Below are 56380 nucleotides of genomic sequence, written 5' to 3'. Positions count from 1 at the left end.
CGGCCAGGGCCTGGGGCCGATGCCGGCGATCACCGCCGTGTTCCTCTACTCGCTGTTGCCGATCATGCGTAACACCTACCTGGCGCTCACCGGTGTCGAACCGGGCATTCGCGAGGCCGCCAAAGGCATCGGCATGACCTTTGGCCAGCGCCTGCGCATGGTGGAACTGCCGATTGCGGTGCCGGTGATCCTCGCCGGCGTGCGCACTGCGGTAGTGATGAACATCGGTGTGATGACCATCGCCGCCACCATCGGCGCTGGTGGCATGGGTGTACTTATTCTGGCTTCCATCAGCCGCAGCGACATGTCGATGCTGATCGTCGGCGCCGTGCTGGTCAGTCTCCTGGCCATCTTCGCCGACCTGCTCCTGCAATGGCTGCAACGCTCGCTGACTCCAAAAGGATTGCTCAAATGATCGAACTTCAAAACCTGTCCAAGACTTTTCAAAGCAACGGCAAGACTGTTACCGCCGTCAACGATGTAAGCCTGACCGTCAACGAAGGCGAAATTTGCGTATTCCTCGGTCCTTCGGGCTGCGGCAAGAGTACGACGCTGAAAATGATCAACCGCCTGATCAAGCCCAGCTCGGGCAAGATCCTGATCAACGGCGAAGACACCACCGACCTCGACGAAGTGACCCTGCGTCGCAATATCGGCTATGTGATCCAGCAGATCGGCCTGTTCCCGAACATGACCATCGAAGAAAACATCGTGGTGGTGCCCAAGCTGCTCGGCTGGGACAAGCAGAAATGCCACGACCGTGCCCGTGAACTGATGAGCATGATCAAGCTGGAGCCCAAGCAGTACCTGCACCGCTATCCGCGTGAATTGTCGGGTGGCCAGCAACAGCGCATCGGCGTGATCCGCGCCCTGGCGGCTGATGCGCCATTGCTGCTGATGGACGAACCGTTCGGCGCGGTCGACCCGATCAACCGTGAAATGATCCAGAACGAGTTCTTCGAGATGCAACGGGCGTTGAACAAGACCGTGATCATGGTCAGCCACGACATCGACGAGGCCATCAAGCTGGGCGACAAGATTGCGATCTTCCGCGCCGGCAAGCTGCTGCAGATCGACCATCCTGATACGCTGCTGGCGCACCCGGCGGATGAGTTTGTGAGCAACTTCGTCGGCCAGGACAGCACCCTCAAGCGTCTGCTGCTGGTGAAGGCTGAAGATGCGGCAGACAACGCGCCGTCGGTGAGCCCGGAAACGCCGGTGGCCGATGCGCTGGAGCTGATGGACGAGCACGACCGCCGCTATGTGGTGGTCACCTGCGCCGAGAACAAGGCGCTAGGCTATGTACGCCGTCGCGACTTGCACCGTCAGACCGGTACCTGCGGCCAGTATCTGCGTGAGTTCAACGCCACGGCGGCGTATGACGAGCACCTGCGCATCCTGCTGTCGCGCATGTACGAGTTCAACCGTTCGTGGTTGCCGGTGATGGATGCCGAGCGAGTGTTCCTGGGTGAAGTGACCCAGGAGTCGATTGCCGAGTATTTGAGCTCCGGCAAGTCGCGTGGGGGCAAGACCAGTATCGTCTCCCCGGCCGAGACCGCCCTGGCCTGACCTGACACAACACAGCTGAAAATGTGGGAGGGGGCTTGCTCCCGATTGCGGCGGGTCAGTCACTGAAGTTTGGCTGACACACCGCTATCGGGAGCAAGCCCCCTCCCACATTTGCCCTGTGGTGAATCAGACAGGCACCCTCAATTTCCCTTCTGCGGGGAACATCAATCCGTCACACCGGTCGGTTACATAAGGAGCTGCACGCGGCTGCGCGACGAACGCGTGCAAAAACGCGACATTTTTAGTTGATCCCACGCCCGTCAAGCCCTAAAGTTCGCGCCGAACGTCCATGCTGGAAACGATCCATCCGGCTCAAGTACTGACGACGAGACAGCAAGGCCAAGGGCAGCGTAGCCCATGGCCTTTTTGCTTTCGGCGACATGCCTTGGGAAGTAGGCGAACCAAAGTGGGGATACGGAGGACGTTCAGTTGCACCCATTGATTACTACAGTTTGCCCTTAGGAGTTCCCAGCATGTCGATCAACGTCGAAGACTATTTCGCGCGCGCCACGTTTGACAAAATGAAGGCGTTCGCCGACAAACAGGAAACCCCGTTCGTGGTGATCGACACCGCGATGATCAGCCAGGCCTACGACGACCTGCGCGCCGGTTTCGAATTCGCCAAGGTGTATTACGCGGTCAAGGCCAACCCGGCCGTCGAGATCATCGACCTGTTGAAAGACAAGGGTTCGAGCTTCGACATCGCATCGATCTACGAGCTGGACAAGGTCATGGACCGCGGCGTCAGCGCCGACCGTATCAGCTACGGCAACACCATCAAGAAGTCCAAGGACATCCGCTACTTCTATGAGAAAGGCGTGCGCCTGTTCTCCACCGACTCCGAAGCCGACCTGCGCAACATCGCCAAGGCCGCGCCGGGCTCGAAAGTCTATGTGCGCATCCTCACCGAAGGCTCGACCACGGCTGACTGGCCTTTGTCGCGCAAGTTCGGCTGCCAGACCGACATGGCCATGGACCTGCTGATCCTCGCCCGTGACCTGGGCCTGGTGCCTTACGGCATCTCGTTCCACGTGGGCTCCCAGCAGCGCGACATCAGCGTGTGGGACGCGGCCATCGCCAAGGTCAAAGTGATCTTCGAGCGCCTGAAGGAAGAAGACGGCATTCACCTGAAGCTGATCAACATGGGCGGTGGCTTCCCGGCCAACTACATTACCCGCACCAACAGCCTGGAAACCTACGCGGAAGAAATCATCCGTTTCCTCAAGGAAGACTTCGGTGACGACCTGCCGGAAATCATCCTGGAACCCGGCCGTTCGCTGATCGCCAACGCCGGTATCCTGGTCAGCGAAGTGGTGCTGGTGGCGCGTAAGTCGCGCACCGCCGTCGAGCGCTGGGTGTACACGGATGTGGGCAAGTTCTCCGGCCTGATCGAAACCATGGACGAAGCCATCAAGTTCCCGATCTGGACCGAGAAGAAAGGCGAGATGGAAGAAGTGGTCATCGCCGGCCCGACTTGCGACAGCGCCGACATCATGTACGAAAACTACAAGTACGGCCTGCCGCTGAACCTGGCGATTGGTGACCGTTTATACTGGCTGTCGACCGGTGCCTACACCACCAGCTACAGCGCAGTTGAGTTCAACGGGTTTCCGCCGTTGAAGTCGTTTTATGTTTAAGAGCAGCGGTAAGTTTTAAGCTGCAAGCTGCAAGAAATAGCCCATGACCTGTCATGGGCTTTTTTGTGCGCGCTACTAAGTTTCAGCGGTCCTCGCGAACGTGCCATAACCGTAAAACATAAAGTGTGGACTGTTGAATTTCGTAGCGCATTTCGTAATGGCCGACCAAAACTCTTCTTACGTCTCGCGGCGAAAACTCTTCAATTCTTTCCCCGATACGCGGATTACTGAGCAATATACTCGGCGCCTGGGACAGTGACTGCACGGTGCGGGCGGCAGCTTGGCGGTTCACTACAGAGAGAAAGTCATACAATCGAGCCAAGTCGGATAAAGCTTTGTTTGTCCACTTCAGCTCCATCAGCGCGGAACCGGCAGCGGCGAGTCCGTACCCAGGCTGTCAGCCCAAGCCTGCACTGCCTGATGATCAATCACGCGACCCGCATCGACATCCGCCATCGCCTCAAGCGTCAAACGACTGCGCTCTTCCTCTTGATCGACCCAATCGGCAAGCGCTTGCTTCACCACCCATCCACGCGAGCGGTCCATGCGCGCGGCCATCTGGTCGACTTTCTGAGCGAGAGCGGTGGGAATGTGAGCGGTCATTACTTTGGTGTCGGCACCCATGAAGACGCTCCTCGGGGATATCTGGCGCAAGTGATTGAATATGATTCAAGCTTAATCATAGTGATTTAACTTGGGGCAACAACCTCGATTCATCGCCGTTCATCGACTTTGTTCCAGAGAGCCGTTTCCAGTTGGTCTGCGTGTTCTTGGTAAACCTGTGCCATCGCACGAACGCGTGGATCATCGGCAGACGCCAATGCATTAGAGGAGACTCGCAGGAACTTGAGATTCCCACCTGCCAGCGCCTTGTACAACCACTCCAGGGCCGCTTCGATTTGGCCACTGTCCGCCAACACCGCCGCATAACTGAACTGCCCACGAAAATCCCCGGCCTCGGCTGAACGCCGGTACCACTCTACGGCCGCGTCAAAATCCCTTGGGCAATATTGCCCATCCTCCAGATAACGCCCCACCAGGTTCATCGACTTGGCATGGCCCTGCTCTGCCGCCTGGCGATAAAGCATCAGCGCTTGGGCCTGATCTTGCACAACGCCACGACCGGTCGCCAATAGATTGGCATAGTTGTACTGCCCCCAATCCAACCCGGCCTCTGCTGCCAGCCGGTATTCCCGCGCAGCCGCCGCCTCATCGGCCGCACAGCCCCAACCGTGCTCCAGGCAACGCCCGGCCATATTGCGCGCCATCAAGTGCCCAACCTGCGCGGCAATACGGAACCAGCGCAGCGCCAGCGCTTCATCGCGGGCGATGCCTCGCCCTTCCAGCAGGATCTGCCCGAGCAGGGCCTGGGCATCGACCACACCTTCCCTGGCCGCGATCAGGATCGCCTGGGCGGCGCGCACCGGGGAATCATCGAGCATCGATTGCAATTGTTCGACATTGAGCACTTCCTGGCGACGCAGCAGGAACCCCATCTCAGACCTCGACCCAGCGACGCAACAGGTTGTGATAGGTACCCGTAAGCTGGATCAGCGCCGGGTGGTCGGGCACGTCGCGGCTCAGTTGCTGGATGGCGCCGTCCATTTCGAACAGCAGGGTGCGTTGACTGTCTTCACGCACCAGGCTTTGGGTCCAGAAGAACGAGGCGTAGCGCGCACCGCGGGTCACCGCGTTGACCTTGTGCAGGCTGGAGCCGGGGTACAGCACCATGTCGCCGGCGGGAAGCTTGACGCGCTGCAGGCCGAAGGTGTCCTGGATTTCCAGTTCGCCGCCGTCGTATTCGTCGGGGTCGCTGAAGAACAGCGTGGATGACAGGTCGGTGCGCACTCGCTCGTGACTGCCTTTGGGTTGGCGCACGGCGTTGTCGATATGGAAGTCAAAACTGCCGCCGGCGGTGTAACAGTTGAGCAACGGCGGAAACACCTTGTGCGGTAACGCCGCTGACATAAACAGCGGGTTGCTCCACAAGCGCTCGAGCATCGCCGCGCCGATTTCCTTGGCCAACGGATGGCCTTCGGGCAATTGCAGGTTGTGTTTGGCCTTGGCCGATTGATGCCCGGCGGTGACTTTGCCGTCGGCCCATTCGGCCTCTTCCAGGGCTTGGCGAATGCGCTGCACCTCCTCGCGAGAGAACAGGCCGGGAATGTGCAGCAACATGGGGCAATACCTGAGATCGGAAAGGCGCCAATGGTATTGATTCTTATCCTCCCTGTAAAACGCCGGGACGAACCAGCGCGCAAAAACCGTAAGGCGAAAGTGTAAAGAATGTAAATTCAATGCGAATAGCAATGTATCGCAATTGATAGAAAGTCTTGTTACCCCTATATTCCGCGACCTCACATCCTTGGGGAAAGGACACGTCATGTCGCGCACTAAACCAACAACAACCGCCAGTTCACCACGCATGCTGGCTTCGGCCATCGGCGTTGCCCTCAGCGCCAGCTCTGCCGCCCATTTGGCGCAGGCGGCTGAAAACACCGAACCACAAGGCGAGCGCACCCCTATCTCCCTCGGCGCTACCAACATCACCGGCCAGGAGCAGGACACCCCCTCCTACCAGGTAGAAAAAGCCTCTTCGCAGAAATACACCGCACCGCTGGTAGACACCCCGCGCTCGGTCACCGTGGTCCCGCAGCAAGTGCTCAAGGACACCGCCGCCACCTCGCTACAGGATGCCTTGCGCACCGTACCGGGCATTACCTTCGGCGCCGGTGAAGGCGGCAACCCCCAGGGCGACCGTCCATTCATCCGCGGTTTCGACGCCCAGGGCGACACCTACCTGGACGGCGTGCGCGATACCGGCGGCCAGAGTCGTGAGATTTTCGACATCGAATCCATCGAGGTCAGCAAGGGCCCGAACTCGTCGTTCGGCGGTCGCGGCTCAGCCGGTGGCAGCCTCAACCTGGTGAGCAAAACCCCGCAGGCGCGGGATTTCACCAACGGCGGCTTCACCTACGGTTCCGACCAGACGCGCCGCTATGTGCTGGACGTGAACCGCCAGTTCCTCGACGACAGCGCTGCATTCCGCCTGAACCTGATGAGCCACGAACAGAACGTAGCCGGTCGCGATGCGATCAATTACGACCGTTGGGGCGTGGCACCGTCGCTGACCTTCGGCCTGGGCACACCGACCCGCGTCAACCTCAGCTACTACCACATGGAAAGCGACGACCTGCCGGATTCGGGTGTCCCGTATGGCTACGGTTCGGCGACCGCCACGGCCCACGTGCACGACAAACCCAACGACGGCGGCGACAGCAACAATTTCTACGGGTTGAAAAGCCGCGATTTCCGCAAGACCCGCGCCGACATCAGCACCTTCTCCATCGAGCATGACCTGAACGACAACATGACGCTGAAAAACACCCTGCGCCACGGCAGCACCGGCCAGGACTACGTGCTCACCCAACCGGATGACAGCAAGCTCAACGTCAACAAGTTCGGCACCGTGTGGCGCCGCGCCAACACCCGCGTATCCACTACCACCACGACCACCAACCAGACCGACCTGTTCGGCAGTTTCCAGGCACTGGGGTTCAAGAACACCTACTCCACCGGCCTGGAATTCACCGGTGAAGAAACCCGTGTCAGCGGCTACACCGTCAGCCCCAACGCCAACCCGATATGCACCGTGGCCAAGGGCAGCCTGGGCGGCCAGTGCACTTCGCTGAGCAACCCGAACCCGGACGATGCCTGGAACGGCAGCGTCGCGCGCAACTACAACGGCACCAACACCAAGGCCACCAGCCGCGCCGCCTATGTGTTCGACACCATCGAGCTGGACCCGAAATGGCTGTTGAACGTGGGCCTGCGCTACGACACGTTCGACACCGAGGCCAACACCAACGCCGTGCCAAGTGCGACCGTGAAAGCCCGCAGCAAAATCAAGGATGACAGTCAGTTCTTCAACTGGCAGGCAGGCCTGGTGTGGAAGCCTTTGGACAATGGCAGCATCTACGCCTCCTATGCGACATCGGCCACGCCGGCCGGCGGCCTGGTGGGCGAAGGTTCCGACGGCAACCCGCTGTCTGCCGGTGCCGCCACCAGCGACCTGCAGCCGGAAGAAACCGTCAACTATGAGCTGGGCACCAAGTGGGACCTGTTCCACGACCGCCTGTCCCTGACCGCTGCCGTGTTCCGCACCGAGAAGAAAAACACCCGCGTGCTGGTGGATGCGCTCACCTACGAGAACGCCGGCGAATCCCAGGTCGACGGCGTCGAATTGTCGGCCAGCGGCAAGCTGACCGAGCACTGGCAAGTGTTCGCCGGGTACACCTACCTGGACAGCGAACTGGTCAAATCCGGTCTCAACGGGCGTAACGGTGTGGTGAGCGCCGGTTCCAACAAAGGCAACCAGATGCCCAACACGCCGAAGAACTCCTTCAGCCTGTGGACCACCTACGACATCACGCCCAAGCTGACAGTCGGCGGCGGCGCCTTCTACGTCGACGAGGTTTACGGGGATGCGGGCAACACCGTGTACGTGCCGTCCTACACCCGCTACGACGCCATGGCCAGCTACAAGCTGACCAAGAACGTCGACCTGCAGTTGAATGTGCAGAACCTGACCGACAAAACCTACTACGACAAGGCCTTCTCCACGCACTTCGCCAACCAGGCGGCCGGTCGTACGGCGTTGTTGACTACCAGCTTCCACTTCTAACCGCGGCCCAGGTTCAGCCCCAAGCCCCACGCATCGAATGCGCGGGGCTTTTGCGTGTTTCCCGGCAACTCACGGCATAATGCGCGCCGTGACACCTATATCCAGCTAAGCGAGGCGCTCCGACGTGTTGAAGAAAACCCTGTTCCAGTTGCATTGGTTCTTCGGCATCACGGCCGGGCTGGTGCTGGCCTTGATGGGGGTCACCGGGGCTGCGTACTCCTTCCAGGATGAAATCCTGCGGGCGCTCAACCCCACGGTCTTGAACGTGCAAAAACGTGAGGCGGGTGTACTACCGCCCGCCGAGCTGGTACGTAAGCTGGAAGCTACCGAAGGCAAGACCGTCGCGATGCTGTGGGTGGAAAGCGAAAGCGGCAACGCCGGCCGTGTGTCCTTCACCCCACCACCGGGCGAGCGCCGTGGCCAGATGCGCTACTTCGACCCTTACACCGGCGATTACGTGGGTGACGCCATCGGCCAGGATGTCTTCGGCTTTATCCTGCAGTTGCACCGTTTCCTCGCCATGGGCGACACCGGACGCAACATCACCGGCGCCTGCACCCTGATCCTGCTGTTCTTCTGCCTTTCCGGCCTGTACCTGCGCTGGCCGCGCCAGGTCGCCAACTGGCGCGTGTGGTTGACCCTGGACTGGCGCAAAAAGGGCCGCAGCTTCAATTGGGACCTGCACTCGGTGTTCGGCACCTGGTGCCTGCTGTTCTACCTGCTGGCCGCGCTGACCGGGCTGTATTGGTCCTACGACTGGTTCAACCGTGGCGTGACCCAACTGCTCTCCGATGCGCCGCAGAACGAGCGCATGCGCAAGCGCGGCCCGCCGCCCGCAGGCCCGGCACCCGTGGCCAACTACGAAGCGATGTGGAGCAGCATCTACAGCAACGCCGGCCCGGGCTTGAGCGCCTACAACATCCGCATGCCGGCCGTCGCCGGGCAACCGGCCACCGTGTTTTACCTGCTGGAAGACTCGCCCCATGACCGTGCGCTGAACCAGATCAACCTGGACCCGGCCACCGGCGAGGTCAAATCCCATGACCGCTACGCCAGCAAAAGCTACAAGGCGCAGTTGCTGACCAGCGTCTATGCGCTGCACACCGGCAGCTACTGGGGCTTGGTGGGACGGATCGTGCTCACCGTGAGCGCGTTGTGCATGCCACTGTTCTTCATTACCGGCTGGCTGCTCTACCTTGATCGACGCCGCAAGAAACGTCAGGTCAGGGACGCGCGCAAGGGTCTGGACGCCCACGCCAGCGATACCCCGGCCTGGTTGATCGGCTTTGCCAGCCAGAGCGGTTTCGCCGAACAATTGGCCTGGCAGACGGCCGGGCAGTTGCAGGCGGCAGGATTGCCAGTGAAGGTTCAGCCCCTGGGCAGCCTTAGCCAGCACGACCTGAGCCAGTCGGAAAATGCGCTGTTCGTGGTCAGCACGTTCGGCGACGGTGAAGCGCCCGACAGCGCTCGTGGCTTTGAACGCAGCGTGCTGGGCCAGGATGTGTCGCTCAAGGGTATGAATTACTCGGTGCTGGCCTTGGGTGATCGGCAGTACGAGCACTTCTGCGGCTTTGCCCGGCGCCTGCATTTCTGGCTGACCCACCAGGGCGGCAACCCGCTGTTTGCGCCGGTGGAAGTCGACAGCGGCGATGCCGACGCCTTGCTGACCTGGCAACAACAGCTCGGCCAGCTCACCGGTCACGCGCCGGCTGCGGCTTGGCAAGCAGCCCGGTTTGAAACCTGGACCCTGAGCCAACGCAGCCTGCTCAACCCTGGCAGCGTCGGTTCCGCCGTGTACCTGCTGGGCCTCACGCCGTCCGCACCGGTCAGTTGGCTGGCCGGTGACCTGGTGGAAGTCCTGCCGCGCAATGGCCCGCAGGCCGTCGAACACTTCCTGGAAGGGCTCGGCCTCGCGGGCAGCGACGGCGTGTTGATCGAGAGCCTTTCGCAAACGCTCAACCAGGCCCTGGCCACGCGCCAACTGCCGGAGAACCGTACGCACCTGGTCGGCCTGCACGCCCAGGCCCTGGTCGATGCGCTGATACCGCTGAGCCTGCGGGAATACTCCATCGCCTCGATTGCCAGCGACGGCGTGCTGGAGCTGATCGTGCGCCAGGAGCGGCATGCAAATGGCAGCCTCGGCCTGGGTTCCGGCTGGCTGACCGAACACGCCGCCATCGGCGCGGGCATCAGCCTGCGCCTGCGCCGCAACAGTGGCTTCCACCTGCCCGATGCGCCGGTGCCGCTGATCCTGCTGGGCAACGGCACTGGCCTGGCCGGCCTGCGCAGCTTGCTCAAGGCGCGCATTGCCGACGGTCAGCAGCGTAACTGGCTGCTGTTTGGCGAACGCCATATCGCTCACGACTATTTGTGCCAGGAAGAACTGCAAGGCTGGCTGGCCAGCGGTGACCTGGCCCTGCTGGACCTGGCGTTCTCGCGGGACCAGGCCGAGAAAATCTACGTGCAGGATCGCCTGCGTGAGTCGGCGGATGTGTTGCGCAGATGGCTGGCCGAAGGTGCAGCGATTTATGTGTGCGGCAGTTTGCAGGGAATGGCCACAGGTGTGGATCAGGCGCTGGTGGATATCCTCGGCAGTGAAGCGGTGGAGCGCCTGATCGAACAAGGCCGCTATCGCCGGGATGTGTACTGAAAAAAACACCGTAACCCCTGTAGGAGCGAGCTTGCTCGCGAAAAACACCCAGGCAACGCGTTCATTCTGAATAGACGCGGTGCCCTGAGTTCTTCGCGAGCAAGCTCGCTCCTACAGAAAGCCTTAACTGGCTTGCATTGGGGCTCATCCCCTCCCGCACTTTTTCACCGCGTTCCTGGTCAGACCGGCTGCAGCTTTTGTTCGAACACCGAGACGCCGTCCAAGTCTCGGAGGATCACCGTCAACTCCGCCGTCTGCCCATCAATCTGCACTTCGCCAAAAAACTGAAACCCGGCAAACGGCGAAGTGTTTTGCGCAGGCGGCGCTTTCTCGAACACCACCTCTGGCCCGAAGGTCTTGTCCAGCGGATTGGGCCCGAAGCTGCCGGCATTCAACGGCCCGGCGACAAACTCCCAGAACGGTTCGAAATCCTGGAACGCCGCGCGATCCGGGTGGTAGTGATGCGCGGCGCAATAGTGCACGTCAGCGGTCAGCCAGACGTGGTTACGCACCTTGTGCGCCCGCAGGAACCCCAGCAACTCGGCAATTTCCAGCTCACGCCCCTGCGCCGCGCCGGGGTCGCCGTTGGCGATGGCTTCCCAGCGTGGCACGCCAGGGCTGACCTCACCGTCCGGCACGCCCAGCCCGATCGGCATGTCGGCCGCGACCACCTTCCACTGCGCCTGGGAGGCCTTGAGTTCGCGCTTGAGCCAGTCCAGTTGTTCGCGTCCGAGGAAGGGTTTTTCAGCGCCCAGGTTGTCGTCGTTGGGGCCGCGATAACTGCGCATATCCAGCACGAACACATCCAGCAGCGGCCCATAGCTGAGCTTGCGATAAATCCGTCCGCCTCCGTCGGCGCTTTGCCGGCGCATCGGTGAATATTCCAGCCAGGCCTGGCGCGCACGGCCGACCAGGGTGTTGATGTCGCGGGTCTGGTAACGCTCGTCCAATTGTTTGCTCGATGACCAGTTATTGATCACCTCGTGGTCGTCCCATTGCCAGATCTGCGGCACCTCGGCATTGAAGCGCCGCACGTTTTCGTCCAGCAGGTTGTAGCGGTAGTTGCCGCGATATTCATCGAGGGTTTCGGCGACTTTGCTCTTGGCTTCGGTGGTGATATTGCGCCAGATGCGCCCGCCCTCGGTGGTCAATTGCGCCGGCACCGGGCCGTCGGCGTAGATGGTGTCACCACTGTGGATAAAGAAGTCCGGCAGGCGCAGGCGCATGGCCTCATAGATGCGCATGCCGCCGATGTCCGGGTTGATGCCGAAGCCCTGGCCGACGGTGTCGCCACTCCACACAAAGCGAATGTCGCGGCGCTGTTGCGGCACGCTGCGCAGGTGGCCGAACCACGGCTCGCTGGCGATGCCGGTCTGGGCGTCTTCGAAATGCACACGGTAGAAAATCGCCTGGTCGGCGGGCAGCCCGGTGAGTTCGACGCGGGCCGTGAAATCACTGCGGTTATCGGCCAGGGGCGAGACGAATCGGCGTGGGTTGCTGAACACACTGCGGGTGTCCCACTCCACCACCATCCGCGCCGGGCGGTCGCTACGGCTCCAGATCATCGCCCGGTCGCCCAGCAGGTCGCCGGACTGCACACCGTCGGTGAGCTGCGGGCGGTCCTTGACCGACGCAATCACCGCCGGCGCCAGGCTCGGCAGCAGCAGGCCGGCGCCGACAGCTTGCATCACGCGGCGACGGCCGAGGTCGAAGTGGCTCATGCGGGTGCCCTCTTGAGTATCAAAAGGGCCACTTAAGCATGCGGCGATGAAACAGTTATGACACCGACCTCAGAAACACTGAAGATCAGATGTGGGAGGGGACAAGCCCCCTCCCACATTTTCGAACCTCATCAGCCCTTGGCAGCGGCGACCTTCAGCTCCACCGCTTCCGGACGCTTGATCAGCGCATACACCAACCCAGTCAGCACACTGCCAGCCACAATCGCCAGCAGGTACAGCAGCGCATGGTTCATCGCATTCGGAATCACCAGCACAAACAATCCACCGTGAGGCGCAGCCAGTTTGCAACCGAAGTACATCGACAGCGCCCCCGTCAGCGCACCGCCGGCAATACTCGCCGGGATCACCCGTAACGGGTCCTTGGCGGCAAACGGAATGGCACCTTCGGAAATGAAGCACAGCCCGAGAATCATCGCGGCCTTGCCGGCTTCGCGTTCAGTCTGGGCGAACTTGCGCCGGGCCAGGAAGGTGGCGATGCCCATGCCGATCGGCGGCACCATGCCGGCCGCCATCGTTGCGGCCATCGGCGCACCACTCGATGCCGCCAGCAGGCCGACGGAAAACGCATACGCCGCCTTGTTGATCGGCCCGCCCAGATCGACACACATCATGCCGCCCAACAGGATGCCCAACAGCACCGCGTTGGTGGTGCCCATGGTGCTGAGAAAATCCGTCAACCCCGTCAGCAGCCGCGCCACCGGAGGGCCCACCAGGTAGATCATCGCAAGGCCGGTAAACAGACTCGCCAGCAACGGGATAATCAGGATCGGCTTGAGTGCTTCCAGGCTTTGCGGCAATCGCACCGCGCGTGAGATCAGCTTGACGCTGTAACCGGCCAGGAAGCCGGCAAAGATCCCGCCGATGAACCCGGCCCCCAATGTGCCCGCGAGCAAGCCGCCGATCATGCCCGGCGCCAGGCCAGGACGGTCGGCAATCGAATAAGCGATATAGCCCGCCAACAACGGCACCATCAACATGAAGGCCTGGTCGCCGACGGTTTTCAGCGCCGCCGCCAAGGTGCCCTTTTCCTCGAAGGCATGGATGCCGAACACGAAGGACAAGGCGATCAGCAAGCCGCCCGCCACCACCATGGGCAACATGAACGACACCCCGGTGAGCAAGTGCTTGTACACCCCGGTTTTTTCCGACTTGGCCACCGCACCGCTGGCCGCGTTTTCCACCGCGCCCTCGGCCAGCGCCTTGTTCAGTGTGGTTTCGGCTTGCTTGAGGGCGATGCCGGTGCCACAGCGGTAAATCTTCTTGCCGGCGAAGCGTTCGGTGGCTACTTCAATGTCCGCCGCCAGCAACACCACGTCGGCGTTGGCGATGGCCTCCGGGCTCAACGGCGTGCGCGCACCGACCGAGCCCTGGGTCTCGACCTGCAAGTCATAGCCCAGGCGCTTGGCGGTCTGCTGCAAGGCCTCGGCGGCCATGAACGTGTGGGCCACGCCGGTGGGGCAGGCGGTGATCGCGACAATGCGCGGCGCCTGTTGGGCCGGTGCCTGGCTGGCCACATGCACCTGCGCCTCTTCGGCGCCCCGGCGCAGCACCGCTTCGACATCTGCCAACGCCTGGGCCGGCGTGCTCTGGAATACGCGCTTGCCAACAAAGCGTTGCATATCCACCGGCGTGCTGCTGACCAGCAATACCCACTCGGCGTCATCGATGGTCGCCTGGGACAGCTGGCTGTCCGGGCGTTGCACATCCACTACTTCAACACTGGTGCTCCAGCCCTGGCGCTGGGCGGCGGCGTCCAGCAAGCGGGCGCACAGCACACTGGTGACCATGCCGTTCGGGCAGGCGGTAACAATGGCTAACTTCATCACAAGCCCTCTTATTGTTCTGTCAGCGGGCGTACAGCGACGCCGCTTTCGAGGCGCGCCAACTGCGCGTCATCGCTGATACCAAAACCGATTTGCGTCACCGCCATCGCGGCAATCGCCGTGGCGCGGCGCAGGGTCCGTTCGGGCGTATCGCCACTGAGCAACCCGTGCAGCATGCCGGCCAGCAATGAATCGCCGGCGCCTACGGTGCTGGCAACCGTCACCTTCGGCGGCGTGGCATGCAGGGCCGTACCCGAGCGGTACCAGCTCACGCCAGCGGCACCGTCGGAGACCACCACATGTTCCACGCCCTGTTGATGCAACTGGCAGATGGCGTCGCTGGCGTTGTCCAGCGCTTCGCCGAGTTCTTCAGTGTTGGGCTTGACTAACCATGGCCCGGCCTTCAAACCGGCGCGCAGCGCTTGGCCACTGGTGTCCAGGGCCACTTTCAAACCGAGCCCTTTCAATTGCTCGAGCATGTTCTGAAACCATTGCGCGGTGACGCCCCGCGGCAAGCTGCCGGCCACCACCACCGCGTCGAAGCCTGGCGCAATCCGAGCCAGTTTTTCGAGCAGCGCGTTCTGTGCCTGCACCGACACCTCAGGCCCCGGTGCGTTGATATCGGTGACGCGGCCATCGTGCTCGGCAATCTTGATATTGCTGCGGGTGTCACCGGGCACGCGAACAAACGCATCGGTAAAACCACGCTGGGCAATCAGCGCCTCGAAGGCCTGAGGGTTGCCGTCACCCAGGAAACCGCTCACGGTCAGCTCATGGCCCAGATCGGCCAGCACCTGCGCCACATTCACGCCCTTGCCGGCGGCATGGGTGAGCAGGGTTTCACTGCGGTTGACGGCACCGGGCGCCAACTGGGCCAAGCGCACCGTAAGGTCCAACGCCGGATTCAGCGTCAGGGTCAAAATCCTTGCCATTTACACGGCCTCCACTAAAGCACGCACCTCGGCGGGGGAACCCACCGCCAGTGCTTTTTGCGCCAGGCCCTGGGCCTGGCTCAGACTGAATTCACGCACCCGCGCCTTCACTTCGGGAATGCTGCGCGCCGACACGCTCAACTCATCCACCCCCAGGCCGACCAGCACCGGCACCGCCAGCGGGTCGGCCGCCAACTCACCGCACACGCCGACCCATTTGCCATGGGCATGGGCGGCACGCACGGTGATGTCGATCAGCTGCAGCACGGCCGGATGCAGGCCATCGGCCTGGGCCGACAATGTCGGGTGGCCACGGTCGATGGCCAGGGTGTACTGGGTCAGGTCGTTGGTGCCGACGCTGAAAAAGTCGACTTCCTTGGCAAGTACCGGCGCCAGCAGCGCGGCCGATGGCACTTCGATCATGATCCCCAGTTGCAGGTCGGCCACCGGGATTTCCAGGCGCAGGCGCTCGGTCATATCCCTGGCGGCGCGCCATTCATCCACGCTGCCGACCATGGGGAACATGATGCGCAACGGGCGGCTATCGGCCGAACGCAGCAGTGCGCGCAATTGCGCTTCCATGATGTGTGGGCGTTGCAGGGTCAGGCGAATGCCGCGCACCCCGAGGAAGGGGTTTTCTTCTTCGGCAATCGGCCAATACGGCAGCGGTTTGTCGCCACCCACATCGAGGGTGCGCACCACCAGCGGCCGCCCGTCGAGGCCGTCGAGTACGCGACGGTATTCGGCTTCCTGGGTGGCTTCGTCCGGCGCTTGCGGGTGGGCCATGAAAATCAGTTCGGTGCGCAACAGCCCAATGCCCTCGGCGCCCTGCTCCACCGCAGCGGCAACGCCTGCGCTTTCGCCGATATTGGCAAACACTTCCACTGCATGGCCGTCACGGGTCAGCGCCGGTTCGTGGCGTTGCGCAGACGCGGCTTGCAGGCGTTGTTCGCGGGTGTCGCGCTCGACCGTGGCGCGTTGCAGGGTGGCGGCGTCGGGGTCGACGTGCAGGCGCCCGCGCTGGCCGTCGAGTAACAATGGTGTGCCGGCGCCGAGCAGTAACACCGCCGCCCCGGCACCGACCAATGCCGGAATGCCGAGGGCGCGGGCGACGATGGCGCTGTGGGCCGTGGCGCCGCCACGGGCGGTGAGGATGCCGGCGACGCGGGCCGGGTCCAGGCGCGCGACATCCGAAGGGCCGACTTCGTCCATCACCAGAATGTAAGGTTCATCGGGCTCCTGAGCGGTGTCGACGCCACACAGTTGCGCCAATACGCGGCGACCAATGTCGCGCAGGTCGGCGGCGCGTTCGGCGAGCAAGGCATCTTGCAACGACTCCTGCTGCCTGGCGGCGGCTTCGATCACGCTCATCCAGGCGGCTTCGGCGCTTTCGCCCTGCTTGAGACGGGTGTCGACCTCGTCGGTGAGTTCCGGGTCGTCGAGCATTTCCTGGTGGGTGATGAAAATCTCGCGGATGGCCTTGGAGGTGCTGCGGGCAATCAGGCCTTCGATGTCGCGCCGTACATCACTCAGCGCGGCGTGCAGGCGCTGGCGCTCGACGGCGCAGGACTCGCCGCGCAAAGGGTAGTCGAAGACCTGCTGCACCTGGATATGTGCGGGGCCGATGGCGATTCCCGGCGCGGCGGCAATCGCCTGGATCTGGCTGCCGGCCAGCGGCGCGCTGATGACCGGTTCGATATCGACGCTGGCGGGCTGGGCGCTGACCGTCGGCAACGGCTCGACCGCTTCGCCCAGGCCTTCTTCAACCGCGGCCAACAGGGCGGGCAACGCATCGCCAGCGATGGTCGGCTCGGCGATAAACTCCAGCACCTGGCCGCGCCGCGCGCCGAGGCTTAACAGTTTGCTCAGGCTTTTCACCGACACCGCGCCGACCGGGCCGTCGACAATGCGTACGCGGATATCGCCGTCGAAGCCCTTGGCCAGTTGGGCAAGGATCTTCGCCGGGCGCGCGTGCAGGCCGTGGGCGTTGGCCAGGGTGATGCGGGCACTGGGCCAATCGGGTGGCAGTTCGCCTCCCAGCGCTTCAAGCACGGCGCGACTGCTGGTGGCGCGGCCCAATTCCTGGCCGCGCCCTTCGATCAGCAAGGCGCACAGGCGCTCAAGCAACGCCTGATGCGCTTCGCCCAGGCTGGCCAGGCAGAACAGGCCATTGAGCGGCTGGCCCAGATAGCGCATGGGTTTGTCCGGCGTGACGAACGCCAGGCCCGGACGCTGGACCGTCTGCTCGCTGTGCAGCCACCACAGGCCATCACCCAGGGGCAGCGCATCGACTTGCTGCAACACCGCGGCAAACCCGTTGCTCACGCAGTCGGCCTGGCGCAACAGGCGCGCGCCGCGCCACACCAGTTCCTCGAAATCATCGGCCGACACGCCCAGGCTGATCATCTGTGCATCCAGGGCCAGCTCCTGCGGCGCGCCTTGCAGCAGTTTGAGCAAGGCCTCGGCGGTACCGGCACGGCGCAGCGCCTGGCCGAGGTCGGTTTCACCCAGGGCGCGAGTCAGCAGTTGCAGCAGGCGCAGGTGTTCATCGGATTTGGCAGCGATGCCGATCGCCAGGTACACCACTTGGCCGTCGCCCCAGTCCACGCCTTCGGGAAATTGCAGCAGGCGCACGCCGGTGGAAAATACCTGGTCGCGGGTTTCCGGGGTGCCGTGCGGAATGGCAATGCCTTGGCCGAGGAAGGTCGAGCCTTGGGCTTCACGGGCCTGCAAGCCACTGAGATAGCCTTCGGCGACCAGGCCATCGGCCACCAGTTTTTCAGCGAGCAGGTGCAAGGCAGCAGATTTATCCACCGCCACCTGGCCCATGGATATCTGCTCTACAGTGAGCTCGAGCATGCCGTTCTCCTAGTTAGTGCGAGGTGCGCACTAGGTATTGTTTTGAATAAATCAGCTTAGCGGTGTTCGAAAACCACTGACTGAGCAGTCAATTGGCAGTAGCCACTCAGCGGCGAACATCGTAAAAATACGCTTGCTGAAACGTTTAATCTAGAATTTATGGCAGATTACGCGGTAATTGCGCAAGCTTGAAGGGCCACTCGGCGCTTGCTGTGGCACATTGGTCATTGGCTGGAATCGGTTAGGATTGAACAAAATGTCGGGGCACGCTCTAAAAAACAAGGAAATCCCGGTTTGAAACTCAGTGATATCGCACGTCTGGCCGGTGTGTCCGTAACCACCGCCAGCTATGTCATCAATGGCAAGGCCGAACAACAGCGCATCAGCAACGCGACGGTGGAGCGCGTGCGGGCCGTGGTCCAGGCCCACGGTTTTACGCCCAACCCACAAGCCGCCGGATTGCGCAGCCGGCACACGCGCACCCTGGGCTTTATCCTGCCGGATCTGGAAAACCCCAGTTACGCACGGATTGCCAAATTGCTCGAACAAGGGGCGCGGGCGCGCGGTTATCAATTGCTGATCGCCAGCTCCGATGATGAGGCCGACAGCGAGCGCCAGCTGCTGCAACTGTTCCGCGCGCGGCGTTGCGATGCGCTGTTTGTTGCCAGCTGCTTGCCGGCCAGTGACGACAGCTATCGCGAACTGCAAGCCAAAGGCTTGCCGGTGATCGCCATCGACCGGGTCATGGAGCCCAGCCAGTTCTGCTCGGTGGTCAGCGATGACCGCCAGGCCTGCCAGCAACTCACCAGCAGCCTGCTGCAACCGCTGCCCAAGCAAATCGCGCTGATCGGCGCGCACCCGGAGCTGAGTATCAGCCAGGAACGTGCCGCCGGGTTCCGTGAAGCCCTGGATGGTTTTACCGGTGAGGTGATCATCGAACAGGGCGAAGCCTTCAGCCGAGACTGTGGCCGACAGCTGATGGAGCAATTACTGCAGCGCCTGGGGCACTTGCCTGACGCCTTGGTGACTACGTCCTACGTACTGCTGCAAGGCGTGTTTGACGCGCTGCACGACTTTCCGCTCAAGTCGCGTCCCCTGCGCCTGGGCACTTTCGGCGATACCCAGTTGCTGGATTTTCTGCCGCTGCCGGTCAACGCCATGGCCCAGCAGCATCAATTGATTGCCGATACCGCTTTGCGCCTGGCCCTGGCCGCCATTGAAGAAGAACACTACCAGCCCGGCGTGCACGGGATCAGCCGCACCTTCAAGCAGCGCATTCACGAGGCCTGAGCGTGGAGCTGATCGACACCCACACGCACCTGGACTTTGCCGACTTCGACAGTGATCGTGCGCAAGTCCTCGCCCACAGCCGTGAACTCGGTGTGCGGCGCATGGTAGTGCTCGGTGTTTATCAGAGTAATTGGCAACGAGTGTGGGATCTGGTGCTGGAAGATGAAGGCTTGTTCGCCGCCTTCGGCCTGCACCCGGTGTACCTCGATGAGCATCGCCCTGCCGACCTGCTGGAGTTGGGCGACTGGCTGACGCGCCTGCACGGCCACCGACAACTCTGCGCCGTGGGTGAAATCGGCCTGGATTACTTTCTGCAGCACCTGGACCGTGAACGCCAGCAAGCGCTGTTCGAGGCCCAGTTGCAACTCGCGGTGGATTTCCAGCTACCGGCCTTGCTTCATGTGCGCCGCAGCCACGCGGCGGTAATCGCCACGCTCAAGCGCATTCGTCTGCCGCGGGGCGGCATCATTCATGCGTTCGCCGGCAGCCGGGAGGAAGCTCGCGAGTACATCAAGCTCGGCTTCAAGCTGGGCCTGGGCGGCGCCGCCACCTGGCCGCAGGCCCTGCGCATGCACAAGGTGCTGGCCCAATTGCCCCTGGAAGCCGTGGTGCTGGAAACCGACGCGCCGGATATGGCCCCGGCCATGTACCCGGGCCAGCGCAATAGCCCGCAGCACTTGCCGGCTATCTGCGCCGCCCTGGCCGAGCGGATGGGCATCAGTGCTTCACGACTGGCTGAGGCGAGCACACGCAATGCGTGCGAGTTGTTCAATTGGTAGCCGGCTGACGACTTGCAGATTCAAGGTTATCTTTTGCCGATGACGGACGTAGCGCAGCACCAGAAAGTGGATCAGCAGCGTCACCAGCGAAATATTGAACTGCCCGATCACGCTGATCAGCCCCAGCCACTCGGCAAACAGCGCCGCCAGCAAGGTCGCGCAGGTCAGCATGATCAAGCTCGGCCGCACCAGCGCCCAACGGTCCAGGGCGCGGAATTGACGTAGCTGTTTCTGGCAACACAGCTGCAGGCAGGCGTGGCAATACGTACAAACAAAGGGCTCATCGATGGCAATGGCGTTCAGTTGCCAGGGCTTGAGTTCGAACGTCATGTCGCACTGGGCGCAATGCCCTCTGATGCCGATTACAGCGGCCATCGCCGTGCCTCCTTGGGACCGTGACAGGTGACAAAATTGTCGCCTATCCACGGTGCATTGAAAGGCCGCCAGCGAAATCAGGACAAGCACCACGCCGAACCGAATCAAATCCGAACGATAATTCCTACACGCGAAACGCGCCAATCAGTTGCTTCAATTCCCTGACCTGCTGCGACAACTGATGACTGGCCGCTTCGGTCTGGTCGGCACCCTGCGCCGCATGCTCACCCGCACGATTGATGGCGACAATATTCTGATCGATCTCATGGGCCACGGCCGTTTGCTGCTCCACGGCGGCGGCGATCTGTTGGTTTTGATCGACGATCATTCCTACCGCACCCAAGATGTTCTCCAAGGCTTGCTGAACTTTTTCCGACTGCCCTACCGTGCCACTGGCCATGTCATGACTGGCGCCCATGGCCTTCACGGCTGCGCCGACGCCGCTGTGCAAGCGGCCGATCATCTGTTCGATTTCCTCGGTGGAATGCTGGGTACGCCGCGCCAGGGTGCGTACCTCGTCGGCCACCACGGCAAAACCACGCCCCTGCTCACCAGCGCGCGCGGCCTCGATCGCCGCGTTCAGGGCCAACAGGTTGGTTTGCTCGGCAATGCTCTTGATGACTTCCAATACGCCGCTGATGGACTGGCTGTCGACAGCGAGCTGGTTGATCACGCGCACCGATTCGTCGATTTCCGAGGCCAGGCGCGCGATGCTGCCCTGCTGGGACTGCACCAGCCCACGGCCACTGACCGTTTCGTCGTTGACACTGCGGGCGCTGCTGACGGCGGCTGCGGCGCTGCGCGCCACCTCCTGGGCGGTGGACGACATCTGGTTCATCGCCGTCGCCACTTGCTCGATCTGGCTGCGCTGGCCCGACACCGCCTGATTGCTCTGCGCTGAAACCGCCTGAACTTGCCCGGCCTGCAGTTCGACCTGGGAAACGGTGTGCCCGACGCGTTCGATCAGGTCATGAATCTTGGCCACGGTACCATTGAATACCTGGCCCAGATCCCCCAGTTCATCGCGGCTTTGGGCAACGAAGCTGACCGTCATATCGCCAGCCGCCACCTTGTCCATCATCGCCCCGAGGCTGCGCAAGGTAGTGCGCGTGGAGGCATAGAAGCCGGCGTACAGATAGAAAATCAGCGCAAACACCGCCGCCAGCGCCGTGACCAGCAGCACCATGTGCAGGCGCTTTTGGGCCAGGCGTTGCTCCAGTTGCTGTTTGAGGAATGTCAGGGTGGCGTCATCGAGTTGATAGGTCTTGGCCATCAGTTGGCTGACGTTGTTGTAGAAGCCCTGCCAGGGTGTGTCCAGGGTCTCGGCCACCACCACCTGTTCTTCGAACACCTCTGCGCCCTGCTTGAGGCTCGCCCGGCTGGCCTGCGCCGCGGCATCCAATGCCGCCTGCGCGGCATGGCTGGCGCCGAGCGCATCCTGCAGCTTCAAAGCATATTCGCCCTGGAGCTTTTCCAACTGCTGCAGCAGTTCGTCGAAGCGCGTGCTGGAGGATGAATTGATAAAGCCCTGACCCAGGGAATACGCGCCCATCGCACGCCCCTCCCCCAGCAACTGGGTGACTTGCGGGGTGACGGCGGTGATCAGGTCGCTGAGCTGGCGTAGGTCGCTCTGCGGATCACGGCTCAAGCCGGACTGACTGGCGATGATCTGGCTGAGAATCTGTGCCTGGTTGAGCAACTTGCCGATCAGCGCGCTTTTGTTGAGCAGTGAGGTTTCCTGTTGCTGAGCCTTGAACGCGGCGATCAGTTCGTCGCGCTTGGCGTCGAAGGCCGCCACCTGCTCGGGCTGGGTAGCCATCGCGCTGAGCCCTTGCAGGCGACTGAGCACACTCTGCTCCAGGACCCCGATCCTGGCTTCAAGGTCGCCGGCTTTACCGGACTGGCCGAGGGTCGCATTGATCTGCACCTGGTTATTCAGCGCTTCCAACTCGCGCCGCACCACCAGGCTACTGCCAAGCAGGTCCAGGCTTTGCAGTTCGACGCGGGTGCCCTGGAATGCAGCCCAGGCGTCACGCACCAGAAAATAGTTGGTCGCCAGCATTGGCAGCAGGAACAGCACGCTGATCAGACTGAACTTCATGCCGAAACTCAGGCGATTCATCAGCGCGACAGCGGGATAGAGCAAGCTCTTCACGGGCGATCTCCCTTTCTTTTATTTTTATTGAGGCGCAGGGCGGCGGCAGATAGCCACTATTTGGCGCTCCGCCTGTATAGCTCAATTTGAAAGGGAGTTTTGTAACGTAAGGTTAACGGCAGGGGCTTGCCCCTGCCGAAGAGATCAGGGCAACACGGTCCAGATTGCAAAACCGGCGTACCACAGCACCGCCGCGCGCAGCAGCAGTTCCCACAAGCGATCAAGACTGACGATGCCCTCGGCGCCCACCGCTGGCGGCGGTATTTCCGCAGCGGCCAGGCCGACTTTCTCCACCAACTGCGCAGCGCTGATATCCCAGCTCAGCAATTCGTGGAGCATCACCCGGCTGACCGCGACGAAATTACCCACCAGGGCAAAGCTCGCCGCCAGCAGGCGCACCGGTAGCCAGTCAAAGGCATGCCGCAATTGCGTGGCGCGCTCGGCCACCAGGGGGTTCTGGCTGTGTTCGCTGGCCAGCGCCAGCAGGCGGTAGGCCAGAGCGGCCACCGGACCCAGCAGGAAATACCAGAAAATCACCGCGAAAAAGCTCTGGTACGCCTGCCACAGCAGATGGCCCTGAACACGCTCAAGCAATTGTTCGCCACTGTCGGCACCCAATTTCAGGTCACGTTCGGCCACGTGCTCGGCGGCTTGCAGATCGCCACGGCGCCAGGCATCACGAAACGGTCCCAGCCCTGCCAGCAGATCACCACGACCCAGGCTGTAAATCACCACCAGCAAGTGCACCGGCAGCGCCAACAAACCATAGGCAACGGGCTCCAGTACCAGCAGCAACAAGCCCAGCAACGCCACGGGCAGTGCCACGAGTACCAACAGGATCAGCCAGGGCCGCTTGCCCATGCGTGGGCTCGATTCAAGCTTGGCCAGCTCGCGCAGCCACCCGCCGTCACGCTGCAACCGCTGACGCATGGCCGAGAACTTCTCGATCCACACCGCCAGTACCAGCACCAGAAAACTCATTGTGTGTGTCCTCCTTCCTGCAGCGCGCTGCGAAAGCGCTTCCAATCAAAAGCCGGGCCCGGGTCGGTTTTGCGGCCTGGGGCGATGTCGCTGTGACCGCAGATACGTTGGGGGGTGATCGCCGGGTAGGCTGTGAGCAACTGACGCGTCAGGTCAATCAATGCCTCGTACTGGGCATCGGTGAACGGCAATTCGTCCGTGCCTTCCAGCTCGACCCCCAGTGAAAAGTCATTGCACACTTCGCGTCCCTCGAAGCTGGACACGCCGGCATGCCAGGCCCGGTCCTGGCAGGCCACAAATTGCGTGACCGTGCCGTCGCGCTCAATCAGAAAATGCGCAGACACCCGTAGGCTGGCAATCCCTTCAAAGTAGGGGTGTTCCGATACATCCAGACGATTCTGGAAAAACGCCTGGACTTTGCCGGTGGCGAACTGCGCCGGCGGCAAGCTGATGTTATGTACCACCAACAGCGATATCTCGCCTGCCGGGCGCTCGTTGAAGTTGGGCGAAGGGCAATGGCGGACGCCCTCGAACCAACCGCTGACGGGGTCCAACTGCATACAGGCTCCTAGAGTGAGACGAAGTGTTACCAGTATGCCGCGTTCCGCCCTACGGTTGCGATCACTTGCCGCGATTGAGTTGACGCAGGTCGCCAATCACCGCAGCCAGCGCACGGTCGAACAGCAAACCCTCGTCCAGGCTGCGCAGGGCGCCCTGCTTGAAGTCCATGGCCAATTGGCCGGCGCTTTTCTCCAAAACCTTGAGCCCCGTGCGGCTGACGAAAATATAACGCTGGGTGGGTGCCATGATCGCCGTGAGCTTGCACCGCAGTACCCTGTCTTCGTCCTGCTGGAACTCTACCCAACCGCCGACCCGCAACTGATGAACCTTGCGCACGTCCGGGTCATCCTGCGGCAGGTCTTCGAGCGGGTCCGACAAGCGGGTGCTGAGAATGAAGGGCTCGCGGACTTCAATCAGCCCATCGCCCCTCTCGCCTTCACATGTCTGGACGTGCACGGCCTGCAAGCGCACAAAGAATTCACGGGTGTTGAAAGGATCGAACGCCGCACTGGCCAACCCGTCGCGCAACGCCTTGAGGAGGCCCGGCAATTGCTCAAGCAAATGCCGGCCCGCCTCGGTGTCTTCGTGCAGGCCGACGCTCCAGATCAATTCGTCCAGGGTGCGTAGTCCGGTCTGCCACTGCACCGATTGTTCGCCGTGCTTGAGATGGGCCAGCAACAGTACCTGGCTCCAGGTGTGTTGCAGAAATTGCACCACGAACGGCGGCAAGGCTTTGCCCAGCAACCGTCGGTTGAGCACCTGCGCCACACGCTGGCGCGCAACTTCGGTACGCAAGCGGCCTTCCTCGACGTCACGGGTGTGCTGTTCGAGCACCTCACTGCGCTGATGCTCGTCTTTGATGAACGCGCTGAATGGCGTCAGCAACTGCGAAAAAATCGCCGGGTCTTCGACGAACTCGTTCAAAAGGCGCTGGATGACCTGTTCGATACGCAGGTACAGGCTGTCGTGCTGATAGTCACTCTGCGGGCTGCAACACAGGGCGGCACTGGCGATTTCATTGAGCAAGCGTCGAGCCGGATGCCCGGGGAGGCTGAACAGGCTCTTGTCCAGCACGGCGACTTTCAATATCGGGATCTGCAAGCGAGCAATCAGGGCTTTGAAGGCGTGCGGCACACTGCGGTCATTGAGGATGAACTCAAAAAGCAGGGCGACGAGGTTGATCACGTCCTCGTCTGCCGCCTCCACCACCCGCGACTTGCCGCTCTTGACGCTGACCCGGGTCAGCAGCTGTTCCAGTTGGTTGCGCAGGTCGAAATCGTCCTCGGCCTCAGGCTGCGGTACATATTGCTGCAAATGCGAAAGCAGGCGCAGCAGGTCTCGGGTAGAGATCGGTTGCGGCTGCGCACTGGCTTCAAGGGTCGGCGCGACGCTGCCGCGCACCGCGACCAGCAGCGCTTGCAACGCGGCAAAGGCTTGCTGGCCGCTTTCGTCAGAGGATGGCTCGGCAGCCGGCACAAGGGCCTGGCGCTGAAGCTCACGCGCCGCGCGCCCACCTGCACGACGGGACGGCACGCTTTTGAGTTCGGGCAGAACTCCAGTAGCCACGAGCAGTTGATTGGCTTCGCCATAGAGCTGGTCGGCATCGCTGAGTACGTATTTCTCAAACAGCTTGAGCATGATCAGCTTGACCCGGATCTCCACCCCGAGACTGCGGCCCGCCTGCAGAAAAAACTGGCAAAGCAGTGCGGGCCCCAGGGGGTTCTCCTGATCGTTCATGGGTTTGCCCAGCACCTCGCTGAAGCGTGCGCTCAATTGCCCGAGTGCCAAGCCGTCACGGTGTTGCACCCGACCGAGCATCGCCTCCAGCGCCACGGCCTTTTCACGGTCATCCGCCTGCGTACTGCAGGGCACCTCATAGGTCACCACCGGCACCGGATGCAACCCGTCGCTGGCGGCCTGGCCCAGGTTGGCGAAGGCGGCAAACAGTTGCTCCATGAACACGCGCTCGAAGTTCTTGCGCTTGAGGCGCAGGTCGCGCATGGCCTCGAAGAAAATATGCTGGTCAACGGTGCTGCGGGCCTTGTCGGCCATTTCGAACAGGGTGTCGTCGGCGTTATCGAACAGTTCCTGCAGCCCCTGTTGCAGCTGTTGCACCGCTTTGTCACGCACCTGCAGCACCACCACCGGTAGGCGTGCGAGCGGCGATGGCGTGGCCTGTGCCTGCTTGATAGGCACCACCTTCCCGTCATTGTGCATCCTGGCCTCCTGAAACGGCGGGTGTTGAGATGGGCAACGAACGGAGTCAGGCCTTATGGGCGCTGCAAATACCCGGTCGCCATCGGGACGTCAAAGCTATGACGCCAATTGCAAGGCGCGAGATTATCTTGCAAATGTGGGTGGTTGTGCCAGCAAACTCTGCCCTGGTGCGGTAAATGAGTGACGAGCCTTCGTTCAAATCCACACAGCCCCTATAATCGCGGCACTTTGTTTGTGGAGCCTGTTATGCCGAATCTGCGTCTTGCCGACCTCACCGCCGAAATCGAAGCCAATGTGCGCCGCGCACTGCTGGAAGACATCGGCAGTGGTGATATCACCGCACAGTTGATCCCGGCCGAACGGCTGGCCAAGGCCACGATCATCACCCGCGATACGGCCGTTATCGCCGGTACAGCCTGGGTGGATGCGGTATTCCGTCAACTGGACCCGCGCGTCGCCGTGCATTGGCAGGTGGCCGATGGGGAGCGTGTCAGCCCCAACCAGCCGCTGTTTCACCTCGAAGGCCCGGCGCGTTCGCTGCTCACCGGGGAGCGCAGCGCGCTGAACTTCCTGCAGATGCTGTCAGGCGTCGCCACCCGCGCCCAATACCTGGCGGATTTCGTCGCCAGCACCCAGGTCAAGCTGCTGGACACCCGCAAGACACTGCCGGGGCTGCGCCTGGCTCAGAAATACGCCGTCACCTGCGGCGGTTGTCACAACCATCGCATCGGGTTGTATGACGCGTTCCTGATCAAGGAAAACCATATTGCCGCGTGCGGAGGCATTGCCCAGGCGATCAGCGCCGCCCACAAGATCGCGCCGGGCAAACCGGTGGAAATCGAAGTGGAAAGCCTTGAGGAGCTACGCGAAGCACTGGCGGCGGGCGCCGACATCATCATGCTCGATGAGTTGAGCCTGGAAGACATGCGCGAAGCCGTGCGGCTGAATGCGGGCAAGGCCAAGCTGGAAGCCAGCGGCGGGATCAATGAAAGCACGCTGCTGCCCATCGCCGAGACTGGCGTGGACTACATCTCCATCGGGGCGATGACCAAAGATGTGAAGGCCGTGGATCTGTCGATGCGGCTGAGTATCTAAGAGCTTTAACTGTAGGAGCGAGCTTGCTCGCGAAAAACGCAAAGGCGCCGCGTGCACTCATCGTTCACGCGTTATCGTTAACGTTTTTCGCGAGCAAGCTCGCTCCTACAAGCTGCTTTCAGACTACAAGATTGTTCATCTCGCAGTACTCTTCCCATTCGACGCCCAGCACCTCGGCGGCCTCCTTGTGCAAGACCAGGCGTTCGGCTTCGAATTCTTCCGGTGTAGAGGTGTACTTTAGGGTCAGTTCCCAAGGCTGGAGATTCTGGCTCTCTGCCTCGTCCTCGAATGCCCACTGGATCTGATCACGCTGGTCGTCAGCGCTCAGGTCCTTGATCTCTTCTTTAAGCTGCGGCGTTGCCTCGAGGTATTTGTCGAGGGCTGCTTGGTGCCGAACTTCCTGGGTCATCTCAGTTGTGGTCATGTCGTTCTCTTAGATCGAGGAATGGGGATGCATCTGGGTCATCAAGGTTGCGCAGATACAAATGAGTGGGCGCGAATACCCGCTCGTCTGGCCTTCAGAACCATTCTGGGATCATCTGAAAACAGTGCCTTTGAAACAGGCCTTTGAAGCAGTGTTGCCTTGGTGCCCGAGACAGGAATCGAACCTGCGACCTTCGCGTTACGAGTGCGCTGCTCTACCGGCTGAGCTACACGGGCGGTGCGCTAAAGCTAGCACCGCATCGGGCATGCGGCAACCGGCTCGCTCACCGCCCGATAGGCGTCATGCGCCGTTGGCGCCACAACCCTTGGCGACGTATTGCGCATCGGCCGTGGTAGTACACGCCCAGCCGGTGGTGGCGCTGCGCGTCAAGGTGATGGTCTTGCCCAGTACGGGCGCAGGCGCATCGAGGATTTCACAGCTGATGGCGCCGCTGCCGGTGGCTACGTCGCCTGTCACATCGATTTTGCAATTGGCGGTGGGGCTGTTGCCGCCGATCAGGTCGAGCCTGGGCACAGTGCCCTGGTTGATGACATCCTCGTAGCCGGCCTTCAACGCGCTGATTTCAGCCAACCCCGCGGTGAACTTGGCCTTGGCCTGGTGCTTGGTGTACATGGGCAGGCCAATCGTGGCCAAAATGCCGATGATTGCCACGACGATCAACAATTCGATCAAGGTAAAGCCTTTCTGACGCATCACTTTCACTCTCCAGAATAGAACCATGACAAGGCGCGTCCTGCGCCCCGTGTTGTGCAGCGGCGCCAGTGTACTCATCCCTGCGCGGCCAATCGCATACAAGACGCACAATCTGACATTTTATCGTGCAACGCCAGCCTGCCTGCATCTGCTCTCTGACTAAGCTATCAATTCCCAACCTGCCTGTGCGAACGCGACATGAACGACACCTCAACGATCTATACCTGGCAAGGCATCAACCGCAAAGGCCGCAGGGTGTGCGGGCAAACCGCCGGCCACGACCCTGCGCTGATCAAGGCACAACTGCGCCAGCGAGGGATCTGCCCCGAGCGTGTGCGCAAGAAACCCTCAGGCCGGCCAAGCCTGGCTGCGCCGATACAGCCTGCGGACATTGCTCTGTTCACCCGCCAGTTGGCGACGCTGCTGAGGGCGGGTATCCCGCTGTTGCAAGCCTTCGATATCATCAGCGAGGGCATCGAAAACCGGCAACTGCGCGAGCTGGTCAGGGGCCTGAAACAACACGTCGCCGCTGGCAATAGCCTGGCCGGCACACTGCGCCAATTTCCACGGTATTTCGATGACCTGTACTGCAATCTGATTGCCGCTGGTGAGCAGGCAGGTGCTCTGGAAACGCTGCTTGAGCGAGTGGCCATTCACCTGGAAAAAAGCCAACGGCTCAAGACCAGAATCAAGAAAGCCATGACCTACCCTCTCGCAGTGCTGGTGGTGGCCAGCCTGGTCAGCGCTGTGCTGTTAATATATGTGGTGCCGCAGTTCCGGCACCTGTTTGCCGGGGTTGGCAGCCAATTGCCCGGTTTTACCCTAGGGGTGATCGCCCTCTCCGACTTCCTTCAACGGGCCTGGTGGATCCTGGCCCTGGGCCTGGGCGCGGCATTAGTCGGGCTGCGTCATGCCTACCGCGTTTCGCCTGGCTTTCGCCACGCGCTGGAGGCAGGTTTGTTGAAAGCCCCCCTGGCAGGCAAACTGTTGAATAAAGCGGCCGTCGCCCGCTACGCCCGCACGCTTTCAACCACGTTTGCGGCAGGCGTTCCCCTGGTACAGGCACTGGGCTCAGTGGCCGGTGCCGTCGGTAATGGCCCCTTCAGACAGGCAATCGAACATATGCGCCACGATGTATCCACAGGCATGCCGTTGAATCAATCCATGGCCACCAGCGGCCTGTTTCCAGGCATGGCGATCCAGATGACGGCCATCGGCGAAGAGTCCGGCACGCTGGAGCACATGCTGGAAAAGGTCGCGAACCATTACGAAGCTGACGTAGAGACCCTCGTCGATAACCTCACCAGCCTCATGGAACCGCTGATCATGGTCGTACTGGGGAGCATCGTCGGTGCGCTGGTGATCGCCATGTACCTGCCAGTGTTTCAATTGGGTTCGGCATTTTGAGCACGTTGCTGGACGAGCAGCCCTGGGCTTTTGTTGGCCTGGCGGTGGTGCTGGGCCTGATCGTTGGCAGTTTTCTCAATGTGCTGGTGTGGCGCCTGCCCAAAATGCTCGAGCGCGAATGGCGCGCCCAGGCCCATGAAATCCTCGGCCTCCCTGCCGAGCCAGCGGGGCCGGTGTACAACCTGATGCGCCCCGATTCCTGCTGCCCACGCTGCGATCGGCGGATTCGCCCCTGGGAAAATATTCCCTTGCTCAGCTACGTGATGCTCAGGGGGCGTTGCAGCCATTGCCGTGAAACCATCAGCGCGCGTTACCCCTTCACCGAACTGGCGTGCGCGCTGATCTGCGCCGCTATCGCCTGGCATTTCGGCTTCAGCTGGCAGGCGGGTGCGGTGATGCTGCTCAGTTGCGGGTTGCTGGGCATGAGCCTGATCGACGTGGACCACCAACTGCTACCGGATGTCCTCGTGCTGCCGCTGTTATGGCTGGGGCTTATCGTCAACAGCATGGGCCTGCTGGCGACATTGCCCGATGCGTTATGGGGCGCGGTGTTTGGTTACATGAGCCTGTGGAGCGTGTTCTGGCTGTTCAAGCTGATCACCGGCAAGGACGGCATGGGCCATGGCGACTTCAAGCTGTTGGCGCTGTTAGGCGCCTGGGGTGGCTGGCAGATACTGCCGTTGACGCTGCTGATGGCGTCACTGCTTGGCGTGTTCGCCGGGCTGCTGCTGATGCGCTGGCGCAAGACGGGGGTGTCGGCACCGATGCCATTTGGGCCCTGCCTGGCAATTGCCGGCTGGATTGCATTGCTCTGGGGTGGTCAAATAACCGACTTCTATTTGCAGTCTGTCGGTTTCAAATGACCACTCCTGTTGCAACACCTTGGATTCTCGGCCTCACGGGCGGCATCGGCAGCGGTAAAAGCGCCGCTGCCGAGCACTTCACCCGGCTGGGTGTCGACCTGGTGGACGCCGATCATGCCGCCCGCTGGGTGGTTGAGCCCGGCCGACCGGCGCTGGCGCGCATTGCCGAACATTTCGGCAACGGCGTGCTGCAGCCGGACGGCCAGCTGGACCGCGCCGCGCTGCGCAAACTGATTTTTGAAGTTCCTCAGGAACGTCTCTGGCTGGAAGGCTTGTTGCACCCGCTGATCGCCGAAGAGATTCGTAACCACCTGGCACGCGCCCGGTCGCCTTACGCGATTCTGGTATCACCGCTGCTGATCGAGTCCGGCCAGTACAGCATGACCCAGCGCATCCTGGTGATCGACGTGCCCCAATCGCTGCAGATTCAGCGTACCCTGCAGCGCGACGGCATCAGCGAGCAGCAGGTGCAGGCCATTCTCAAGGCCCAATCAAGCCGCGAAGACCGCCTGAACCATGCCGATGACGTACTGGTCAATGACCAGGACCTTGCCTGGCTGCACGGCGAGGTCGAGCGACTGCACCACTTTTACCTTACTTTGCGTGGAGGCCGAACATGAGCCAACCCTTGACCGTCGATTGCCCAACCTGCGGCGCCCCCGTGGAATGGAAACCCGACAACCTCAACCGGCCGTTCTGCTCGGACCGTTGCAAACTCATCGACCTGGGCGCCTGGGCCGCTGAAGAACACAAGATCCCGGTGGCGCCGGATGCCGAAGACGAGTTGTTTTCCGAAGACCTGCCGCCGCGCCACTAAGGCCGCATAAAGGCATATTCCTGCTGGTCGTCGAGGTTTTCCGCAAGGTATTGCAACTCGTCGGCCAGGTCTTCAAAGCTGCGAACGCCCTTGCTCTGCTGCACCACCGCGCTGAGCATGGCGCGCAGGGTCAAGCCCGGATCAAAACCGATTTCCTGTGCCGCATCCTGGCTTCTGCGCAGTTCCTGCCGCGCCCATTCGTACACACTCATGCTTCGTGCTCCTGAAATTTCGCAGAGCATGGGCCTGTAAGGCCATTCGTTTTTTGATCTGGATCAAGGCCGCGAATCGTCGTCCTTCCACGTTGCCGAGAGGTAGCGTGTGCGGTTGAACGTCTCCAGCCATTCCGGGCAGAACACCACCAGGGCACTGATCACCATGCCGTTGATAAACGCTTCGGGAAAGATGATCAGCCACAGGTAGCCTACAAAGTCCTCCAGCCATACCGGCATCGCAAATCGCCCGTCGAACCACAGCAGCCACAGGCCGGCCAGCAAGCACAGTAACGCCGACAAAGCGGCAGCAAAAAAACCGGAACAGAAGATGTACACGAAGGGGTTGCGCGGCTGCGCCCGCTCCACCAGCACCGCGCAGGTCTCGGTCACCAGCACCGGCAGCACGATCAACAACAGACCATTGACGCCCACCGCAGCAAGGTCCTGACGCCCCAGCAACACCAACCCCAACTGCGCGGCAAACCCACCGACGATTGCCAGCGGCCAGTCCAGCAGCAGGGTCACCGCGGTCATGCCAATAAAGTGGTAAGACACTCCGGTATCGAAATCCCGCCGCACCAGCCACAACATGAACAGCGCGAACACCGTGCCGAACAGCAAATGCTGGCGCCGTCGGTCGGCAAACAATTCGACCCAGGGCGCACGCAAGATCGCCCAGATGATCACCGGCATATACAACAGCCAGCCGATGCCCAGGGTTGGCGGGGCCAACAGCGTCGCGCCGATCACCGTTTCACCCGCCCTGCCGCTTCGCAGCCCGTGATGGGGCTGGTTGCGTTGGTCCTGTACATAAACGCCTCGTTCCCAGAGTCGCTAATGGATATCAGACTACATCGCCACCGTCCGAGTTGCAGCGTAGCCTGTTGCAAGACTGGAACCGCAGCGAGTCTTCCTGTGGTCATCATTTGAACGCTAAGCTAGGCCTATGGATGACTCAGATTATTTGCGACTGCTCACCGTAGCGGCCGAACAAGCCAACGCATTCCTGTCCAATGCCCGCAAATGGGAGCGTGAGCGTTGGGTCTGCCAGCGCCTGTTGCAAGGCTTGAACGTGCCCTATCGCGCCGAAGAGTTCCACGCCGCCGGCCAGGAGCCGCCGGATGTGCTGTTTCGCGACGCCAGTTTTGAAGTGTTCTTTGTCCTGGACGAAGGCCGCCGCCTGAACGACGAATGGCGCGACGAATTGCTGCGCAGGCGCAGCGCCTTCTCCTTGAGCCAATTGGTGCGACGCGAAGCCAAGCCAAGGCGCATTCCCGCCCATGAGTTCCTGTTGCGCCTGGCACCCACATTGCGCAAAAAAGCGCATAACTACAAAGAGCGCGGAATAGAGCTGGGCGAGCTGGACCTCATCGCGTTCACCAGCCTCAAGCGTGAAGTGCTGGACCTCAACAGCCACTTTCCACCGCCTACCGAATATCTGCGCCAGGGCTGGCGCTCGTTGTCGCTGGTGGGGCCAACCTTTGCGCGGGTACTGTTCGCACACCCGGATGCGCCGGATTTCTTGCGCAACAACCTGGGCCGCAGCATAGTGTTCGATGTGGGCATCAGCCTTTGATGCCCGGCTGTAACGTGGCGCCCTTTTGCAACGTCTACCTGACGAGGCCTTTATGACCAGCCGCCTGAACCCCGATGACCAACAGCATGTCGAAGAGTACCTGCAACTCTCCCAGCACAGAGTCGAGCGCAAGCCTTTCAGGCCATGGCTGCTCCTCGGTGTGGTGCTGGCGGTGGTGGTCGGGCTCGGTCTGCTGAGCCGCCTTTTGAGTTACCTGACGCTATGAGCTGCCTGGCGCTCGCGGGGGTAACTGCTCCGATTTCTTTTAGCCTTGCGAGATACTCCTATGACCCATCGTATTATTGTCGTCGGCGGCGGTGCTGGCGGCCTGGAGCTAGCGACCCGCCTGGGTAAGACCCTGGGCAAACGCGGCAAAGCCAACATCACGCTGGTGGACGCCAACCTGACGCATATCTGGAAACCGCTGCTGCACGAAGTAGCAGCCGGTTCGCTGAATTCTTCGGAAGACGAACTCAATTACGTCGCCCAGGCGAAATGGAACCACTTCGAGTTCCAACTGGGCCGTATGAGCGGGCTCGACCGCGAGCAGAAAAAAATCCAATTGGCCGCCACCCTCGACGAAGAAGGCCGCGAACTGGTGCCTGCACGCGTACTGGGCTACGACAGCCTGGTGATTGCAGTGGGCAGCACCACCAACGACTTCGGCACCGAGGGCGCGGCGCAGCATTGCCTGTTTCTCGACACCCGCAAGCAGGCCGAGCGCTTCCATCAACAATTGCTCAACCATTACCTGCGTGCCCATGCCGGACAAACCGACACCATTGAACAGATCAGCGTAGCCATCGTCGGTGCCGGCGCCACGGGCGTTGAACTGGCCGCCGAACTGCATAACGCGGCCCATGAGTTGGCCGCGTACGGCCTGGACCGTATCAAGCCGGAAAACATGCACATCACCCTGATCGAAGCCGGCCCACGGGTATTGCCCGCGCTGCCGGAGCGGATCGGCGGGCCTGTGCATAAAACCCTGGAGAAGCTCGGCGTAACCGTGCTGACCAACTCGGCCGTCAGCGAAGTGACCGCCGATGCGCTGATCACCAGCAGCGGCCAGGTGATCCCGGCCAGCCTCAAGGTGTGGGCGGCCGGGATCCGCGCGCCGGGCTTTCTCAAGGACATCGACGGCCTGGAAACCAACCGCATCAACCAACTGCAGGTGCTGCCGACGCTGCAGACCACCCGCGACGAAAACATCTTTGCCTTTGGCGATTGCGCCGCCTGCCCGCAACCGGGCACCGACCGTAATGTGCCACCACGTGCACAAGCCGCTCACCAGCAGGCCTCATTGCTCGCCAAGTCGCTGAAGCTACGGATCGAAGGCAAGGAGCTGCCGGCCTACAAGTACACCGACTACGGCTCGCTGATCTCGCTGTCGCGCTTTTCGGCTGTGGGTAACTTGATGGGCAACCTGACCGGCAGCGTGATGCTGGAAGGCTGGTTGGCGCGGATGTTCTACGTATCGCTGTACCGTATGCACCAGATGGCGCTGTACGGCGTTTTCCGCACGGCGATGCTAATGCTGGGCAGCAAGATCGGGCGTGGTACCGAGCCGCGCCTGAAACTGCACTAAGACATTGTGGGAGGGGGCAAGCCCCCTCCCACATCTGTTTTGTGGTGCTTTTGGAATTTCGCAGGCAAAAAAAATCCCCGTATCTTTCGATACGAGGATTTTTAATATGGTCGGGGTAGGGGGATTCGAACTCCCGACATCCTGCTCCCAAAGCAGGCGCGCTACCGGACTGCGCTATACCCCGGTAATAAAAAGGCGACCTTTCAGTCGCCTTCTTCGATCAGCGCTTTTGGCCTCTGATCTTAAGATTCGATTCCAGCGTTAACTGGTCTCAAAAATGGTGGGTCGTGTGGGATTCGAACCTACGACCAATTGGTTAAAAGACAATTGGTTTTAGTGCTTCAAAGCCCAGGATCGTGTTCGCTACACATAGCTGTTTCCGTGGCCTCGCAGCCTCTAATGAACCCACATTAGAGGCTCCAAACCATGAAAATCTCTGCGGTCGTTTCGACCAAAGGCGGCGTAGGCAAAACCACCATTGAGGCCAACCTGGGCGCTTTTTGTGCGGATGCAGGTCTGCGCGTGCTCCTCATCGACCTAGATCCTGCACAGCCCTCACTCTCCTCGTATTACCAATTGGTCGATGAAGCTCAGGGCGGCATCTACGATCTGCTGGCATTCAATATCACCGAATCAGCCAAGATCATATCCAGCACCGCGATACCAAACCTGTCGCTTGTCATTTCCAACGACATCAACAACCAACTGAACAGCCTGCTCCTGCAAGCACCTGATGGACGGTTGCGACTCGCCAACCTGATGCCGGCGTTCAAAGATCATTTCGACCTGGTACTGATTGACACCCAAGGCGCCAGATCGGCCATGCTCGAAATGGTGGTCCTAGCCTCTGATTTGGTCATATCCCCACTTCCGCCCAATATGCTCGCTGCACGGGAGTTCAGCCGGGGAACCATGCAGATGTTGGACGGCCTGCGCGCCTATGGGCGCCTGGGCATGAAAATCCCTCCCGTGCGGATCGTCGTCAACAATCTCGACCAGACCACCGACGCGCAGATGATCGAGCAGTCGGTACGGGAAATTTTCCAGGACAATGACGAAATCAACGTTCTGGATAGCGTAGTCCCCAGCGCAGTGGTGTTTCGTAGCGGTTCTTCCCTGGGCGTCCCAGTACACCGCCTGGAATACCGACAGCCTTCCAACCGCATATCCCCGGCAGCCCTAGTCGTCATCCGCCGTTTGGCCATTGAGCTTTTTCCAGAATGGCGTGACCTCTTCGAGGCCATGACCGAGGAAAAGGTAGCCAACTTGGTGCGGGAGGGTCGTTGAAATGGCGAAGCCCTCCATTACCGACGCCCGCAGTATTACTGCAGATGTCATTCTAGAGGTTGGCAAGTACTACAGCGCTCAGCAATTGCGCAGCTTGCAAGCCAAGCTAAGTGGAACCGCACGAGAAATCCAAGCCCTGACAAGCGGTTGCCATCTACCCGGTCGGATTGGCGCTCAGTTGAGCGTTGAACAGCGTCAGCTTTTGCAGGACGCCGCGAAGCTTATCGAGTCAGTGAACTCGAACATAAAGCACGCAAAGGAAAAGCGCGGCCGCGACGAAAGCCTAGCCAAACGCCGTCAGCAAGCTCGATATGCCGAAGCCAAACGCCTGGTAGCTGAAACATATCTAGAACCTTTTGTTCCTGAGTCAACGGCTTTGGACCCCCTCCTAGATATTCTTAAAACAGCGCTGACGCTCAATCGCGCAGACGTTTTCAGGAATGGTTATTCCCCTAGGGAGTTCAATCTCAGGCTCCGTGATTACCTGTCGCCTGCCAGAACTCGAAAGCTTATTGGCTGGACCAGCCCAAGTGCTTCCTGGATAAGCACGGTTCTCTCTCTGCGTAATGACGTTGTGCAAACTGTTGAGCAAGAGATTGCTTACGACGATGGCTCAAGTGTTCAAGACCGCCTTGAGGCCTTGAAACAGAAGGTTGCGGACTGTCTTGCCCGGACTCACGTCTCATCTGATGAGGAAGAAACACTTCGCCTGTGGTCAGACGCGCTCTCCCCGCGACTCCAACAGGAAGGGGGTGAATGATGGACAAGCAAAAAGTCCTCAACAAGGTCGCTAAACTTACGGCGCTTGCCAAGTCACAAGGCGCTGCCCCCAACGAAGTGGAAACTGCACTTCGTCAAGCTCGCCACTTGATGAAGCAGTACAACTTGGAACACACCGAAGTTGCTGCCCATACAATCGAAGAAGCCATAGTGGGTATCAAAACCCGTCGGGCGCCGCAGGATTGGCTGCACAGCCTTGCCTCAATCTGCTCCCAAGCCTTCGATTGCAGCCACTTGGCCTACTTCAATCCGCTACTCGGCTGGTCCTTCAAGTTCTTGGGGAAAGGTATTTCACCCGAGCTGGCCGCTCACACCTATTCAACGCTGCATCACCAGCTTGTCGCAGCCCGACGAGCTCATGTTGCCCAGCAGAAGCGCTGCCAACTAAAAACCAAACGTCACCGCGGCCAACTGTTTGCCGAGGGCTGGCTAAATGCCGTCGCCTCTAAGGTGAACCAGTTTGCAGGCGGGATAGACGACAACACAGCGCTGGAGATCCAAGCCTACCTAGAATGGCATCACCCAAAACTAACCCTGGCCATTATCAAGCCCATCGAAGCCAAAGGTCATGACACCCGCTCTTTGCAAGCGGGATGGGACCAGGGCAAGCATGCCAGGCTGCATCGTGGTGTTGGACAGCAGTCACAAGGAGCCCTTGGGCATGGGGGGAGCCAATGAGAACTCATTCGCTTTCACCTTTGGCCATGGCGGCGCTGGAACAAGCCAGATCCCAACTTGGGCTTGCCCCGATTCACAAACACCATGTTTGGAGTGAGGAAGAAGAGCGCACGCTCATTGCCCGCTATTCCGATGAATCGACTCAGGTCCTAGCCGGTGAACTGGGGCTCAGCGTCTATCAGGTCTATGCCAAAGCCAAACGGCTGGGTTTGAGCAAAAGCGCCGAGTTTCTTCGCAGTAGTCTCTGTGGCCGGCTTGACGGCAAGTTGGGCGCTGAATTCCGCTTTCCCAAGGGTTTCGTCCCATGGAATAAGGGCCTTAAGGGGCTCCCCTCCTCTGGCCGCATGACTCAGACGCAGTTTAAGGCGGGCAATAAGCCGGAGAACTGGCTCCCTATTGGCAGCCTGCGCACGACTCCTGACGGCTATCTGCAGAAGAAAATCACCGATACCGGTTACCCACCCGTCGACTGGAAAGCCGTGCATGTACTGCTTTGGGAGGAGCATCACGGGCCGGTCCCTATAAACCAGTGCGTGTGCTTCAAGGACGGTAACAAAGCCCATATAGCCCTCAATAACCTGGAGTTGCTGACGAGAGCAGAACGCATGCGGCGGAACACCATTCATCGGTATCCGGAAGAGCTGAAATCTACCATCCGTGCCGTCAGCAAGCTTAAACGCGCCATACGGGAGGCCGAACATGAAAAACAAGATTGAAGATCTACGTAATCATCTGTTCGTCGCGATTGAGGGCCTCCTGGATCCAGACAGACCTATGGAAATCGAGCGGGCCAAAGCCGTTGCCGAGGTTGCTCAGGTCATGATCAATTCAGCGAAGGTTGAAGTCGACATGGTCAAAGCTCTGGACGCAATCAACGGCACTGGTTTTATCCAGATCGGCGAGGAGTCCGGGAAATGAATCATCTTGACCTCTCACCGCCCTACTCCGTAGAGGCTGAACAAGGTGTGTTAGGTGGGCTACTGCTCGACAACAACACCTGGGATCTCGTCGCGGACAAACTGGATGCCTCTGATTTTTTCCGACACGACCATCGGTTGCTATTCCGGACAATGGCGAGCCTTGCTGACAAGTCCATTCCGTTCGACATCGTCACCGTCCACAACGCCTTGGAGGAGCCAGACGAAGCCGGAGGGCTGAGCTATCTGGGCGAGCTGGCCAAAAACACGCCGTCTGTAGCCAACATAGAGCATTACGCATCTATCGTGCGTAATCGCTCACGGCTCAGACAGCTCATGTCCCTTGGATACCAATGCTCTCGCGAGGCGACAGACCCGCTGGCAAGTGCGGAGGATGTTCAAGAATCAATTGAACAGCAGCTGTTCGCTCTGGGTGAAGGCAAGAGCGCAACGGAATTCGTCAACATCAACCAATGCCTGACGAACGTCGTCGAACAAATAGACGAGCATTTCAACGGCAATGTCACCGTGACCGGCTTGCCTTCAGGCCTGGAGGACCTGGACGAGCTGACGTCGGGTTTTCAAGAAGCCGACCTGATTATCCTCGGCGCGCGCCCGTCTATGGGGAAGACCTCTCTGGCCTTGAACTTCATAGATACGGCTCTGCAGGCAAAGCTTGATCGTACAGTTCAGGTTTTCAGCATGGAAATGCCGGCCAAAGCACTGATGTATCGATTGATGGGCATCCTAGGCCATATTGATCTGGGCAGGCTATTGAAGGGCAAGCTCGATGATGATGATTGGCCGAAGCTGACTGCAGCGGTTTCTCGTATTAATGGATATGGAGAGCGGCTGGTCATCGACGACTCATCAGCGCTCACGCCTGCAGTAATCAGAGCTAAATCTCGTCGAGCAGCTCGTCGCTTCGGACACCCGAGCTTGATCCTGATCGATTACCTGCAGCTCATGCGCTGCCCAGGTCAGGAAAACAGGGCCAACGAGATCAGCGCTATATCCCAGTCCCTCAAGGCCCTAGCGAAAGAGATGAATTGCCCGGTGGTTGCGCTTTCCCAGCTCAACCGAGAACTGGAGCGACGGCCAAATAAGCGTCCGATCAACGCAGACCTCCGTGATAGCGGTGCGATTGAACAGGACGCTGACCTGATTATGTTCGTCTACCGGGACGAGGTGTACCACCCTCAGAGCGAACACAAAGGCATTGCAGAAATCATTCTCGGCAAGGCGCGTAACGGTCCAACTGGGACCGTACGAACAGCCTTCATCGCCAATCAGACCCGGTTTGCCAACCTCAGTCCCAACGCCGGCTGGCAAGGGGCTCAACTATGAATAAGCACTCCTCAGCGATGAATACTCTCGTCCGCATCACTCACTGGTGCCTTCAATGCGATAGCCATCACCCGAAACATCAAGTGAGTGGCGCTCCAGCCTTACCCGGCGGTGAAGTGGACGAGCTTATTTGCCCTACTTGCAATAGCTATGACATCGAGGAGCTTCAGGAGGTGTCGGATGCACAGTAGCGCCGAGCTATTTCCTAGTATCCATGCCGGTGCCGTGTTCGAAGCCTCTGCCGTGGCTCATGCCCATAAATCTGGGATCAACCCAGTGGAGCTCGATGCATTAGCTCAAGCGATCGGCCGTCTTGCTCGTGACCACAGCACCGTGGTCCCCATGAGCATGCGAGAGGATCTGTTGGAGTTTGAGAGGCTCGGCTACGTCGAGCTGATCAACACGCCCAGCGCAGCAATTACCGTTGAACTGGTCTGCGCGGGCGCCTTGCTATCCAGCTACTTCTGGTCGGTTTGGGTGCCCCGCTACCTCCAGTGCTGCTCGCTGAAAGTGGCCGTCATGTCTCACTTGCAACACCCCGCGGAAGTTCAGCACTGCAGCGTGGTGTTCCGCGTGCCTGGAGCACGTGAGGCTACGCGTCACTTTTTGCATGAGCTCGGTACCAAGTTTCCTGGCGACCAGGCTGAAATCATCGCGATCCAGGCCGGTAACGTTCTGGCAGACAGGGATGCAGAGCTATGACCACTAATCTCCTACGCGGAAAAAGCGAGAGCCTTCGTGTACTCGTGAAGTTTGCTGAAGCGAATGGCTGGACGGTGTCTCGCACTCAAGGTGGCCACATCAAGTTCACGAAATCTGGCCTTGGATCGATTTACACCTCATCAACCGCAAGCGATTACCGCTCAGGCCTCAATGCCAAAGCCCGTATTCGTCGTGCTGATCGAGCTCAAACCATACACTCGCAGGAGGCAATCTAATGCCTATCCGTCATTGCATCGTCCACCTGATCGACAAAAAACCCGATGGCACACCAGCTGTTCTCCAGGCACGCGATTCGGAGCTATCCGAATCGGTCGCCATCGAGAACATGCTTGCCGACCTCAACGAGAGCTATAACGCCAAACAAGGCAAGGCCTGGGGTTTCTTCCATGCCGAGTCCGGCGCGCACCCGTTTAGCGGCTGGTTAAAGCAGTACTTTGAAGGTGGCCAGGACTTCACCGCCTTCAGCCACACGGCGGTCGAGCATCTGCAAAAGCTGATGGAAGAATCCAACCTCTCCACCGGTGGCCACGTACTGTTTGCCCATTACCAGCAAGGCATGACCGACTACCTAACTGTCGCCCTGCTCCATCACAGTGAAGGCGTGGTGGTTACTGACGATCTGGACGTCACTCCTTCACGCCACCTGGACGTTGGCCAGTTGCACCTGGCGGCGCGTATCAACTTGTCCGAGTGGCAGAACAACAAGCAGTCCAAGCAGTACATCTCGTACATCAAAGGCAAGAACGGTAAGAAGATCTCGGGGTATTTCAGCGACTTCATTGGCTGCATGGAAGGCGTCGACGGCCCGGGCGAAACCCGCACCCTCCTCAAGGCGTTCAGCGACTTCGTTGAAAACGAAGACCTGCCAGACGAATCGGCTCGCGAGAAAACCAAAGCCCTTGTGGACTACGCCACCAGCCAGGCCAAGCTCGGTGAACCCATGGGCCTGGAGGAACTGTCGGGCTTGATCGATGAAGATCGCCCCAAGGCGTTCTACGACCATATCCGCAATAAGGACTACGGCCTGTCGCCGGAAATCCCCCTGGATAAACGCACTCTCAACCAATTCCGTCGGTTCACCGGCCGTGCCGAAGGCTTGTCCATCAGTTTTGAAGCGCATCTGCTAGGGGACAAGATCGAGTACGACGAGGCGTCCAATTCATTAGTCATCAAGGGGTTACCTACCCAACTCACTGATCAGTTGAAACGTCGCTGAACACACTTTCTACCCTAGGCATCGGAGCCCACCATGAGTAACAAACCAAAGCGTCTGCATGAAGAAAAATTCGTTATTCGCCTTCCCGACGGGATGCGCGAACGCATCGCGTTGGAAGCACGTGACAACGCCAGGTCGATGAATTCAGAAATTGTTTATCGGCTGGAAACAACTGCCGAACTTGAAGCCGCTCTTGATCGTGCTTTAAAAATCATTGACCAGCTTTTGGCGGCAAGCCCGGCTTACGAGCAGCCAGGAGCCAGAGTATGAAACCGTCTTTGGCCCAAACCATGAAAGATAAGCTGTTGCTGCCGGCGTTTGAATCGAAGTCGCCGGTGGCAGCGCGAATGAGCGACCCCATCGTCGATACCCCCATGCTGTTGACCCTCGACGAAACGCTGCCGTATGACGAAAACCCAAGGACGACTCGTAACCCGAAGTACGATGAAATTAAAGAGTCGATACGAAATCGGGGACTTGATACCCCACCTCCCGTCACCCGTAAACCTGGGGAAGATAAGTACCGAATCCGCAACGGCGGCAACACTCGCCTGGCGATTTTAAACGAGTTGTATCGTGAGACCGGCGACGAGAAATTCTTCAAGTTCCACTGCCTATTCCGCCCCTGGGACGCCGTTCGGGGCGAAATCATCTCTCTCACCGGCCACTTGGCTGAAAACGACCTGCAAGGCCAGCTCCTGTTCATTGAGCGGGCTATTGGTGTCGATAAAGCAAAAGTGTTGTATGAGGCTGAAGCTGGAGAATCGATCTCTCAACGTGAACTTGCTAGGCGGCTGGCTGCTGACGGATATCCAGTTTCACAATCACACATCAGTCGCATGCAGGACACCATTCGGTACTTACTACCAGCAATTCCTACAGTACTTTACTCCGGACTAGGCGTAGACCGGATCTCGAAACTGCTTGCGCTACGCAAAACAGCTCTTCAGTGCTGGGATCGAAATTATCAAGATCAGGAGCAGAACCTCGATTTCGAAACGATCTTCCATGATGTACTGGCCCAGTTTGAGGGAGACGCCGAAGAGTTTCTGTTCCAGCGATTTCAGGACGAACTGATTGATCAGCTCAAAAAGCCCCTGAACCTCGGCTACGAGAAAATATTGCTGGAAATTACCCAGAATCAGGACCAACTGCGTCGTTCAACGCCGGTACTTGAGCTGCCTCAGTACCCTGCATCGCAGTTTGAGGGGGCCACTCAACTTAACGCTTCAAACAATGGCACTGAGACTAATCAGAACCCTCTACAACTACCCCCTACTCCTTCGGGAGGCAGCACACATAAGACTACGTCCTCCATAGAAAGTCCTCCACCTCAAGGGGTGCAACAGCAACTGGCCCCTACTCCGCAGGATCAAATGAGCCCGCAAGAGCGCCAAGCACGTATCGATGGGCACGTTGCGAGTCCTGTGAAGACTTCTCCCAGAGTCGACAAGATGAAACGGGAGCTCGCTGCGCTTGACGGTGAGGTCTTGCCCGACTTCGCTTCCAATGCCTTGGTGGCCATCCCTGTTCAAGCTGGCGGACTCAATCCCATTTCTGACCTTTGGTACATCGAACGCGAAATTGACAATACCGCGACCCTGCGTCAGCACATTGCTCAATTGGCTCGCGAAATAGCCAGCTCGGTCAAAGCCCCAGGTCAATTTATCGATATTGATGGTGGAGTCGGGTTCAGCTACCGACACCCCGAAGCGGAAGTCGAAATTACTGCGACAGCTCAGCATACCTTGACGCTGCTCCAGTCCTTGAGCGGCTCGATGGCCATCGTACTGAAAATGATTCAGCAGCAACCCGAGCTTCAAATCGACGCGTTAGCCGACTTCGAATTCGCATCCGGGCTGGGCCAGATCTTGCTTGGACAGCCTCAAACAAAAGATCAGTCCCCAGAAAGTGAATGCCGTCTCAGCGACGGCGCTCTAGTGAAGCTGTTCCGCATCATTCGTCTCGCGAGACGTTTGATTGACCTGGAAATCCAGTCAGTCGCCAACAACGGTCCGAATTCAGCCAGTTAACACACGGACTCTAAAGGGGGAGTCGTCATGTCCAAGACACCGATAAATGAAGCAATCCTGTCACAGGTGCTTCATCACATGCGTAATGGCCAACTTCGGCGCTGCATCGAGATGGGTCTTGAGCCAGAGATACTGGCTCAGCTCCAACAACCTTCAGTACTGAGTTTGTTGCTCAATACTCCCGTGTCCTGGTGCAGCGTCACCATTGATGGGGACATGGTAAAAAAACTTTTGTCAGGCGCGCAGCGTTCTGATGAAGAAGTGCGCATGATCGAACGTGCGCTGCGACTTGGCGCGACAACTCAGATGTTGCAACAGTTCTTTGGGCTGTCTCCGCAGGATGTAGCCCTTCAACGCCTCATGATCGGCGTGACGGCACGCCGTGGCCGGTGGCGAGAATTCAGTGAGGAGATGGACGCTCAGCTTTGGTACCGGTGGACGCACCTTATGCAAGAGCATCAGGTTGAGCTTGGGGACAGTCTCGCTTTGCTGGATATCGCCATGCTGGTCGCCGAGGAACTCAACGCTCCACAGGATACCAGCGCAGATGAACCCCAAGAAAACCTCAGCTTGGCAATCATCTGGCATCGCATTCAGTCTTGGATAAAAGAAGGGCTTTATCCTCCCTCAAACTCTGGCCTCCCGAGGAGGCTACAGCTTGTGTCCTCTCAACGACTTGCACAGCCTGCAGCGACATCGGTGGAAGGTGACTCTGTACTATGAGGTTGTCTCGGCTGCCCTTGTCGACGCTTTTAGACTCGGCCTCGGGCCATCTTGAAGCTCACTTGCTTCAGAAAAAAGTGTCAGCGCCACCGGGGATTGAAGGGTCTGCACCCTACTCCGGAATTATATTCAGCGGGAACCCACACGAGACGGTACCTCGCCGACTGCTTCTGGATGATCGCTTAACCCCGCTTGAAAGAAATACCTGGCAGGTATTCCGCCTACTGATCAATGACGACGGCCTTACGGCGTTCCCTACCTATGACCAACTGAGGCCATATTTGGGTATGCAACCCGGCAGGCCGGCTTCGCGTGAAACTGTATCCAAAGCACTAGTGACCCTTCGGCTTACCCGTTGGCTAAGTCTGGGACGCCGGGTGCGCAATGATCTGAGTGGACAAGTACAAGGCAACGTCTACTTGCTTCATGACGAACCGGTAACACCCTCCGAAGCTCTAGAGTTCGACAAGGACTACTTACAGCTACTCACGCAGTCCATGCAACACCAGACCAAGGTGATCCGCGAAGTGGCGGAAATTGCCTGGAAAGAGTTTGCCGCTGATTCAGATGTTGGCCAGCGTTTACCCAGCCGGTTGGACATCATCGAATCCCGCATGAACAGCCAAGCCTGGACAAAAGCGCAAGCTCCAATCGCCCTAAAAGCGCCTGAGTTCGGAATCCGAACTCAGCAAAATATTGCTCTATCTCAACTGAGTTCGGATGCCGAACTCAGTAAAAACGACGAAGAGCGATTCGCTTTTGAGCCGAGTTCGGATGCCGAACTCAGCCGTAAATCACAGAGTTCGGACTTAGTTCGGCATCCGAACTCATATAGTACGTATACAGATACACACAAAGATGTTTGTAAAAGCTCTGTACATGTACCGCCCGCACCAAACGACATCGCTGCCGATTTGCTCGATGCACTGCATCGACTACCGGTCGAGCAAAAACAGAACGCGGTCCTGGCACTGCAAAAGGTTCCAGCAGAGTTGAAAACGGCGCTCATCAAACAATGGGTCCACCGATGTGACTCGGGAGGGGTCCGAAACCCGCTGGGATACTTAATGACGCTCGTCGGCATGGCCGTTCGCGGCGATTTCAACAGCCAATGGAGCCCTGACGACAAGGTAAAAGCGGGCCCCGAGCGTCAAGACGCTTCAGCCCCGCCAGAGGGCGCAGAGCAACCAACAAAGACGGTAGCTCAGCCGCGTAGCCCTGAGTCGATACAAACGGCAAAACACACACTCAGCGGAATGCTGCATCTGCTGAAGCCTAATCGGGGTACGCATCCATGATGTTAGGCGGACAACCAGAATATCGTGGTAATGCGGCCCACAGCGAAGCAGTCGTGACCGGAATATATACCGGCGACACGGCAAGTGTTGTGGCCCACAACACCTTGTCAGAATCCGGCACCGGTGGCGGAAGTCTTGGAAGTGATGCGGCCCGCATCACCCCGGCAGGATCCGATATCGGCGCCGGCAGCACTACAAGTGATGCGGCCCGCATCACCCCGGCAGGATCCGATATCGGCGCCGGCAGCACTACAAGTGATGCGGCCCGCATCACCCCGGCAGGATTCGGCATCCGTGCCGGGGACACAGCATGTGTTGTGACCCACAACACCCTGACAGGATCAGGCACCGGAGGTGGTAGCCGAATAAGTGTTGCGGCCCGCAACACCTTGGCAGGATTCAGCACCGGTTGGGCAGCCCTGCAAGTGATTCTGCCCGCACCTCCATGAAGGAGTCCGAAATCGGTAGTGGCTATCAGCTCACTGGCGAATTACAGCTCTTCCTATATAGAAGCCCCAACAAATCCCCTTCCATCGGGCTACGTATTTAATGCTGCGTCTCCTATAGCCAAATTGCAGCATGGGTACGTCAATCCTCTTCCCAAGGAAACACTGCACCATGGCTGATAACTTCCGGCTCAACATCGGTTCACTGCGCAGCGATGTGAAGCTCACCCTTCACACTCATCATGCCGCACGTATATGGATGGGGCGCCCTAAAAATGACCTCAAAGCCGGCATCATCGGTCTGTCAGGGTTCTGCACTGTCGTCAATCGAATGTCTCGTGGCGCCCAACAGGACGACCCCTACTCTGATTGGTGGATGATCCTCCTCGAAGAAAAGATCAACGATTCCAAGGAAGCGCTAAAGACTATCGAAGATCGCTTGGACACAGCCATGGCCTCCCTTCCTCCGGCCATCAGCATTAGCGAAAACCTGTCGATCCAACCTGTCAGCCTCCCGCTGTACATCTCCAATCCCCTCGGATTTCAGGCTGTGTACCTGCTGACGAACTACGACGAAATAGTCAGACGCATTCTGCTGGCCCAGCACGTTGGTCTTGTCGGGCGGCACGATATGGAAACCTGGATCGATGAGGGCGCAGCGGTACTGCGGAGACTGTTTGGTCTGGCCCAGATCTATAAGTACTCAGGCGCTGCCCGCGACGACTTCGCTGCAAACAATGCCAAGGCTGAAGCAGCCCGCAAAATGTACGAGCGCTACGGTGAGCTACCACAGGACATCCTGGAAGGCACCCGCCGTTCGAATTTCGCGCCACCGATCATCCGCGGTCAGCAGCAAACCGAGACGGATGATCATCTCGATGACTCCGTTGAGGGTTAAAGAGTATGGGCCAGATTCCCTCCAATGATGGGGCGCTGCAACAGACCGCCTTCCGGCCACTGCAACAGGAAGCCTTTCAGCGGCTGCAACAGGCTGCCTCACTAAAGGGCCTTTTAAAGCCTTTTAAAGGTAAGGGGGAGCTGACCCAATTTGCCGATCTTTGCCGGGCTCAAGAATCGGACTTAAAAGCTCTTGCCCAGGAAGTGCTGAGCCAGGCCCGTCGATATCCATTCACCCTTGTTCCAGTGCGGTTGACTGAGCAGAACACCCAAGCCGGTACCCAGTTTTTGAGATGGCAGCAGGTGACAGATCGGAGGATGGGCGTCGGGGTTTGGGCAGAAATGATGGGCTCACCCAGAACACCGGAATCCATGCTGCAGGATCTTTACGTGATGGAGCTGCAGCGCATCACCTTGAACATGCAAATGAGTTTGTTGCACTCGATTACCAAACAGGCCGCCGAGTGCGCGGAAAAAATGGGCCAGGCAGAGGCCGTGTATACCGCTCGGCTGCAGCAGCTCAACAACCCAACGCAATACCAATAACCTCGGAGAATACCCATGGGCACGCCCGTACAAGGCTGGGAAGGCAATATCGGTTCTGCACCGGAATTCAAAGAATTCCCTAACGGCAATAAAGACCCACGTCGACTCATGCGAGCCAACGTTTACTTCGACAATTCGATTCCGGATGGCAAAGGCGGCTACGAAGATCGTGGCGGTTTTTGGGCGAATGTGGAGTGGTGGCACAAGGACGCCGAGCATTATTCGCAACTGTTCCAGAAAGGTATGCGAGTGCTGGTTTCCGGTCGCGCAGTTATGGACCGTTGGAAGAACGACGATGGCGAATTCGAAGCTTTGAAAATTCAGGCCAGCCGGGTCGGCATGCTGCCGCACCGCGTGACCATGGTGAACCTGGCGCCTTCGCAAAACCAGAATTCGCAACAGTCCAACAGACCCGAATCGCGGCCGCAGCCAGCTCCAGGCCCGGATGAATATCCAGATACCGATCCGCCGCAATTCTGAAAACAGGGGCTTAATTTTTCGGCCCATTCGTGTAGCTGTCGGTGTTGGGGGAACAGCTCATCGTTTCCCCCAACCTGATCAGGAAACCACTATAAAGTAGGACGTGCCGATGGATGATGTTTTGAGGGACCCAACTGGGTACGTTGTCATTGGCGCAGAGCACCCAGCTTTAGGCCGTGTGTACTGGGCATACTTCGATGAGAGCGAAGTGAATGCTCCGGACTACTACGGACTCACCCTGGATCTAGACCGAGCATCATGGGCTCCAGTTGGGTGGCGAACGGGGGAACATCTTATGGGAGGCCGTGGAGAAACCGACCTTGATACCTGGCGAGCCCGCCGATTTCTCAACACCTTGCTCGATGAATTCCGCTTAGATACTGAATACCGCGTCGACTTTGACGACGACGACGAAATGACTGAACACTTATACGGTAAGCTGGAACAATTACGTGTTCAAAGCGGACAATCAACTCAGGACTTCATCGCGTGGATCAGAACTGCGAACTGGACGGACGAGCCAGCTACGAATTGATATAAAGCGCGCCAATTGGTTGGCAAAAAATCGCGCCATTCGTTAACTTTCAGGTTGGGTCATACTTCCATTCGGCTATCTCAGGCACAGAAGTTTAAAACTTCCGTTTTTGAGGCCAAAAATGCCCTATCCGTGATGTTACTGTCTGATAGATCTGTTCTTCGGGGACCGATAGCCAATGGCGCAATCTCGAACTTCTTTGAAACCAGCAGATAGGCGGCAATTCAATAACCCTCATACTGCCGTTCATACAGCCGGTGCTGACGCCGCCCGAAAAGGGCTACGGGTGTATGACTGCCCTTACCACCATCCTGCGATGCGCGCGTCGTGGCTAAAGGGCTTTGCCCAGGAACAGCAGCTGACGCTGAACCTCTAGCCGCTAAAAGCCCCCCGTTGTGCATTGACCATTTCCCATTGAAGCCCTACCTGCCATGACGTGACAGTCCCTCTTTGCATAATTGAGAAGGGGCACACCGTGAAGCTATTGATCATCGAGGCACCTGGGAAGCTGAAAAAGCTTCAGCCAATGATAAAGAAGCTGCGCCCAGGCGAAGACTGGTTGGTTGTCGCCAGTGGTGGGCACATACGTGACTTGCCGGCCAGAGGGCAGGACGACAGCATGATCACCACAGGCGTCCGCAAAAATTACACACCGGTGTACGAGATCCTGGATAAGAGCGCCAAGGCCGTGCGGACCATCAAGGCCGCAGCTAAACAGGCCGATGAAATCTACCTCGCAACCGACCCGGATCGCGAAGGTGAAAGCATCAGCTGGCACATCCAGCAGGTACTGGCGGTCAAATCCTACAAACGCATCACCTTCAATGAAATCACCCTGAAGCGTGTCGCAGAGGCTCTAGCCAATCCTCGCCAAATCGATTTGAACAGAGTCGCGTCACAAGAATGCCGGCGTGTACTTGATCGCTTGGTGGGTTATCTGGTGACTCAGGAGCTACGCCGACTGATGGGCAAGCCCACCTCTGCAGGCCGCGTGCAATCGCCTGCCGTATACCTGGTAGTTTTGCGCGAGCGCGAGATCCGTAACTTTCAGGTAGTCAACCACTTCGGTGTGCGTCTGAACTTTGTGAATATGAATCAGGGCACCACCTGGTATGCAGATTGGCAACCGGTACCGGATTTCGCGAGCAAAGACTTTCCTTACGTTCAAGATGCCAACTTGGCCCAACTCGTCGCCGGCACACGTAATGTCGTCGTCGAGTCCTGTGAAGACCGCAAGGCCGAGCGCCACCCACCCGCGCCCTTCATCTCTTCCACACTTCAACAAGCAGCCAGCAACGCCTTGAAATGGGACCCGGACAAGACCATGCAAGTCGCCCAGCGATTGTATGAACAAGGCGTCATTACCTACCACAGGACGGATAATCCCAACGTACCAGACGAGGCCATGGAGGATATTAGAACCGTAGCTAGATCTATCGGGTTGAAGACCGTCGACGTGCGACGTACATTCAAAGCCGCCGAAGGCGCGCAGGAAGGCCACCCCGCTATTACCCCGACGCATTGGGCTGATGCAAAAGCCGGTGAGAACGACGAGGAGCTCGCCCTGTACAAGTTGATTTGGGTCCGGGCGCTTGCCAGCCAGATCGAAGCGGCGGTATTCGACGTGCGTGCTGTAAAACTGCTCGCGGTTGGCCCAAATGGTAAGGCACTGCGATTCAGTGCAACTGGTGAAACCCTTTTTCATCCTGGGTGGCGGAAGCTGCTCAAGGGTGATGACACGGACGATGAGGAAGATGCGGCAGCGAGCAACCCAGTTCCTGCACTCTGCCCAAAACAGATCCTCTCTGTGCACAACGGAGAACTGCTGAAGAAGAAAACCCAGCCGCCATCCCGCTACACCAAGGCCAGTCTAATCAAGGAAATGGAGCGCCGCGGTATTGGCCGTCCCAGTACGTTCGCCTCGATCTTGAAGAACATCACCAGCAAAGGAATGATCGAGGAAAAAAGCCGCAAGCTGGTACCGGCGCCGCTGGGGGAGGAAACAATCGCGAAGCTGGAAGGGTTCTTCAGTTTCGTGGAGCTCGATTTTACAAGGGAGCTGGAGCGCGATTTGGACAAAATCGCCCAGGGCCAAGACACATATGGAGCTGTCGTTGCACGTCTGCATAGGCGCTTGGAAGAGGAGCTGTCTCAGCAACGTGGAATGCCGAGTGTGCCGATGGCGTCCGCTCCACGCCCAGCCACAGAAGGTGGCGCTTTCAACTGTCCCAAGTGCAATCAGCCCCTCGCAAGGCGACAGAAAAAAGGAGACGGTGGCTATGACTTTTGGGGTTGTACAGGCTTTAAATCGAATGGATGCAAGGTGAGTTTTCCAAACTTGAATGGCAAACCCGATCTCAGTAAACCCAGAGGGCTGTGACTTCTGCCATTGCCGATATAAATCACCGACAACGCCGTTACTCATTAACCCTGGAAGCCCACCATTCCTATACCTGACAGTCCTCTGCGAAATTGCAGAGGAGGTCATTGGTGAGCGTACAGAAGAGACAATCGGTGGTGGGGCTGCGCATCTTAGCGCCGAAGCTGGAGAAGTTCTCAGACCGGCAAATTGAAGTCGCCCAGACCTGGGCTTTACAATTTAACGTACCGCCCTCCCAGCTGACCTCCTTCATCGAGACCTATCTGAGTTCTACTGTCCATACTCGTTGCTGGTGCGTAGCCCTGCCCTCTACAGATGATCAAACACGGCCGGTCCTGGCCAGAATCGGCGATCACCTGCAGTACTTCGATGGTCATCAGGCTAAGGCCTGCAAAATTTTCAGCAAGGACCGCGTGCATAAGAGAAAACCCACCGCAATGGTGGCCCAGCAGCTACTGCTCAGGTTTGAAAAACGCTGGTATGCAGACGTCCTACTGACCTCCTTCTGCAAGTCGGCTGGAGAGAGGGCGAAAGCCCTATCGATTGAAGATCTCGGAAGCTTTAATCGCCGCGGTTTCGATTGGAAGGCGAGCAACAATCGGTACTTCAATCCCCGCACCCGATTTTACCTAAAGCAGATTGGCAGCACGCTGAAGCGGTTTTGCCATTGTCTGGACCAAGAGCTTTTATTCGCCATTCGTTCAGCGCAATGTCCCTCACCCAAGCTCTATAACTGGCTGGCTCAAGGTGACCGAAAACGCCGCCTCCAGGCCCTAAAAGCCCAGCCAGTACTGATTCCACTTCTGGTACTAGTAGATCAATGGCCGTGGCCGTGGGATGGGCAGCAGCAGGTATACATGAACTGCCCATGGGATGAACTTCAGGCGTGTCGCCCATACTGGTGTGAGGACCGTTATTTGATTTCCTCTGAAGTGTGCCTGATAGGTCGCATAGCCGACGCGGGCCTCCCCCTTTCCGACACACTGGCTTGGCTGCTACAAGCGCCGCGCACCGCAGTGCGCTACCTGGGTCAACAGCGGGTATTCGATACCGGCAGTGCATTGACCCGTATCAGCCGTGAGGGGCCACAAGGACCCTGGCATCGACTGCTGCTGGGAGCCTCACTGGGCAATCGCCGTCCTCTTAAAAAAGCGCACTGGATCGCTCTCTTCGCCCTGCTGGATAAAATTCCGTATCAACTGCTGGATCAAACACAGGACTGGAACAGGCTGCTTTCAGGGTGTCCAACTGATTGGTCGGACGACAATTGGTCCAAAATCGCCGACGACTTTCGAGACCTGAACGAGCTCTTTAACAACGTTGATGAGAGCGACGGACCAACTGCTGGTGAAGCACTGCAAAAACTCCAAAGCTTCATTGCTACTGCTTCATATCACCAGATCGCCAGCTTGGTGAATGGCTTTCACCTCGCGTTGATAGACATACGTGAGGCTTTAGATGCAGTAGATCCACAAACAAAAACAGACTCTTTAACGCCCTGGAAGCCGCTGCTTTATTCAACCGGCATAACCATCGTAAGTCCGAATGGACTGCAAATTATCGAGCTGAAGTGCCCCGCCGATCTTGATGCAGAACATCGAGCGCTGGCCCACTGCATTAATGGTTACGACTACAGTGCTTATCGGGGTATCTGCCGTCTTATTTCGGTTCGCGAAAACGGGAAATCGTTGGCCTCTGCAGAGATCCAAATGGATGAAAATGCCTGGGGCGAAACGTTAGCAAAATTGACTCCCAAACATCTGGTGACGATTCAACTGAGAGGGCTCCGCAATCGCACACCTAAGTCGGGCTCCAGGGTTGACCGGGCCTATCAATGGTTTTGGGCAAAGATCAAATCGAGTGAACTCGCCATTAACCTGGAATGGCCCGACCAAACACTATCCATGTCGCGCTATACAAATCGAAACCGGAAAAAACTGCATGCCCAGGCCTGTGCGGAATGGATCAACCAACGCTTGAGCAGGACATGAGTCGTCCACGTCTGATGAACCGCCGGCAGGACCTGGTCGAAAAAGTCATTTTTGACGGCTATGACTTCGGGGTCTTAATGCAATACGTCGAGGGTGCGAACCGGCTGTTTCTCGAACGTAATGGTTTCTATATTCGGCGTGCCGAGCATCCTCAACATCGCTATTGGCGATTACCAAAAGGCAAGTTGCTGGATGACCTGGATGTGCTCTTCCACCGTTTGATGGAGTTGTCCGAGGACCGTTTCAATGAAAGTTGGGAGACGTTTTCACATAAAATCACAGCCGCACAAAACGACCCAGATCGGCAGGCATTCACGTGGGGGCTGACCTTTCGGATAGCTCCACTCGTTCAGGGCGGGATCCTGCTGTCAGGTGACTACCATCCTGGCGCGGTCGCCGTTTCAAGGCGCATGCACGGCGTGTTTCTCGGGCATTCCAAGTCCTGGCGCATCGACGCTGGTGCGGAAGTGGTGCGAAGCAACTTGATCCTGGAGCTTGGGTTGTCGGAGGATCAGTTCGAAATCCTCGACACCGTACAAGAGCTACTGACCGACGGATCCGTTGTTCCCGCTGATGAAATCACCCGCATCAGTCTTGGTGGACCTCCACAAGAGCGCGCTGCAAAAGCGGCTGATGACAGCACCTCAACCGATGTGTATCTAGCCGCGGTGCCCTCAATCGAGCGCACCGGGTTCACCACCGAACAGATTAACCAGGCATTGGCTGGTTATTCTTTACTGGACCATCAACCGGCAGGCATCCGGCACTTGCTACAGCGCACAAGCGCCTTGCTTGCGGATGACATGGGGCTTGGCAAAACTCGCCAGGCAATCATTGCCGCTGCAATCCGAGCAGCTGATAGACCCATCTTGGTAATCACGCTGTCGACGTTGATCATCAACTGGCAACGCGAAATCCAGATGGTGTATCCCGAGGCCGCAATCGGCCAACAGGTCTTTGATCCCTCTTCGCAATGGATTATCACCAACTACGAACGCCTGGGCGATTTTGTTCTGCATGCAGGACACTTTGACGTGATGATCATCGACGAGGCGCACCGCCTGAAAGAGCCGACCGCCGCGTGGACACGTCACGGCTTCGACATTGCCGCCAAGATACCCAACCGCTACCTGCTGACGGGTACGCCAGTCCTCAACCGAGAATCTGAGCTGCACACGCTGCTACGGCTATCCGGCCACCCCGTAGGGAAACTGCCCTTGAAAGAATTCTGCGAACAGTTCGCCGGCAGTCAGGATTTCCGCATGAATCTGCGGGACGCAATCGGCGATTGGATGCTTCGTCGACGCAAGGATGTCCTGCCCGGTCTCAAAGGCAAACAGCGCCAAACGTTACCCATCGAGCTCACTGCTGCAGAGCGCAAGCAATACGATCAGATTCGGCTTGAAGACAGGCCTAGCCTCGCCAGGTTGGGATCACTGCGTCAGTTGCTTGAGCAGGTGAAGATTCGCGTCGTAATGGATCTGCTGTGTGAACTGGACGCCGAGGACAAAGTTATCTTGTTCTGTGAGTTCAAGGATACGGTAGGAACACTTCGCACTCGGTGCAAGCAAGCTGGGTACGGGTGCGTCACGGTTGTCGGCAGTGACTCTGTAGGCAAACGGCAGAAAGCGATCGATCAATTCCAAAGTGATCCAGAAACGCGCATCTTTGCCGCCACTACCTCCGCAGCCGGCACCGGCAACAATCTCACTGCGGCCAACTATGTCATGTTCCTGGGCTTGCCCTGGACGCCTGGGCTGCAGGACCAGGCAGAGGACAGGGCCTATAGGAATGGGCAATTGCGCATGGTCGTAGTGAAGATCCCGCTTGTGGAAAACTCCATCGACCAGATGCTCTGGCAAATGCTGCTGGATAAACGCCAGTTGGCAAGCGACCTTATTGAGCCTGATGCTGTCGCCAACGCCAGATCTGAATTACTGAACTACGTGTAACTTTACACTCTTGCTCCTGCACGATGCGGAAATCCAAGATTTAGGTCATGAGGCAAGGTTTTCATATGATTTTATTTATGAAAGAATTCTCGCGAGGCTATCAGCAAGGTACTTGGAGTTTTTATGCGCAAAACGGCTTTCCCCAACAAACTATATTTCTTAATAGCCACTGCCCTACTATGGGGAGTGCTCGCCTATCTAAGTCGTTATGAAATACATCTTCCCGTAAGAGAAGTATTCAAGCTCATCGGATTCGGCAATGCGAGCTTGATTGAACACTTCATAGGAGGATTTGCGGCCACTGCTGTCTTGCTGGCGATACTGCTTTTTGCAATGACCGTCACATCAAAAGCCCGCTTTATAAAAAGTCCTATTCGAGTATTGGCGTTTGGGAAGTTCCGCAGATGGTTAATGACCAAAACCCGCCCAGCTTACATCACTCATTGGACGGCAATCCTTGCAAGCGCTTACATCGTAGTATCAATAGCATGGGAGATAGACCAAATCAAAAAGCATGGTTTTTTCCAGCTCGATCAGTTCGGTATGGATCTCATGGGTGTTCTCGCATTTTGTTTATGCATGTGGGTACTTCTTAAAAAAAAACCTTCAGCACGCCAGAGCACACCGCTCATTTTCCTTGGTGTGAGAAATAGCAACGAGAGCCGTGGTAGCGGTTACGTAAATACCTAAAGACGCAGTTTTCTATTTCCTACTGCACAGCTGGTACCAGCCTGTCACCGTTCCCCTATCATTACAGGGGGCCTCTCGGCACATGATCAGGCACGTCACCACGCTCTCGCTGCTCGCGTTAATCGCCAGTTGCACGACCCAAACGGCGCAGACACCCAAGCCCGCATTCGACAGCAGTCGCAATCCGGACATGTTGACGCCAGACCTCTATCCTGGCGGCGCCGTTCCTGAAAAAGAACCAGTAGTGCGCTATGGCCGCTACACCCTCGTCAGCACGCTGCCAGATTCTGGCCAACGTGACCTGATGGCTCAGATTATCGACATCAGCATTCCTGCCAACATGCACCCAAATGTGCGTGAGGCCATGCAGTACGTGGTTGACCGTTCAGGTTATACGCTTTGCTCGGCAGACTCTGGCCACGTCAACATCCTTTACACCCGACCACTCCCAGCAGCCCAATATAAACTTGGCCCAATGACCCTGCGTAACACCCTGCAAGTGCTCGCAGGT

At 58.9% G+C, this 56380-nt stretch carries 55 protein-coding genes and 2 tRNA genes (2 of these 57 running past the window's edge); 38 read left to right on the top strand and 19 right to left on the bottom strand.

Annotation, left to right across the window (positions count from 1 at the left end; genetic code table 11):
• The 3 genes from C4J94_RS04615 to C4J94_RS04605 all read left to right on the top strand — a co-directional run.
• Positions 1-415: the 3' portion of an ABC transporter permease gene (locus tag C4J94_RS04615; RefSeq protein ID WP_124385110.1), read on the top strand. It extends 239 nt beyond the left edge of the window; only the last 415 of its 654 coding nucleotides appear in the window; its start codon lies off the left edge, out of view; the stop codon is at positions 413-415.
• Positions 412-1569, top strand: a complete 1158-nt coding sequence (locus C4J94_RS04610; RefSeq protein ID WP_005784718.1) for a betaine/proline/choline family ABC transporter ATP-binding protein — start codon at positions 412-414, stop codon at positions 1567-1569. Before C4J94_RS04615 ends, C4J94_RS04610 begins: the two co-directional genes overlap by 4 nt.
• A 473-nt stretch (positions 1570-2042) precedes the next feature.
• Complete coding sequence (locus tag C4J94_RS04605; protein WP_014716890.1) at positions 2043-3206, top strand: type III PLP-dependent enzyme; 1164 nt, start codon at positions 2043-2045, stop codon at positions 3204-3206.
• Between the two features lie 82 nt (positions 3207-3288).
• Here the strand turns inward: C4J94_RS04605 and C4J94_RS04600 are convergent, their stop codons facing one another.
• The 4 genes from C4J94_RS04600 to C4J94_RS04585 all read right to left on the bottom strand — a co-directional run bounded on the left by C4J94_RS04600 (position 3289) and on the right by C4J94_RS04585 (position 5384).
• The gene (locus C4J94_RS04600) at positions 3289-3564 is read right to left on the bottom strand and encodes a type II toxin-antitoxin system RelE/ParE family toxin (protein WP_218566818.1); all 276 of its coding nucleotides are present in this window, start codon (positions 3562-3564) and stop codon (positions 3289-3291) included.
• Entirely contained in the window at positions 3564-3830 is a 267-nt protein-coding gene (locus C4J94_RS04595) for a CopG family ribbon-helix-helix protein (protein ID WP_124385109.1), read from the bottom strand. Before C4J94_RS04595 ends, C4J94_RS04600 begins: the two co-directional genes overlap by 1 nt.
• Before the next feature lie 89 nt (positions 3831-3919).
• Entirely contained in the window at positions 3920-4702 is a 783-nt protein-coding gene (locus tag C4J94_RS04590) for a tetratricopeptide repeat protein (RefSeq protein ID WP_124385108.1), read from the bottom strand.
• Between the two features lies 1 nt (position 4703).
• On the bottom strand, positions 4704-5384 hold the full coding sequence (locus C4J94_RS04585; RefSeq protein ID WP_124385107.1) for a Fe2+-dependent dioxygenase: 681 nt from the start codon (positions 5382-5384) through the stop codon (positions 4704-4706).
• Between the two features lie 205 nt (positions 5385-5589).
• Between C4J94_RS04585 and C4J94_RS04580 the strand changes: the two genes are divergently transcribed.
• Together C4J94_RS04580 and C4J94_RS04575 are read left to right on the top strand one after the other, a co-directional pair.
• The gene (locus C4J94_RS04580) at positions 5590-7890 is read left to right on the top strand and encodes a TonB-dependent siderophore receptor (RefSeq protein WP_124385106.1); all 2301 of its coding nucleotides are present in this window, start codon (positions 5590-5592) and stop codon (positions 7888-7890) included.
• Between the two features lie 124 nt (positions 7891-8014).
• The gene (locus C4J94_RS04575; RefSeq protein ID WP_124385105.1) at positions 8015-10540 is read left to right on the top strand and encodes a sulfite reductase flavoprotein subunit alpha; all 2526 of its coding nucleotides are present in this window, start codon (positions 8015-8017) and stop codon (positions 10538-10540) included.
• A gap of 179 nt (positions 10541-10719) precedes the next feature.
• Here the strand turns inward: C4J94_RS04575 and C4J94_RS04570 are convergent, their stop codons facing one another.
• The 4 genes from C4J94_RS04570 to ptsP all read right to left on the bottom strand — a co-directional run bounded on the left by C4J94_RS04570 (position 10720) and on the right by ptsP (position 17896).
• Positions 10720-12261, bottom strand: coding sequence for an alkaline phosphatase (locus C4J94_RS04570; RefSeq protein ID WP_124385104.1), 1542 nt, complete (start codon positions 12259-12261; stop codon positions 10720-10722).
• 131 nt (positions 12262-12392) lie between these two features.
• Positions 12393-14105, bottom strand: a complete 1713-nt coding sequence (locus tag C4J94_RS04565) for a PTS fructose-like transporter subunit IIB (RefSeq protein ID WP_124385103.1) — start codon at positions 14103-14105, stop codon at positions 12393-12395.
• Positions 14106-14116: 11 nt separating this feature from the next.
• Positions 14117-15037 (bottom strand): 1-phosphofructokinase, encoded by a 921-nt coding sequence (gene pfkB, locus C4J94_RS04560; RefSeq protein WP_124385102.1) that lies wholly within the window; start codon positions 15035-15037, stop codon positions 14117-14119.
• Complete coding sequence (gene ptsP, locus C4J94_RS04555; RefSeq protein ID WP_124385101.1) at positions 15038-17896, bottom strand: phosphoenolpyruvate--protein phosphotransferase; 2859 nt, start codon at positions 17894-17896, stop codon at positions 15038-15040.
• A gap of 294 nt (positions 17897-18190) precedes the next feature.
• Between ptsP and cra the strand changes: the two genes are divergently transcribed.
• Together cra and C4J94_RS04545 are read left to right on the top strand one after the other, a co-directional pair.
• Positions 18191-19186 (top strand): catabolite repressor/activator, encoded by a 996-nt coding sequence (gene cra, locus C4J94_RS04550; protein ID WP_124385100.1) that lies wholly within the window; start codon positions 18191-18193, stop codon positions 19184-19186.
• Positions 19187-19188: 2 nt separating this feature from the next.
• Complete coding sequence (locus C4J94_RS04545; RefSeq protein WP_124385099.1) at positions 19189-19965, top strand: TatD family hydrolase; 777 nt, start codon at positions 19189-19191, stop codon at positions 19963-19965.
• Here the strand turns inward: C4J94_RS04545 and C4J94_RS04540 are convergent.
• The 5 genes from C4J94_RS04540 to C4J94_RS04520 form a co-directional block, all read right to left on the bottom strand.
• The gene (locus C4J94_RS04540; RefSeq protein WP_124385098.1) at positions 19912-20340 is read right to left on the bottom strand and encodes a hypothetical protein; all 429 of its coding nucleotides are present in this window, start codon (positions 20338-20340) and stop codon (positions 19912-19914) included. The genes C4J94_RS04545 and C4J94_RS04540 overlap by 54 nt on opposite strands.
• A gap of 124 nt (positions 20341-20464) precedes the next feature.
• Positions 20465-21169: a methyl-accepting chemotaxis protein gene (locus tag C4J94_RS28070; RefSeq protein ID WP_372240890.1), complete on the bottom strand. Its 705-nt coding sequence runs from the start codon at positions 21167-21169 to the stop codon at positions 20465-20467.
• A 1470-nt stretch (positions 21170-22639) separates the two neighbouring features.
• Positions 22640-23476, bottom strand: a complete 837-nt coding sequence (gene ampE / locus C4J94_RS04530) for a regulatory signaling modulator protein AmpE (RefSeq protein ID WP_124385096.1) — start codon at positions 23474-23476, stop codon at positions 22640-22642.
• Positions 23473-24036 carry a 1,6-anhydro-N-acetylmuramyl-L-alanine amidase AmpD gene (gene ampD, locus C4J94_RS04525; RefSeq protein ID WP_124385095.1) on the bottom strand — a complete coding sequence of 188 codons (564 nt, stop codon included), beginning with the start codon at positions 24034-24036 and terminating at the stop codon, positions 23473-23475. Before ampD ends, ampE begins: the two co-directional genes overlap by 4 nt.
• A 61-nt stretch (positions 24037-24097) precedes the next feature.
• Positions 24098-26254, bottom strand: a complete 2157-nt coding sequence (locus tag C4J94_RS04520) for a DUF1631 domain-containing protein (RefSeq protein ID WP_124385094.1) — start codon at positions 26252-26254, stop codon at positions 24098-24100.
• 246 nt (positions 26255-26500) lie between these two features.
• Between C4J94_RS04520 and nadC the strand changes: the two genes are divergently transcribed.
• Positions 26501-27349, top strand: a complete 849-nt coding sequence (gene nadC, locus C4J94_RS04515; protein WP_124385093.1) for a carboxylating nicotinate-nucleotide diphosphorylase — start codon at positions 26501-26503, stop codon at positions 27347-27349.
• Positions 27350-27467: 118 nt separating this feature from the next.
• Here nadC and C4J94_RS04510 read toward each other — a convergent pair whose 3' ends face one another.
• The 3 genes from C4J94_RS04510 to C4J94_RS04500 all read right to left on the bottom strand — a co-directional run bounded on the left by C4J94_RS04510 (position 27468) and on the right by C4J94_RS04500 (position 28487).
• Positions 27468-27773 (bottom strand): DUF6388 family protein, encoded by a 306-nt coding sequence (locus C4J94_RS04510; RefSeq protein ID WP_124385092.1) that lies wholly within the window; start codon positions 27771-27773, stop codon positions 27468-27470.
• A gap of 160 nt (positions 27774-27933) precedes the next feature.
• Positions 27934-28009: transfer RNA gene (locus C4J94_RS04505), tRNA-Thr, on the bottom strand.
• 64 nt (positions 28010-28073) lie between these two features.
• On the bottom strand, positions 28074-28487 hold the full coding sequence (locus C4J94_RS04500) for a pilin (RefSeq protein WP_124388920.1): 414 nt from the start codon (positions 28485-28487) through the stop codon (positions 28074-28076).
• A gap of 198 nt (positions 28488-28685) precedes the next feature.
• Between C4J94_RS04500 and C4J94_RS04495 the strand changes: the two genes are divergently transcribed.
• The 4 genes from C4J94_RS04495 to yacG are packed head-to-tail and all read left to right on the top strand — an operon-like array spanning position 28686 to position 31574.
• A complete protein-coding gene (locus C4J94_RS04495; RefSeq protein WP_124385091.1) occupies positions 28686-29894 on the top strand; it encodes a type II secretion system F family protein in 1209 nt (402 codons plus the stop codon).
• Complete coding sequence (locus tag C4J94_RS04490; protein ID WP_124385090.1) at positions 29891-30757, top strand: A24 family peptidase; 867 nt, start codon at positions 29891-29893, stop codon at positions 30755-30757. Before C4J94_RS04495 ends, C4J94_RS04490 begins: the two co-directional genes overlap by 4 nt.
• On the top strand, positions 30754-31377 hold the full coding sequence (coaE, locus tag C4J94_RS04485; RefSeq protein WP_124385089.1) for a dephospho-CoA kinase: 624 nt from the start codon (positions 30754-30756) through the stop codon (positions 31375-31377). Before C4J94_RS04490 ends, coaE begins: the two co-directional genes overlap by 4 nt.
• Complete coding sequence (yacG, locus tag C4J94_RS04480; RefSeq protein WP_065887991.1) at positions 31374-31574, top strand: DNA gyrase inhibitor YacG; 201 nt, start codon at positions 31374-31376, stop codon at positions 31572-31574. Before coaE ends, yacG begins: the two co-directional genes overlap by 4 nt.
• On the opposite strand, the gene C4J94_RS04475 is transcribed toward yacG, so the two are convergent.
• Positions 31571-31786, bottom strand: coding sequence for a hypothetical protein (locus tag C4J94_RS04475; RefSeq protein ID WP_003171680.1), 216 nt, complete (start codon positions 31784-31786; stop codon positions 31571-31573). The two genes, yacG and C4J94_RS04475, sit on opposite strands and share 4 nt — an antisense overlap.
• Before the next feature lie 63 nt (positions 31787-31849).
• Positions 31850-32539, bottom strand: coding sequence for an energy-coupling factor ABC transporter permease (locus C4J94_RS04470; RefSeq protein ID WP_124385088.1), 690 nt, complete (start codon positions 32537-32539; stop codon positions 31850-31852).
• Between the two features lie 196 nt (positions 32540-32735).
• On the opposite strand from C4J94_RS04470, the gene C4J94_RS04465 reads away from it, so the two are divergent.
• From C4J94_RS04465 to C4J94_RS04455, 3 genes are read left to right on the top strand one after another with little or no spacing between them, the layout of a single operon-like run.
• On the top strand, positions 32736-33365 hold the full coding sequence (locus tag C4J94_RS04465; protein ID WP_016971624.1) for a DUF1780 domain-containing protein: 630 nt from the start codon (positions 32736-32738) through the stop codon (positions 33363-33365).
• A gap of 52 nt (positions 33366-33417) precedes the next feature.
• Positions 33418-33591: a DUF3094 family protein gene (locus C4J94_RS04460; protein ID WP_124388919.1), complete on the top strand. Its 174-nt coding sequence runs from the start codon at positions 33418-33420 to the stop codon at positions 33589-33591.
• Between the two features lie 60 nt (positions 33592-33651).
• A complete protein-coding gene (locus tag C4J94_RS04455) occupies positions 33652-34950 on the top strand; it encodes an NAD(P)/FAD-dependent oxidoreductase (protein WP_124385087.1) in 1299 nt (432 codons plus the stop codon).
• Positions 34951-35057: 107 nt separating this feature from the next.
• On the opposite strand, the gene C4J94_RS04450 is transcribed toward C4J94_RS04455, so the two are convergent.
• Positions 35058-35134, bottom strand: a tRNA-Pro gene (locus tag C4J94_RS04450).
• A gap of 242 nt (positions 35135-35376) precedes the next feature.
• On the opposite strand from C4J94_RS04450, the gene C4J94_RS04445 reads away from it, so the two are divergent.
• The 23 genes from C4J94_RS04445 to C4J94_RS04330 form a co-directional block, all read left to right on the top strand.
• The gene (locus C4J94_RS04445) at positions 35377-36237 is read left to right on the top strand and encodes a ParA family protein (protein ID WP_124369613.1); all 861 of its coding nucleotides are present in this window, start codon (positions 35377-35379) and stop codon (positions 36235-36237) included.
• A 1-nt stretch (position 36238) separates the two neighbouring features.
• Entirely contained in the window at positions 36239-36997 is a 759-nt protein-coding gene (locus C4J94_RS04440; RefSeq protein ID WP_124369612.1) for a hypothetical protein, read from the top strand.
• A complete protein-coding gene (locus C4J94_RS04435) occupies positions 36994-37695 on the top strand; it encodes a DUF2786 domain-containing protein (RefSeq protein ID WP_124385086.1) in 702 nt (233 codons plus the stop codon). Before C4J94_RS04440 ends, C4J94_RS04435 begins: the two co-directional genes overlap by 4 nt.
• A complete protein-coding gene (locus C4J94_RS04430) occupies positions 37692-38411 on the top strand; it encodes an HNH endonuclease signature motif containing protein (protein WP_124369610.1) in 720 nt (239 codons plus the stop codon). Before C4J94_RS04435 ends, C4J94_RS04430 begins: the two co-directional genes overlap by 4 nt.
• The gene (locus C4J94_RS04425; protein ID WP_124369609.1) at positions 38395-38613 is read left to right on the top strand and encodes a hypothetical protein; all 219 of its coding nucleotides are present in this window, start codon (positions 38395-38397) and stop codon (positions 38611-38613) included. Before C4J94_RS04430 ends, C4J94_RS04425 begins: the two co-directional genes overlap by 17 nt.
• Positions 38610-39959: a replicative DNA helicase gene (gene dnaB, locus C4J94_RS04420; protein WP_124369608.1), complete on the top strand. Its 1350-nt coding sequence runs from the start codon at positions 38610-38612 to the stop codon at positions 39957-39959. Before C4J94_RS04425 ends, dnaB begins: the two co-directional genes overlap by 4 nt.
• A gap of 180 nt (positions 39960-40139) precedes the next feature.
• Complete coding sequence (locus C4J94_RS04410) at positions 40140-40661, top strand: hypothetical protein (RefSeq protein WP_124369606.1); 522 nt, start codon at positions 40140-40142, stop codon at positions 40659-40661.
• Positions 40658-40897: a type II toxin-antitoxin system HicA family toxin gene (locus C4J94_RS27765; RefSeq protein ID WP_083216575.1), complete on the top strand. Its 240-nt coding sequence runs from the start codon at positions 40658-40660 to the stop codon at positions 40895-40897. Before C4J94_RS04410 ends, C4J94_RS27765 begins: the two co-directional genes overlap by 4 nt.
• Positions 40897-41898, top strand: a complete 1002-nt coding sequence (yejK, locus tag C4J94_RS04400) for a nucleoid-associated protein YejK (protein WP_060763811.1) — start codon at positions 40897-40899, stop codon at positions 41896-41898. Before C4J94_RS27765 ends, yejK begins: the two co-directional genes overlap by 1 nt.
• 33 nt (positions 41899-41931) lie before the next feature.
• Complete coding sequence (locus tag C4J94_RS27985) at positions 41932-42168, top strand: Arc family DNA-binding protein (protein WP_032877856.1); 237 nt, start codon at positions 41932-41934, stop codon at positions 42166-42168.
• Positions 42165-43931, top strand: a complete 1767-nt coding sequence (locus C4J94_RS04390; protein ID WP_124369605.1) for a ParB family protein — start codon at positions 42165-42167, stop codon at positions 43929-43931. Before C4J94_RS27985 ends, C4J94_RS04390 begins: the two co-directional genes overlap by 4 nt.
• A gap of 27 nt (positions 43932-43958) precedes the next feature.
• On the top strand, positions 43959-44654 hold the full coding sequence (locus tag C4J94_RS04385; RefSeq protein ID WP_124369604.1) for a DUF2857 domain-containing protein: 696 nt from the start codon (positions 43959-43961) through the stop codon (positions 44652-44654).
• Positions 44651-45952, top strand: coding sequence for an STY4528 family pathogenicity island replication protein (locus C4J94_RS04380; RefSeq protein ID WP_124369603.1), 1302 nt, complete (start codon positions 44651-44653; stop codon positions 45950-45952). The genes C4J94_RS04385 and C4J94_RS04380 overlap by 4 nt, the downstream gene beginning before the upstream one ends.
• A gap of 618 nt (positions 45953-46570) precedes the next feature.
• The gene (locus C4J94_RS04375) at positions 46571-47296 is read left to right on the top strand and encodes a PFL_4669 family integrating conjugative element protein (RefSeq protein ID WP_060765247.1); all 726 of its coding nucleotides are present in this window, start codon (positions 46571-46573) and stop codon (positions 47294-47296) included.
• 5 nt (positions 47297-47301) lie between these two features.
• Entirely contained in the window at positions 47302-47841 is a 540-nt protein-coding gene (locus C4J94_RS04370) for a DUF3158 family protein (RefSeq protein WP_124369602.1), read from the top strand.
• Positions 47842-47856: 15 nt separating this feature from the next.
• Positions 47857-48321 carry a single-stranded DNA-binding protein gene (locus tag C4J94_RS04365; RefSeq protein WP_008437336.1) on the top strand — a complete coding sequence of 155 codons (465 nt, stop codon included), beginning with the start codon at positions 47857-47859 and terminating at the stop codon, positions 48319-48321.
• A gap of 109 nt (positions 48322-48430) precedes the next feature.
• Positions 48431-48856 carry a hypothetical protein gene (locus C4J94_RS04360; RefSeq protein ID WP_124369601.1) on the top strand — a complete coding sequence of 142 codons (426 nt, stop codon included), beginning with the start codon at positions 48431-48433 and terminating at the stop codon, positions 48854-48856.
• A 178-nt stretch (positions 48857-49034) separates the two neighbouring features.
• Positions 49035-49232: a CrpP family ICE-associated protein gene (locus C4J94_RS04355; RefSeq protein WP_124369600.1), complete on the top strand. Its 198-nt coding sequence runs from the start codon at positions 49035-49037 to the stop codon at positions 49230-49232.
• 99 nt (positions 49233-49331) lie between these two features.
• Positions 49332-51236: a type I DNA topoisomerase gene (gene topA, locus C4J94_RS04350; RefSeq protein ID WP_124369599.1), complete on the top strand. Its 1905-nt coding sequence runs from the start codon at positions 49332-49334 to the stop codon at positions 51234-51236.
• Between the two features lie 110 nt (positions 51237-51346).
• Positions 51347-53227 (top strand): hypothetical protein, encoded by a 1881-nt coding sequence (locus C4J94_RS04345; protein ID WP_124385085.1) that lies wholly within the window; start codon positions 51347-51349, stop codon positions 53225-53227.
• A complete protein-coding gene (locus tag C4J94_RS04340; RefSeq protein WP_164485606.1) occupies positions 53224-55179 on the top strand; it encodes a DEAD/DEAH box helicase in 1956 nt (651 codons plus the stop codon). The genes C4J94_RS04345 and C4J94_RS04340 overlap by 4 nt, the downstream gene beginning before the upstream one ends.
• A 123-nt stretch (positions 55180-55302) precedes the next feature.
• Entirely contained in the window at positions 55303-55869 is a 567-nt protein-coding gene (locus tag C4J94_RS04335; RefSeq protein WP_124385084.1) for a hypothetical protein, read from the top strand.
• Between the two features lie 82 nt (positions 55870-55951).
• On the top strand, positions 55952-56380 hold the 5' portion of the coding sequence (locus C4J94_RS04330; RefSeq protein WP_124385083.1) for a TcpQ domain-containing protein. Its footprint extends 729 nt past the window's final position; only the first 429 of its 1158 coding nucleotides appear in the window; it begins with the start codon at positions 55952-55954; its stop codon lies off the right edge, out of view.

This window comes from Pseudomonas sp. R5-89-07 (assembly GCF_003851685.1).
GTDB lineage: Bacteria > Pseudomonadota > Gammaproteobacteria > Pseudomonadales > Pseudomonadaceae > Aquipseudomonas.
This window is presented reverse-complemented; position numbering and strand designations above follow the sequence as displayed.

What these genes read in the sequence shown, in the direction of transcription:
- pfkB (WP_124385102.1), bottom strand. Translation starts at nt 15,037, where the DNA reads ATGGCAAGGATTTTGACCCTGACGCTGAATCCGGCGTTGGACCTTACG.
- C4J94_RS04355 (WP_124369600.1), top strand. Translation starts at nt 49,035, where the DNA reads ATGGCGCAATCTCGAACTTCTTTGAAACCAGCAGATAGGCGGCAATTC.
- C4J94_RS04430 (WP_124369610.1), top strand. Translation starts at nt 37,692, where the DNA reads ATGAGAACTCATTCGCTTTCACCTTTGGCCATGGCGGCGCTGGAACAA.
- C4J94_RS04460 (WP_124388919.1), top strand. Translation starts at nt 33,418, where the DNA reads ATGACCAGCCGCCTGAACCCCGATGACCAACAGCATGTCGAAGAGTAC.
- C4J94_RS04540 (WP_124385098.1), bottom strand. Translation starts at nt 20,340, where the DNA reads ATGGCCGCTGTAATCGGCATCAGAGGGCATTGCGCCCAGTGCGACATG.
- ampE (WP_124385096.1), bottom strand. Translation starts at nt 23,476, where the DNA reads ATGAGTTTTCTGGTGCTGGTACTGGCGGTGTGGATCGAGAAGTTCTCG.
- C4J94_RS04375 (WP_060765247.1), top strand. Translation starts at nt 46,571, where the DNA reads ATGGCTGATAACTTCCGGCTCAACATCGGTTCACTGCGCAGCGATGTG.
- C4J94_RS04495 (WP_124385091.1), top strand. Translation starts at nt 28,686, where the DNA reads ATGAACGACACCTCAACGATCTATACCTGGCAAGGCATCAACCGCAAA.
- C4J94_RS04370 (WP_124369602.1), top strand. Translation starts at nt 47,302, where the DNA reads ATGGGCCAGATTCCCTCCAATGATGGGGCGCTGCAACAGACCGCCTTC.
- C4J94_RS04520 (WP_124385094.1), bottom strand. Translation starts at nt 26,254, where the DNA reads ATGCACAATGACGGGAAGGTGGTGCCTATCAAGCAGGCACAGGCCACG.
- C4J94_RS04385 (WP_124369604.1), top strand. Translation starts at nt 43,959, where the DNA reads ATGTCCAAGACACCGATAAATGAAGCAATCCTGTCACAGGTGCTTCAT.
- C4J94_RS27765 (WP_083216575.1), top strand. Translation starts at nt 40,658, where the DNA reads ATGACCACTAATCTCCTACGCGGAAAAAGCGAGAGCCTTCGTGTACTC.
- C4J94_RS04565 (WP_124385103.1), bottom strand. Translation starts at nt 14,105, where the DNA reads ATGAAGTTAGCCATTGTTACCGCCTGCCCGAACGGCATGGTCACCAGT.
- C4J94_RS04435 (WP_124385086.1), top strand. Translation starts at nt 36,994, where the DNA reads ATGATGGACAAGCAAAAAGTCCTCAACAAGGTCGCTAAACTTACGGCG.
- C4J94_RS04365 (WP_008437336.1), top strand. Translation starts at nt 47,857, where the DNA reads ATGGGCACGCCCGTACAAGGCTGGGAAGGCAATATCGGTTCTGCACCG.
- C4J94_RS04465 (WP_016971624.1), top strand. Translation starts at nt 32,736, where the DNA reads ATGGATGACTCAGATTATTTGCGACTGCTCACCGTAGCGGCCGAACAA.
- C4J94_RS04335 (WP_124385084.1), top strand. Translation starts at nt 55,303, where the DNA reads ATGCGCAAAACGGCTTTCCCCAACAAACTATATTTCTTAATAGCCACT.
- ampD (WP_124385095.1), bottom strand. Translation starts at nt 24,036, where the DNA reads ATGCAGTTGGACCCCGTCAGCGGTTGGTTCGAGGGCGTCCGCCATTGC.
- C4J94_RS04590 (WP_124385108.1), bottom strand. Translation starts at nt 4,702, where the DNA reads ATGGGGTTCCTGCTGCGTCGCCAGGAAGTGCTCAATGTCGAACAATTG.
- C4J94_RS04340 (WP_164485606.1), top strand. Translation starts at nt 53,224, where the DNA reads ATGAGTCGTCCACGTCTGATGAACCGCCGGCAGGACCTGGTCGAAAAA.
- coaE (WP_124385089.1), top strand. Translation starts at nt 30,754, where the DNA reads ATGACCACTCCTGTTGCAACACCTTGGATTCTCGGCCTCACGGGCGGC.
- yacG (WP_065887991.1), top strand. Translation starts at nt 31,374, where the DNA reads ATGAGCCAACCCTTGACCGTCGATTGCCCAACCTGCGGCGCCCCCGTG.
- C4J94_RS04605 (WP_014716890.1), top strand. Translation starts at nt 2,043, where the DNA reads ATGTCGATCAACGTCGAAGACTATTTCGCGCGCGCCACGTTTGACAAA.
- yejK (WP_060763811.1), top strand. Translation starts at nt 40,897, where the DNA reads ATGCCTATCCGTCATTGCATCGTCCACCTGATCGACAAAAAACCCGAT.
- dnaB (WP_124369608.1), top strand. Translation starts at nt 38,610, where the DNA reads ATGAATCATCTTGACCTCTCACCGCCCTACTCCGTAGAGGCTGAACAA.
- C4J94_RS04500 (WP_124388920.1), bottom strand. Translation starts at nt 28,487, where the DNA reads ATGCGTCAGAAAGGCTTTACCTTGATCGAATTGTTGATCGTCGTGGCA.
- C4J94_RS04380 (WP_124369603.1), top strand. Translation starts at nt 44,651, where the DNA reads ATGAGGTTGTCTCGGCTGCCCTTGTCGACGCTTTTAGACTCGGCCTCG.
- C4J94_RS04600 (WP_218566818.1), bottom strand. Translation starts at nt 3,564, where the DNA reads ATGGAGCTGAAGTGGACAAACAAAGCTTTATCCGACTTGGCTCGATTG.
- C4J94_RS28070 (WP_372240890.1), bottom strand. Translation starts at nt 21,169, where the DNA reads ATGTCGTCCACCGCCCAGGAGGTGGCGCGCAGCGCCGCAGCCGCCGTC.
- C4J94_RS04360 (WP_124369601.1), top strand. Translation starts at nt 48,431, where the DNA reads ATGGATGATGTTTTGAGGGACCCAACTGGGTACGTTGTCATTGGCGCA.
- C4J94_RS04390 (WP_124369605.1), top strand. Translation starts at nt 42,165, where the DNA reads ATGAAACCGTCTTTGGCCCAAACCATGAAAGATAAGCTGTTGCTGCCG.
- C4J94_RS04585 (WP_124385107.1), bottom strand. Translation starts at nt 5,384, where the DNA reads ATGTTGCTGCACATTCCCGGCCTGTTCTCTCGCGAGGAGGTGCAGCGC.
- C4J94_RS04425 (WP_124369609.1), top strand. Translation starts at nt 38,395, where the DNA reads ATGAAAAACAAGATTGAAGATCTACGTAATCATCTGTTCGTCGCGATT.
- C4J94_RS04445 (WP_124369613.1), top strand. Translation starts at nt 35,377, where the DNA reads ATGAAAATCTCTGCGGTCGTTTCGACCAAAGGCGGCGTAGGCAAAACC.
- C4J94_RS04510 (WP_124385092.1), bottom strand. Translation starts at nt 27,773, where the DNA reads ATGACCACAACTGAGATGACCCAGGAAGTTCGGCACCAAGCAGCCCTC.
- C4J94_RS04580 (WP_124385106.1), top strand. Translation starts at nt 5,590, where the DNA reads ATGTCGCGCACTAAACCAACAACAACCGCCAGTTCACCACGCATGCTG.
- C4J94_RS27985 (WP_032877856.1), top strand. Translation starts at nt 41,932, where the DNA reads ATGAGTAACAAACCAAAGCGTCTGCATGAAGAAAAATTCGTTATTCGC.
- C4J94_RS04610 (WP_005784718.1), top strand. Translation starts at nt 412, where the DNA reads ATGATCGAACTTCAAAACCTGTCCAAGACTTTTCAAAGCAACGGCAAG.
- C4J94_RS04570 (WP_124385104.1), bottom strand. Translation starts at nt 12,261, where the DNA reads ATGAGCCACTTCGACCTCGGCCGTCGCCGCGTGATGCAAGCTGTCGGC.
- C4J94_RS04475 (WP_003171680.1), bottom strand. Translation starts at nt 31,786, where the DNA reads ATGAGTGTGTACGAATGGGCGCGGCAGGAACTGCGCAGAAGCCAGGAT.
- C4J94_RS04595 (WP_124385109.1), bottom strand. Translation starts at nt 3,830, where the DNA reads ATGGGTGCCGACACCAAAGTAATGACCGCTCACATTCCCACCGCTCTC.
- C4J94_RS04455 (WP_124385087.1), top strand. Translation starts at nt 33,652, where the DNA reads ATGACCCATCGTATTATTGTCGTCGGCGGCGGTGCTGGCGGCCTGGAG.
- ptsP (WP_124385101.1), bottom strand. Translation starts at nt 17,896, where the DNA reads ATGCTCGAGCTCACTGTAGAGCAGATATCCATGGGCCAGGTGGCGGTG.
- C4J94_RS04440 (WP_124369612.1), top strand. Translation starts at nt 36,239, where the DNA reads ATGGCGAAGCCCTCCATTACCGACGCCCGCAGTATTACTGCAGATGTC.
- nadC (WP_124385093.1), top strand. Translation starts at nt 26,501, where the DNA reads ATGCCGAATCTGCGTCTTGCCGACCTCACCGCCGAAATCGAAGCCAAT.
- C4J94_RS04410 (WP_124369606.1), top strand. Translation starts at nt 40,140, where the DNA reads ATGCACAGTAGCGCCGAGCTATTTCCTAGTATCCATGCCGGTGCCGTG.